The sequence below is a fragment of the Halalkalibacter sp. HAAS-P013 genome, from assembly GCF_056619925.1.
The window spans coordinates 1-47,889 of the sequence record NZ_JBWQTU010000021.1 but is presented as its reverse complement, the minus strand read 5'-3'; the positions used below and the strand labels follow the sequence as shown (position 1 = coordinate 47,889).

Annotated in this window: 38 protein-coding genes, 12 tRNA genes, 2 rRNA genes and 1 riboswitch; of the genes, 44 read left to right on the top strand and 8 right to left on the bottom strand. The window is 38.7% G+C overall.

Annotated elements, in window-relative coordinates; translation table 11 throughout:
- Positions 1-2 precede the first annotated feature (2 nt).
- Positions 3-118, top strand: a 5S ribosomal RNA gene (rrf, locus tag AC1FXP_RS20915).
- 274 nt (positions 119-392) lie between these two features.
- On the opposite strand, the gene AC1FXP_RS20910 is transcribed toward rrf (AC1FXP_RS20915), so the two are convergent.
- Entirely contained in the window at positions 393-1,265 is an 873-nt protein-coding gene (locus AC1FXP_RS20910) for an AraC family transcriptional regulator (protein WP_480063901.1), read from the bottom strand.
- Between the two features lie 120 nt (positions 1,266-1,385).
- Between AC1FXP_RS20910 and AC1FXP_RS20905 the strand changes: the two genes are divergently transcribed.
- From AC1FXP_RS20905 to AC1FXP_RS20880, 6 genes are all read left to right on the top strand, one after another.
- Positions 1,386-2,396, top strand: a complete 1,011-nt coding sequence (locus AC1FXP_RS20905; protein WP_480063900.1) for a zinc-binding alcohol dehydrogenase family protein — start codon at positions 1,386-1,388, stop codon at positions 2,394-2,396.
- A gap of 265 nt (positions 2,397-2,661) precedes the next feature.
- The gene (locus AC1FXP_RS20900; RefSeq protein WP_480063899.1) at positions 2,662-3,426 is read left to right on the top strand and encodes an IclR family transcriptional regulator; all 765 of its coding nucleotides are present in this window, start codon (positions 2,662-2,664) and stop codon (positions 3,424-3,426) included.
- A 60-nt stretch (positions 3,427-3,486) separates the two neighbouring features.
- A complete protein-coding gene (locus AC1FXP_RS20895) occupies positions 3,487-4,386 on the top strand; it encodes a fumarylacetoacetate hydrolase family protein (RefSeq protein WP_480063898.1) in 900 nt (299 codons plus the stop codon).
- A 24-nt stretch (positions 4,387-4,410) separates the two neighbouring features.
- Entirely contained in the window at positions 4,411-5,877 is a 1,467-nt protein-coding gene (gene gucD, locus AC1FXP_RS20890) for an alpha-ketoglutaric semialdehyde dehydrogenase GucD (RefSeq protein ID WP_480063897.1), read from the top strand.
- A gap of 191 nt (positions 5,878-6,068) precedes the next feature.
- A complete protein-coding gene (locus AC1FXP_RS20885) occupies positions 6,069-6,839 on the top strand; it encodes an SDR family NAD(P)-dependent oxidoreductase (protein ID WP_480063896.1) in 771 nt (256 codons plus the stop codon).
- Positions 6,840-6,862: 23 nt separating this feature from the next.
- On the top strand, positions 6,863-7,753 hold the full coding sequence (locus AC1FXP_RS20880; protein WP_480063895.1) for a fumarylacetoacetate hydrolase family protein: 891 nt from the start codon (positions 6,863-6,865) through the stop codon (positions 7,751-7,753).
- A gap of 68 nt (positions 7,754-7,821) precedes the next feature.
- Here AC1FXP_RS20880 and AC1FXP_RS20875 read toward each other — a convergent pair whose 3' ends face one another.
- Complete coding sequence (locus tag AC1FXP_RS20875; protein WP_480063894.1) at positions 7,822-8,526, bottom strand: FadR/GntR family transcriptional regulator; 705 nt, start codon at positions 8,524-8,526, stop codon at positions 7,822-7,824.
- Between the two features lie 376 nt (positions 8,527-8,902).
- Here AC1FXP_RS20875 and AC1FXP_RS20870 point away from each other — a divergent pair, with 376 nt between their 5' ends.
- From AC1FXP_RS20870 to AC1FXP_RS20840, 7 genes are all read left to right on the top strand, one after another.
- Positions 8,903-9,214 (top strand): UxaA family hydrolase, encoded by a 312-nt coding sequence (locus AC1FXP_RS20870; protein WP_480063892.1) that lies wholly within the window; start codon positions 8,903-8,905, stop codon positions 9,212-9,214.
- Positions 9,210-10,376: a UxaA family hydrolase gene (locus AC1FXP_RS20865; RefSeq protein ID WP_480063904.1), complete on the top strand. Its 1,167-nt coding sequence runs from the start codon at positions 9,210-9,212 to the stop codon at positions 10,374-10,376. The genes AC1FXP_RS20870 and AC1FXP_RS20865 overlap by 5 nt, the downstream gene beginning before the upstream one ends.
- 303 nt (positions 10,377-10,679) lie before the next feature.
- Positions 10,680-11,750 carry a C4-dicarboxylate TRAP transporter substrate-binding protein gene (locus tag AC1FXP_RS20860; protein WP_480063891.1) on the top strand — a complete coding sequence of 357 codons (1,071 nt, stop codon included), beginning with the start codon at positions 10,680-10,682 and terminating at the stop codon, positions 11,748-11,750.
- 111 nt (positions 11,751-11,861) lie between these two features.
- Complete coding sequence (locus AC1FXP_RS20855; protein WP_480063890.1) at positions 11,862-12,344, top strand: TRAP transporter small permease; 483 nt, start codon at positions 11,862-11,864, stop codon at positions 12,342-12,344.
- A 1-nt stretch (position 12,345) separates the two neighbouring features.
- A complete protein-coding gene (locus AC1FXP_RS20850) occupies positions 12,346-13,629 on the top strand; it encodes a TRAP transporter large permease (RefSeq protein WP_480063889.1) in 1,284 nt (427 codons plus the stop codon).
- 120 nt (positions 13,630-13,749) lie between these two features.
- Positions 13,750-14,106 (top strand): TRAP transporter large permease subunit, encoded by a 357-nt coding sequence (locus AC1FXP_RS20845; RefSeq protein ID WP_480063888.1) that lies wholly within the window; start codon positions 13,750-13,752, stop codon positions 14,104-14,106.
- Positions 14,107-14,509: 403 nt separating this feature from the next.
- Entirely contained in the window at positions 14,510-14,953 is a 444-nt protein-coding gene (locus AC1FXP_RS20840) for an aspartate/glutamate racemase family protein (protein WP_480063887.1), read from the top strand.
- A 52-nt stretch (positions 14,954-15,005) separates the two neighbouring features.
- On the opposite strand, the gene AC1FXP_RS20835 is transcribed toward AC1FXP_RS20840, so the two are convergent.
- Positions 15,006-16,802: a response regulator gene (locus AC1FXP_RS20835; protein ID WP_480063886.1), complete on the bottom strand. Its 1,797-nt coding sequence runs from the start codon at positions 16,800-16,802 to the stop codon at positions 15,006-15,008.
- Positions 16,803-16,836: 34 nt separating this feature from the next.
- On the bottom strand, positions 16,837-19,491 hold the full coding sequence (locus tag AC1FXP_RS20830; protein WP_480063885.1) for a response regulator: 2,655 nt from the start codon (positions 19,489-19,491) through the stop codon (positions 16,837-16,839).
- Positions 19,492-19,789: 298 nt separating this feature from the next.
- Here AC1FXP_RS20830 and AC1FXP_RS20825 point away from each other — a divergent pair, with 298 nt between their 5' ends.
- From AC1FXP_RS20825 to AC1FXP_RS20815, 3 genes are read left to right on the top strand one after another with little or no spacing between them, the layout of a single operon-like run.
- A complete protein-coding gene (locus AC1FXP_RS20825; RefSeq protein ID WP_480063903.1) occupies positions 19,790-21,244 on the top strand; it encodes a circularly permuted type 2 ATP-grasp protein in 1,455 nt (484 codons plus the stop codon).
- Positions 21,245-21,275: 31 nt separating this feature from the next.
- Entirely contained in the window at positions 21,276-22,238 is a 963-nt protein-coding gene (locus AC1FXP_RS20820) for an alpha-E domain-containing protein (RefSeq protein ID WP_480063884.1), read from the top strand.
- Positions 22,235-23,113: a transglutaminase family protein gene (locus tag AC1FXP_RS20815; protein WP_480063883.1), complete on the top strand. Its 879-nt coding sequence runs from the start codon at positions 22,235-22,237 to the stop codon at positions 23,111-23,113. Before AC1FXP_RS20820 ends, AC1FXP_RS20815 begins: the two co-directional genes overlap by 4 nt.
- Before the next feature lie 253 nt (positions 23,114-23,366).
- Here AC1FXP_RS20815 and AC1FXP_RS20810 read toward each other — a convergent pair whose 3' ends face one another.
- Complete coding sequence (locus AC1FXP_RS20810; RefSeq protein WP_480063882.1) at positions 23,367-23,780, bottom strand: phytanoyl-CoA dioxygenase family protein; 414 nt, start codon at positions 23,778-23,780, stop codon at positions 23,367-23,369.
- Positions 23,740-24,294, bottom strand: coding sequence for a phytanoyl-CoA dioxygenase family protein (locus tag AC1FXP_RS20805; RefSeq protein WP_480063881.1), 555 nt, complete (start codon positions 24,292-24,294; stop codon positions 23,740-23,742). The genes AC1FXP_RS20810 and AC1FXP_RS20805 overlap by 41 nt, the downstream gene beginning before the upstream one ends.
- Positions 24,295-24,706: 412 nt before the next feature.
- Between AC1FXP_RS20805 and AC1FXP_RS20800 the strand changes: the two genes are divergently transcribed.
- The 14 genes from AC1FXP_RS20800 (at position 24,707) to thiH (ending at position 43,475) form a co-directional block, all read left to right on the top strand.
- Positions 24,707-25,918: an ATP-binding protein gene (locus tag AC1FXP_RS20800; RefSeq protein ID WP_480063880.1), complete on the top strand. Its 1,212-nt coding sequence runs from the start codon at positions 24,707-24,709 to the stop codon at positions 25,916-25,918.
- Between the two features lie 168 nt (positions 25,919-26,086).
- Positions 26,087-27,238: a tryptophan synthase subunit beta gene (trpB, locus tag AC1FXP_RS20795; protein ID WP_480063879.1), complete on the top strand. Its 1,152-nt coding sequence runs from the start codon at positions 26,087-26,089 to the stop codon at positions 27,236-27,238.
- Between the two features lie 180 nt (positions 27,239-27,418).
- Positions 27,419-28,840 (top strand): phospholipase D-like domain-containing protein, encoded by a 1,422-nt coding sequence (locus tag AC1FXP_RS20790; RefSeq protein WP_480063878.1) that lies wholly within the window; start codon positions 27,419-27,421, stop codon positions 28,838-28,840.
- A gap of 255 nt (positions 28,841-29,095) precedes the next feature.
- Positions 29,096-30,544: a sucrose-specific PTS transporter subunit IIBC gene (locus tag AC1FXP_RS20785; RefSeq protein ID WP_480063877.1), complete on the top strand. Its 1,449-nt coding sequence runs from the start codon at positions 29,096-29,098 to the stop codon at positions 30,542-30,544.
- An 81-nt stretch (positions 30,545-30,625) separates the two neighbouring features.
- Complete coding sequence (locus tag AC1FXP_RS20780) at positions 30,626-32,095, top strand: glycoside hydrolase family 32 protein (protein WP_480063876.1); 1,470 nt, start codon at positions 30,626-30,628, stop codon at positions 32,093-32,095.
- 63 nt (positions 32,096-32,158) lie between these two features.
- On the top strand, positions 32,159-33,166 hold the full coding sequence (locus AC1FXP_RS20775) for a LacI family DNA-binding transcriptional regulator (protein WP_480063875.1): 1,008 nt from the start codon (positions 32,159-32,161) through the stop codon (positions 33,164-33,166).
- A 199-nt stretch (positions 33,167-33,365) separates the two neighbouring features.
- Entirely contained in the window at positions 33,366-34,379 is a 1,014-nt protein-coding gene (locus AC1FXP_RS20770) for a LacI family DNA-binding transcriptional regulator (protein WP_332634523.1), read from the top strand.
- An 80-nt stretch (positions 34,380-34,459) separates the two neighbouring features.
- Positions 34,460-36,568: an amylo-alpha-1,6-glucosidase gene (locus AC1FXP_RS20765; RefSeq protein ID WP_480063874.1), complete on the top strand. Its 2,109-nt coding sequence runs from the start codon at positions 34,460-34,462 to the stop codon at positions 36,566-36,568.
- Positions 36,569-36,590: 22 nt separating this feature from the next.
- A complete protein-coding gene (locus tag AC1FXP_RS20760; RefSeq protein WP_480063873.1) occupies positions 36,591-37,853 on the top strand; it encodes an ABC transporter substrate-binding protein in 1,263 nt (420 codons plus the stop codon).
- A 116-nt stretch (positions 37,854-37,969) separates the two neighbouring features.
- Entirely contained in the window at positions 37,970-38,863 is an 894-nt protein-coding gene (locus tag AC1FXP_RS20755) for a carbohydrate ABC transporter permease (RefSeq protein WP_480063902.1), read from the top strand.
- 60 nt (positions 38,864-38,923) lie between these two features.
- Positions 38,924-39,751 (top strand): carbohydrate ABC transporter permease, encoded by an 828-nt coding sequence (locus AC1FXP_RS20750; protein ID WP_480063872.1) that lies wholly within the window; start codon positions 38,924-38,926, stop codon positions 39,749-39,751.
- Positions 39,752-39,941: 190 nt separating this feature from the next.
- Positions 39,942-40,021: riboswitch (ZMP/ZTP riboswitch) on the top strand.
- A gap of 142 nt (positions 40,022-40,163) precedes the next feature.
- Positions 40,164-41,360, top strand: coding sequence for a phosphoglycerate dehydrogenase (locus AC1FXP_RS20745; RefSeq protein WP_480063871.1), 1,197 nt, complete (start codon positions 40,164-40,166; stop codon positions 41,358-41,360).
- Positions 41,361-41,557: 197 nt separating this feature from the next.
- Complete coding sequence (locus AC1FXP_RS20740) at positions 41,558-42,325, top strand: thiazole synthase (protein ID WP_480063870.1); 768 nt, start codon at positions 41,558-41,560, stop codon at positions 42,323-42,325.
- A gap of 46 nt (positions 42,326-42,371) precedes the next feature.
- Positions 42,372-43,475, top strand: a complete 1,104-nt coding sequence (gene thiH, locus AC1FXP_RS20735; RefSeq protein WP_480063869.1) for a 2-iminoacetate synthase ThiH — start codon at positions 42,372-42,374, stop codon at positions 43,473-43,475.
- A gap of 72 nt (positions 43,476-43,547) precedes the next feature.
- Here the strand turns inward: thiH and AC1FXP_RS20730 are convergent, their stop codons facing one another.
- Positions 43,548-44,759, bottom strand: coding sequence for a SpoIIE family protein phosphatase (locus AC1FXP_RS20730; protein ID WP_480063868.1), 1,212 nt, complete (start codon positions 44,757-44,759; stop codon positions 43,548-43,550).
- The gene (locus AC1FXP_RS20725; protein ID WP_480063867.1) at positions 44,759-45,604 is read right to left on the bottom strand and encodes an alpha/beta fold hydrolase; all 846 of its coding nucleotides are present in this window, start codon (positions 45,602-45,604) and stop codon (positions 44,759-44,761) included. Before AC1FXP_RS20725 ends, AC1FXP_RS20730 begins: the two co-directional genes overlap by 1 nt.
- Before the next feature lie 812 nt (positions 45,605-46,416).
- Between AC1FXP_RS20725 and rrf (AC1FXP_RS20720) the strand changes: the two genes are divergently transcribed.
- From rrf (AC1FXP_RS20720) to AC1FXP_RS20660, 13 genes are all read left to right on the top strand, one after another.
- Positions 46,417-46,532 (top strand): 5S ribosomal RNA (gene rrf, locus AC1FXP_RS20720).
- Between the two features lie 19 nt (positions 46,533-46,551).
- A tRNA-Ala gene (locus AC1FXP_RS20715) sits at positions 46,552-46,627 on the top strand.
- Positions 46,628-46,639: 12 nt separating this feature from the next.
- Positions 46,640-46,713: transfer RNA gene (locus tag AC1FXP_RS20710), tRNA-Met, on the top strand.
- A gap of 92 nt (positions 46,714-46,805) precedes the next feature.
- A tRNA-Met gene (locus AC1FXP_RS20705) sits at positions 46,806-46,879 on the top strand.
- Between the two features lie 9 nt (positions 46,880-46,888).
- A tRNA-Asp gene (locus AC1FXP_RS20700) sits at positions 46,889-46,965 on the top strand.
- A 23-nt stretch (positions 46,966-46,988) separates the two neighbouring features.
- Positions 46,989-47,073: transfer RNA gene (locus tag AC1FXP_RS20695), tRNA-Tyr, on the top strand.
- Between the two features lie 15 nt (positions 47,074-47,088).
- Positions 47,089-47,164: transfer RNA gene (locus tag AC1FXP_RS20690), tRNA-His, on the top strand.
- Positions 47,165-47,175: 11 nt separating this feature from the next.
- Positions 47,176-47,247: transfer RNA gene (locus AC1FXP_RS20685), tRNA-Gly, on the top strand.
- A 29-nt stretch (positions 47,248-47,276) separates the two neighbouring features.
- Positions 47,277-47,365 (top strand) — tRNA-Leu (locus tag AC1FXP_RS20680).
- Between the two features lie 10 nt (positions 47,366-47,375).
- Positions 47,376-47,452: transfer RNA gene (locus AC1FXP_RS20675), tRNA-Arg, on the top strand.
- 16 nt (positions 47,453-47,468) lie between these two features.
- Positions 47,469-47,545: transfer RNA gene (locus AC1FXP_RS20670), tRNA-Pro, on the top strand.
- 179 nt (positions 47,546-47,724) lie between these two features.
- Positions 47,725-47,795, top strand: a tRNA-Gly gene (locus AC1FXP_RS20665).
- A 16-nt stretch (positions 47,796-47,811) separates the two neighbouring features.
- Positions 47,812-47,885: transfer RNA gene (locus AC1FXP_RS20660), tRNA-Ile, on the top strand.
- Positions 47,886-47,889 lie beyond the last annotated feature (4 nt).

Sequence of the window (47,889 nt, the reverse complement as noted above, 5' to 3'; positions counted from 1 at the left end):
AGTCTGGTGGCGATAGCGAAGAGGTCACACCCGTTCCCATGCCGAACACGGTCGTTAAGCTCTTTTGCGCCGATGGTAGTTGGGGGCTTCCCCCTGTGAGAGTAGGACGTTGCCAGGCAGATCAAAGCACAACCCAGAGGGTTGTGCTTTTTGCGGTGATGTCGATTTAGATCATAAAATAATCATTTGCGATCATAGATGACGAATTCGGACCATATATCATGATTTCGAATCATATCCTGCTAGAATCCAATCATAAAGATGATCAAGCCTCTTTTTGAGAGTGCTCATCTACTAAAAGATCAGGTGAAACAAGAGGTAGTTGACAGAGTCCCTTTTTAATCGCACAACACTCCCCATTTTAGCTCAAGTACTCCAAAAAAACATAACTTCTACTCTTCAACTCTCTCCACTTTTCTGTACTGCGCCGGCGAACATCCAACTTTCTTCTTAAAGGTTCGATAAAAATGAGGAAGACTTTCAAATCCGCATCTTTCTGCAATGGTTGCCACATTCTCATTTGTTTTCAATAACAAGTCTTTAGCATGTAAGATTCTCTTATTTGCAATATATTCGGAGATGTTTAATCCGGTCATCTGCTTAAACACCCGGCTTAGATGAGCAGGGCTAATGTCGCCGTGATCCGCAAGTGTTTGCAGGGTTACTTCAGTTGTAAAATGTTCCTCTAAATAAGTTAAAACATCTTTTATCCATCCTGGGATAGATGGTTTAGTTGCTTCATTTTTTAGTGGATGGATGATGGAGCGGTTAAAGAAAAGGAGCATCAACTTAAGCTGTAACTGAATCGCTTGTTGGAAGCCGGTCTTTTGCTCTGAGATTTCCTCATGAATGACTTTTAGAGAGTCAATTAGCTTTTGTTTCTGGTTGGGATTGAGAGTGTATCGAAATTGATTAAGCTTTGTACTTTCATCAAAGAGTTGTAAATAGGAAAAAGTAGAATTGTGAATTCCCTCATCCTGAACGAAAAGAGGGTGGAAAAAGACTGCAGTTGAAGTAACAGAATTCTCTTTATCTGGGATGGCATGATGAATGGTGTTACCCGGCAGGATAAATAAATCCGAAGCCTCCATATCATAAAAAGCATTGTTGATGAAGAAGGTCCCTTTTCCACTATAGACAAAGACTATTTCATACCAGTCATGAAAATGAGTAGGTAACTCATGAGCGAGATCTTTTTTATCCTGATAGTTTATATGAAAAGGAAAATGAATTTTAGAATCAAAAGCTTTTCGAATTGGTTTCATATGAATCCCTCCTTTTATAAGATATCAAAAAAAGGTATAAATTCGCAATCATCGCAATTTTCATTTCTGATATTGTTGTTATAATTGTGGAAAAGACAAATTATAGAATGGAGGAAAAACATGAAGTTGATTAGCTGCCAAGAACCAAACGTATTGCTAGAAAAAACAGAGGCAATCCCTGAACCATCGGTTGGGGAAGTGGTCATTGAGGTGAAAAGAATCGGAATCTGTGGAACCGATCTCCATGCCTTTCGTGGAAATCAGCCTTTCTTCACGTATCCGAGAGTGCTAGGTCATGAGTTGGCTGGAGTAGTAGTTGATGCAGAAAATCATAGTTCCTTATCGCCAGGGGACCAAGTCACGGTGATTCCATATCTGGAATGTGGAACCTGTATAGCTTGTCGTAATGGAAAACCTAATTGTTGTACGAATATGAAGGTGTTAGGTGTTCATTTAGATGGTGGAATGAAGGAAATGATACGGGTGCCTGAGAGTCATGTCCTTAAGGTGAATCATATCAGTTTGGATGAGGCGGCCATGGTGGAACCGCTTAGTATCGGGGTCCATGCAGTGGGAAGATCAAATCTATCAAGAGATCAGGTGGCTTTGGTTATTGGGGCAGGTCCGATTGGGTTGGCTGTTATGAAGTTTGCTAAATTAACGGGTGCGATAGTAATTGCAATGGATATTAATGAAGAACGATTAAACTTTTGTAAAAAATGGGCAGAGGTTGATTATACGGTCAATGCATTAGATGAGCCAGACGCTGAATTAGCAAGGCTAACTGATCATGATTTACCAGAGGTTGTCTTTGATGCGACAGGGAACAAGTCTTCAATGATGAACGCGTTTAACTTTGTCAGTCATGGCGGACAATTGGTCTATGTTGGATTAGTCAAGGAAGAGATCTCGTTTCATGATCCAGATTTTCATAAAAAAGAGTTGAGCTTATTAGCAAGTCGTAATGCAACAATAGATGACTTTAAGTATGTCATTAGCTGCATTGAACAAAATCAGGTTAACATTCAAGAACTGATCACTAAAAGAATTTCTTTCGGAACCCTCATTAGTGAGTTTGAGACACTATTTGATCCAGAACAAAAAGTGATTAAGGCCGTTATTGAGAGATAGTCACTCGAGAACCCTTTTAGAGTCCGAAAAATTCAAAAAGTGAATTGACTTTGAAAGGGTTTTCAAATATACTACAGTTGCAGCCGGTTATTTGAGAACAGAGTTTTATAATATAAAACAAACGGGATCATCTAACTCATATTGAACAGAAGAGAGGAGAGGAGTGGTAGCTTTTATGTTCGAGTTTAACTGTTTACATCCTTACATAATCCCTTAGCCTTCTGTGATATTCTATGGTTAAGAATTACATCGAGGGGGGGCTTTAATGCCTATTATTCAATCAGTTGATAGAGCTCTACAAATATTAGACTTATTTGATGAGTATGAAAAAGAGTTGAAAATTACCGATATTAGTGAACGATTAATGCTTCTTAAAAGCACGGTTCATTCGCTATTAATGACGTTGCATAAGCGCGGCTATATTGATCAGAACCCGGAAAATGGCAAGTATCGCTTAGGAATGAAATTGTTTGAGCGTGGGAATTTAGTTGTTCAAAGCTTAGATTTAAGAGAGTTAGCGAAACCACATTTACAAGCGCTAACAAAAGAAACGCAACAAACTGTACATTTAGTTGTATTAGACGGAAAAGAGGGCGTATATATTGATAAAGTCGAGGGAGCTACCTCTAGTGCTCTTTACTCCAGAATTGGTAGAAGAATCCCGATTCATTGCAGCAGTGTAGGGAAAGCGTTAGTAGCTTTTAAGTCTGAAGGGGAAATTCAGAGTATACTCGAAGATTACGATTTTGTTCCTCGTACAGAGTTTACGATTACGAATAGGACAGCTTATTTAAAAGAACTAGAAACAGTCCGGATACAGGGGTTTTCACGAGATAATCAAGAAAACGAACCTGGTGTTAATTGCGTGTCGATTCCAGTGAGGAATTACACAGGTGAAGTCGTAGCGGCGATTAGCATTTCAAGTCCGGTTATGAGATTTAATGAAGAACAAACTCAATTGCATATTGATTTATTAAAAAGGGAAGCAACCAAGTTATCAGCCAAATTAGGATATGGATACGAGAACTAGTTTGTCTCGTATAAATATATAAAAACTTAGTTTTATATTATAAAACAGGAGGGGATTTTGATGAGAATCATTCGATTTGAAGAGAAGCAATCGCAAAGTCCAAAACTAGCAGCTGTAACAGAACAAAATCAAGTGTACACATTGCCGTTTAGTAGTTTATTAGATGTCGTAGCAGAAGCGAAATCAAAACAAGTGAAACCTGTTGAAGTGATTCAAGCAATTATTGCTGATAGTCTACCATTAAGTGAAAGCTTACAAGAGTTAAAGTTGCTTGTTCCAATTGATGCTCCAGAAGTTTGGGCATCTGGTGTGACGTATCAAAAAAGTAAGGAAGCTCGCAACTATGAAGCAACAGACGGAAAGCTAGATGCGACAACATTTTATGACAAAGTGTATGATGCTGAACGCCCTGAAATTTTCTTTAAGTCAACAAAGGAACGAACGATTGGTCCTGATGGAGAAGTATTCTTACGAAGTGACTCGAACTGGCAGATTCCAGAACCGGAACTCGGACTCGTTTTAAGTGGAGATGGGGAAATCGTTGGCTATACGGTTGGGAATGATATGAGCTGTCGCGATATCGAAGGTGAAAACCCGTTGTATTTACCACAGGCTAAGCTCTGGGCTAATTCATGTTCGATCGGTCCAGCTATTCTTTTAGCTGAAACGGTGGAAGATCCCTATCAATTTGAGATTACATGTAAGATCTATCGAAATGATGAACTGGTCGTCGAAGGTTCAGCTAGTACTGCTCAATTGAAGCGTTCATTTGGTGAGTTAGTTGGCTTCCTAAAAAGAGATAACATCGTATTTCCAGGGACGGTGCTGTTAACAGGAACGTGCATCGTGCCTCCAAATGAATTTACGTTAGCTGACGGAGATCAAATTGATATTCAAATTTCAGGAATTGGAAGTTTAAAGAATTCGGTAAAAAGTCAAGTTGCTCAAACAGCAAAATAATAAGATTGAAGGAGGAAGAGAAGAATGGTATTAAAAACAGATATCAAGACGTATTTAAATTTTGTAAATGGTTCATGGGTGAGTGCTTCTAGTTCAGATGTGGCAGCAAGTATTAACCCGGCTAACCAAAATGAAATTGTAGGATATGTGCAAAAATCAACGAAAGAAGATTTGGACACTGTTATAGAAGCGGCAAAGGCAGCGCAAAAGTCATGGGGAAAGCTTTCTGGTGCTGAGCGTGGCAGCTACTTATATAAAGTGGCTGACATTTTAGAATCACGTATTGACGATATTGCTGAGACAATGACTCGTGAGATGGGGAAAACCCTGCCTGAGGCTAAAGGGGAAACGGCTCGTGGTGTCGCAATTCTTCGTTATTATGCAGGAGAAGGCATGAGAAAAGTCGGTGATGTTATTCCTTCAACCGATTCAAATGCGTTAATGTTTACAAGCCGGGTTCCTTTAGGGGTTGTAGGTGTTATTACACCATGGAACTTTCCTGTTGCTATTCCAATTTGGAAAATGGCTCCGGCACTAATCTATGGTAATGCAGTTGTGTTAAAGCCAGCTGAAGAAGCAGCTGTGACAGCGGCGAAAGTGATTGCATGCTTTGAAGAGGCGAACCTCCCAAGTGGGGTGGTCAACTTTATTACAGGTGCTGGATCAGTGATTGGGCAAGGCCTTGTTGATCATCAAGGTGTAAACGGAGTTACATTTACAGGTTCTGATACTGTTGGTAAGCAAGTTGGTCAAGGGGCATTAGCGCGCGGTGCGAAATATCAGCTTGAAATGGGTGGGAAAAACCCAGTGATTGTCTCAGAAGATGCTGATTTAGATCTTGCTGTTGAAGCAACGATTAGCGGTGGTCTTCGTTCGACAGGTCAAAAATGTACGGCAACCAGTCGTGTGATTGTTCATAGTAGTGTCTATGATGCGTTTAAAGAAAAGCTAATTAATCATGTAAAAGAAATTAAGGTTGGCAACGGTTTAGAAGAAGGAATTTGGATGGGGCCAAGTGCGAGTGAAAGTCAGCTCGATACTGTTTTATCCTATATTGAAAAAGGAAAAGAAGAAGGAGCCACGCTTCTTGTTGGAGGCAAGCGTATCCTTGAGAAGGAATGTGCAAATGGCTTCTTCGTTGAGCCAACGGTCTTCGAAAATGTATCAACTGATATGACAATAGCGCAAGAAGAGATTTTCGGACCGGTTCTTACCTTAATGAAAGTCGATTCATTAGATGAAGCGTTAACACTTGCCAATGATGTGGAATATGGATTAAGTGCGTCAATCTTTACAACGAACATCCAAAAGATGCTGACATTTATCAAAGATATGGATGCGGGTCTAGTGCGAATCAATGCTGAGAGTGCAGGAGTTGAATTGCAAGCTCCATTTGGCGGCATGAAGCAGTCTAGCTCTCATTCTAGAGAACAGGGGCAAGCTGCGATTGAGTTCTTTACGTCGATTAAGACGGTTTTTGTAAAAGGCTAAAAAGTAAAAGTCTCTCCATGATTGGAGAGACTTTTAATAGTTTATTTTGAAAGTTTTCACTTGTTTGTTATTGAAAAAAAACGGAAAAGGTGATAAATTAATTTTGTGGTAGTACCAGAATACCTCTGATGTCTTTTGCTTTTAGTTTGTGAATTTGAAAGCGTTTAATAGTTACTATAGGAGGGACTCTAGTGAGACTTAAAGATAAAGTTGCTCTAGTAACAGGGGCAGGTTCTGGGATTGGAAAGGAAACGGCATTGCTATTTGCAAAAGAAGGTGCCGAAGTCATTGTAGCTGATATTAATGAAGAGATTGGAAGAGGAACGGTTTCAGAAATTCAAGATAAGCAAGGTAAAGCCATGTTTGTAGAAGTTGATGTGACAAATGAGGATAGTGTAACTAGCCTGGTGGGTGTCATTCAGAGCCATTATGAGATCATTGATATTCTATTTAATAATGCAGGAATTAGTGGGATAGGGCAACTACATACGATTGAGCTTGAAACATGGAAAAAAGTCTTTGATGTTAACGTAACGGGCGCCTTTCTAGTTTCAAAAGCCATCTTGCCGCTGATGATAAAACAAAATAGTGGATCAATTATTAACATGTCTTCCTGTATTGCAGAAATTGGGCTTGCTAACAGGGCGTCTTATGCTGCAAGTAAAGGTGCTATTCTTTCCTTAACAAAGTCGATGCAGGTTGATTATGCTCCTTATAATATTCGTGTCAATGCATTAATGCCAGGGACGATCTACACCCCATTTGTGGAAGATTATTTATCAAGAGAGCCTGATCGTCAGGCTGCAATTGCCAAGATAAAAGAAAGACAGCTGAGTGGTGATTTAGGAAAGCCAATTGATGTTGCTTATGCAGCGCTATATTTAGCTTCAGAAGAATCAAAATTTATGATGGGAACTCCATTTATGATTGATGGCGGTGTCGTCAATGGAAAATCAAGTTAAGCGAAAAAGAGGAGGAGAGAATAATGAAACTATTAACCTTTCAAGAGAAAAGCGAGTTAAAGTTAGGTATTAAGACAGACCAGGGTGTATTGGATGTGGCGAAAGCAGCTAGTTCTCTTTCGAAAGCAGCCCCTGTCACGATTGAAGAAGTCATTGAAAACGATGGTTCACTAGACGTGTTAGACGCACTAGTAAAATCAGCGCTTGAGCAGCAAGGAGAATCTTACTTTTTAAATGAGGAAGAACTACAACTAGGACCAGCTGTACCGAAGCCTGGTAAAATGATTTGTGTTGGTTTAAACTACCGAAAGCATGCAGAAGAGTCAAATATGCCAATTCCTGAGTACCCGGTTTTATTTAATAAATTTGATAATACGGTTGCCGCTCATAATCAGGTAATAAATCTTCCATTTAATTCACAAGAGAACGATTATGAAGCGGAGCTTGTCATCGTTATTGGGAAAAAGGCGAAGCGTGTTACACAAGAAGATGCGCTTGGATATGTCTTTGGTTATTGCAATGTGAATGACTTGTCTTCAAGAGATTTGCAATTCCGGACGAATCAATGGCTGTTAGGGAAGTGTTTAGACGGCTTTAGTCCACTTGGTCCATACCTTGTGACAAGTGATGATATTGAGAACCCGAATGACCTATCGATCAAAGCGATTGTAAATGGAGAAGTGCGTCAAGACTCAAACACTGCAGATATGGTTTTTAAATGTGATGAAATTGTCAGTTATATCTCTGAACATATGACATTAAACGCAGGGGATATTATTCTAACAGGTACTCCAGAAGGGGTAGCTTTAGGTATGCCAGAAGATCAAAGAGTGTATTTACAAGATGGCGATGAGGTAACGATTGAAATCGAAAAGCTTGGAAGATTAACAAATAAGTTTAAACAAGAGGTTTAAAATAATAAGCTGCGTGATTTCCTAATCACGCGGCTTTTATCATGATAAAAGCCCTTACAAAAGGGCTTTTACTCAATTTTTGAATACAATTGTTTAGCTCGTGAGAAATTCAGGTCAATGGCTTCTTTTACCTGATCAGTGTTTCTTTCTTTTATTGCAGACACCAGCTTTGTTCTTGACTCAATACTATTTTTCATCGCACCAGGGATATTAAGCATTTTTACCATACTATTATGACGTAAATGAACAATAGTTTGCATGAGTTTGCAGTAAATCTTATTGCTACTGCACAGGCCCATGTGTAAATCGAAATCATCTAAAAGCTGTTGAAAGGCTTCAGATTCTTTGTTTCTTTTGTCAAAGCTTTTCAACTGATTTAATATCTCTTCTAAGACTTGGATATCTTTATTGTTCATATGCTGTGAGGCTTCATAGTAGACTTCAGACTCAATTAGTTTACGAGCAGCATAAATTTCTTCCATGTTATTAATCTCGTTATAGTACATCCAAGAAATCGTTTCAGCTGGAATAGGGGTTTCGCGTTTGCTAACATAACTTCCTTCACCAGGTTTGATGGTAATCAAACCGATAAGCGCTAGGGCTCGTAATGATTCTCGAATTCTTCCGCGGTTGACTCCGAATTCTTCAGCTAATAAGCGTTCATTTGGAAGTTTGTCACCTGGTTTTAGCTGATTCGTGGTGATCCAAGAAGCCATTTGCTCCATAATTTGCTCTGTAACTGTTACTCGTTTAACAGGATTAATTTTGACCATGTTTTATCACCTCTTAAATTCGACATCGTGGTACTACCAAAATACCACAAAAAAGAAGATTTATATATAGATTTTGTTTAAATAAAAAAACTTATTTGAAGGAATTATTGAAAATTTATTTAGAAAAAACTAAAAACTGGTTGTGTTTCCCATAAATTTCATGATATATTTTTATTGTACTGGTACTACCACATGACAATGTATTGAAAGCGCTTAATTTATTAGCGGGACTCAGTCGATATGTTAGTTATTTTCCGGTACTACCACACCTCCGGGAATGAGGTCTTTTATTGCGTTACTCTGGTACTACCACAATACCTAATCAACGTTCTAAAAGAATACAAGAGTTTTCTATACATAGAGAGGAGTGAGCAAGTTGAGTAATGGGAAATTTCGAACCATTGTTATGAGACCAGATGACAGCGTTGCGGTAGCACTTCAGGAAATACCAGCAGGAACTGAAATTGAAGTCAATATTCCCCAAAAAGAGACTAGCATGATTATCTTGAAGGAAACAATTGAATTCGGTCATAAGTTTGCAATAAATGCGATCGAAGCTGGATCAGAAATTAAGAAATATGGAGAAGTGATAGGTAGAGCTTTAAGAGATATTGAGAAAGGTGAGCATGTACATGTTCATAATTTAGAAGGAACAAGAGGAAGAGGTGATAAAATTGTTACAAATTGAAAATGGACAATTTTTAGGGTATAGACGGTCAGATGGAAAGGTGGGTGTTCGTAATCATGTGTTGATTCTTCCGACAATCACATGTGCGACACAAACAGCTAAACAAATTACAGAGCTTGTTCACGGAACTGTTTCATTTAACCATCAGCATGGATGTGCTCAGGTAGGAGTTGACTACGACCAAACGTTCAGGACATATGTAGGAATGGGAAAAAATCCAAATGTATACGGCGTCGTCGTGTTAGGTCTTGGATGTGAAACCCACCAAGCTAGAAGCGTAGCTGGCGAGATTGCTGAGTCTGGGAAACCGGTTATTACCGTTTCAATTCAAGAGCATGGAGGAACTTTAGACGCGATCGCAGAAGGGGCCAAAGCAGCAACGAAGCTCGTCCAGGAAGCATCGATGCAAATGAAGGAATGGTGTGATTTTAGTGAGTTGATCATCGGAACAGAATGTGGTGGATCTGACGCCTGTTCTGGATTGTCGGCGAACCCAGCAGTAGGAGCCGTAAGCGACATGATTGTTGACTTAGGTGGTACATCTATACTAGCAGAAACTACTGAGTTAATTGGGGCTGAACACTTATTAGCAAATCGAGCTAAAAATGACCAAGTAGCTAAGCGTGTATACGAAGTAATTGAAGCAATGGAAAATCGCTCGATACAAATGGGCGTAGATATCCGAACTGGAAATCCTAGTCCTGGAAACATCAGAGGTGGACTGAGTTCACTTGAGGAAAAGTCACTTGGAGCAGCAAATAAAGCAGGGAAAAGTACATTAAATGAGCTGATCAACTATGCTGAAGAGCCAACGGAGAAAGGATTGGTTTGGATGGATACACCAGGTCATGATATTGAACAATTAACTGGAATGGTCGCTGGTGGAGCTCAGGTTGTCTTATTTACAAGTGGAAGAGGAACACCTACGGGATCACCGATTGCACCAGTGATTAAAATCTCTACGAACACTGGGATGTTTGAAAGAATGCGTGAGAATATGGACCTAAATGCAGGTACAATTATCGAAGGTACCGAAACAGTAGATGAGGTTGGGAAACGAATTTTAACTGAGATCGGAATGGTGAGCTCAGGTAAATTAACAAAAGCAGAAATTCTTAAACAACATGATTTTGGGATTTGGAGAATTGGACCTACCTTTTAATAGATTAGACCTAAGTCCAACTGTTTAGTTTATGAAAAGCTTTCTTTATTTGATCGTTTATGTGAGAGGATTATAGGCTTTCGAACCGATTTCAACTAGAACTCCTACATCAAGAAAAGGTATAGATTAGCATTTAATGCAATTTTTATTTCTGTATTTGTTGTTATGATGGTGACAATGGGATTTGAAAATGTGATGTAGAGCACAGGGAGTCATTAGAAAGATAAAAAGTGGATCGTCTACTAATCGAATGTAAGCGTTATCTACTTTTTATATAAACCATTCAAAAAAGGGGAGTTAAAGATGAAAAAAGTTAACAAGTTATTTTTCGCTTCACTTGCAGTTCTGTTATTGTTATTTGTGGCAGCTTGTTCTTCTGGCACTAGTGAAGAGAGTTCTGGAGCTTCAGAACAAACTGAGGGTGCAACGGAAGAAGCGTCCGAAGGAACAACTGGTGGAGAAGTGTATTCTATTAACATCGCTTATGGAAATCAACCAGGAGAGCCAGTTGATGAATTAGCTAAAAAGTGGAAAGAGCTAGCAGAAGAAGCGAGTGATGGGAGATTAGAGTTAAAGCTTTACCCGAGTTCACAATTAGGACCTGAGAAAGATGTGGTAGAACAAGCACAAATGGGGAACAACGTAATTGTGTTAGCCGGGTATGACTTTTTAATGGACTATGTTCCTGATGCTGGAATTTTAACAGCTCCTTATTTAGTAGATGAGATTGATGAATTGCTATACTTAACTGAAACAGAATGGTTTGAAGGATTAAGAAGTGATTTAAACACACAAGGTATTGAGGTCGTTACAACGAGAACGGTCTATGGTGCCCGTCATCTCTTAACAAATGATAAAGTAGAAACTCCTGAAGATTTAAAAGGATTAAAGATTCGCGTTCCAAATAACCAAATGTCTATTCAAACATTCGAAGCAATGGGTGCTGCAGCTACACCTACACCACTTGGAGACCTATATACTTCACTTCAACAAGGCCTTGTTGATGGAGCAGAAAATCCACTTCCTGTTCTTCAAGGGGTGAAAGCACATGAGGTTTCAAAACATCTTTCACTAACAGGACATCAAAAGTTTATTACGGCTTGGATTGGTGGCACCAGCTTCATGGATACATTACCAGAGGATCTTTTTCAAATTTTAAGAGAAACAGGTGACGAAGCGAGCGAATATGGAAGAACGGTATTAGATGCGCAAACAGAGGAAGTTATAGCTGAATTTGAAGCTCAGGGCGTAGAAATTTATGAAGTGGATATAGAACCATTTAGAGAATTGGTTCAAGGTGTATATGAGTCATTCCCTTCTTGGACACCTGGTTTATATGAAGAAATTCAAGAGTTACTTGAAAACCGTCCTTAAAGATTGATGAATTAAGAGATTTATGTAGATGTGAGCATGTAGATGCTCACATCTCAGGTAAATCCTAAGAGCTTCAAGATTTTATCATGTTTGTATCAGGGGGAGAGATTAATGATGAAGAAGTGGTTCAATTGGATAGATGACGGAATAGCAACTTTCGCACTTTCTGCAATCATCTTGCTGACTGGTACGAATGTGTTTTCTCGTTATGTGTTAAACAATCCTCTTCCATGGGTTGAAGAAATAGCCATAGGATTATTTGTATGGTTTGTATATATCGGAATTAGCTCAGCGATGAAGCGAGATAGCCATGTGGGGGTTGATTATTTTGTAAATAAACTTCCGAGACCGTTACGAATCATTAGTATTTTCATTCGTGCTTCAGCTATCTATTTCGTACTTTTTTATATTTTTATTTACCTTGGATTAAATTTTATTTTACAAGCATCAAGTAAAGTTACTCCGATCCTCGGGATCAGCTATCAGATGATTAACATAGCTGTACCAATTGCTGGAGTGTTTACTGCCATTTATTTCACTAAATCAATGATTCGGTCTCTCCAGATAGAATTCAGCAAAGAAGGAGGGTCTTAGGATGGCTTTAACTGTTGTATTATCCGTTTTATTACTTTTATTTATCCTAAATGTACCGATAGCATTTGCGTTAATTGTAAGTACAGCAGTCTATTTTTTATTTACTGATAGTTTCTCAAGTACTGTATTAATTCAAAGATTAGTAGGAGGAGTGGAATCAGTTCCTCTACTAGCTATTGTATTTTTCGTTGCTGCTGGTATTTTAATGAACTACACGGGGATCACTTCGCGAATGCTTCGATTTGCACAAGTTTTGACGAATCGTCTTCCTGGTTCATTGGCACAGGTAAATGTCGTGTTAAGTACATTAATGGGCGGATTATCAGGTTCTAATGTTGCAGATGCAGCCATGCAATCAAAAGTGTTAGTTCCTGAAATGGAAAAGAAGGGGTATAGCCGAGCGTTTGCGACTGCGTTAACCGCATCTACATCTCTTATCACACCAATTATTCCACCGGGAATTGCATTAATTATGTATGGGTATGTAGGGAATGTTTCCATTGGGAGTTTGTTTTTAGCGGGGATTTTGCCGGGGATTGTTTTGTGTGTGAGCTTTATGGTTTATGTTCATTTTTACGCCAAAAAACATAAGCTCGAAACAGAGAATAAAGAAAAAGTTACAAAGAAGATCTTTTTCTTTACATTTAAAGATGCGATTTTAGCGTTGTTGCTTCCCATCATCATCATTGGTGGAATTCGTTTCGGAGTATTTAGTGCAACGGAAGCTGGTGCGATTGCAGTATTCTATGCTTTATTTTTAGGTTTAGTTATTTATCGCGAAATGAAAATGAAGCAATTAGTCAACGCACTTGTCGAAACGGTACATACCGCTGCCTCCATTTTAATCATTATTGCTGCCGGTTCTGCCTTTGCTTGGGTTTTGACATTGGAGCAGGTTCCACAAAGAATGACGGAATTTATGGTGAGTCATGTTTCCTCACCAGTTATGTTTCTTCTAGTTGTTCTAATCTTTTTATTAATAGTGGGAATGTTTATCGAAGGAAATGTTTCAATTATTATTCTAACACCTTTATTTATGCCAATGATTCAGCAATACGGGATTGATCCAGTACACTTTGGTATTTTCTTTATTATTTGTATAAGTATAGGAACGTTAACACCGCCGCTTGGAACGATTATGTATACGACCTGTTCTATAACTGGTACGAAGGTAGAGCAATTCATTAAGTATAGTTGGCCGTTTTTACTTATTCTCATTGTAGCTGCTTTATTGATTGCATTCGTTCCAACTATTTCACTTTGGTTACCAAGTATATTGGGATAGGTAATTATGAAACTAGGAAAACAAGTTGTTGTGTTAAGGCCAGGGTTACTTCATTATGGGAGTAGCTCTTTTTGTATTTGTTATTTGCTAGATTTGATTTAATTATTTATCAACGGTTTATTGAAGAATAAATCTTCCCGTTATTATTATCGGCGAATTTATTCGGGAACGTTTAGTCCTACAGAAGCTGCAGGCATTTCTGTTCTTTATGCATTAATTTTAGAAGTGTTTATTTTTCGCTCTTTAAAGTTTACTAACATACCTAAAGTGGCACTATCCACAGGATTAGTTACATCAGCGGTATTTATCTTGGTGTCTGCTGGTCAGGCATTTGCTAATGTAGCTCAATATGCAAGAATACCAAGGTTGCTATCTGAATTAGTATTAGGAGGAGATCCTACAGCACTGCAAATACAGCTTTACATTCAGCGCCTTGGATCGAAGGGTTGGAACGATCACTCCAAAAGCCCGTTCTAACAGCGAATCAAGTCAGCTTCTGGGAGGCACTGCGTCTATCAGGTCAATTCACTCCACAGAAAGGACTAGGTAAATTGTTATAAAAAAAGCTGTAGCAAGAGAAGGAGAATGGACGGATGGTCATAAGAGCAAAGAAAGGGCAAGTTAGCAAAGAATCGATAGGGATCCTCATGCTTGATACATTCACCCCTTTTATCCCAGGGGATATGTAGGAAATGCAACAACGTATCCATTCCCGGTCAGATACAAACGGTGAAAGGTTTTACTATTGAAAAGTTGCTGCAAAAAGATCGAACGATGCTAACCCCCGTTTTGGAAGCTGGACATAAACTTGTCAAAGAAGGAGTAAAGGCCATTACAGCTGATTATGGATATATGGCTATGTTCCAAGATGAAATCGCCAATGAGCTTCAAGTCCCCGTTTTTTTATCGAGCCTTACTTCAAATTCCTTTTATTTCTGCAACGCTCGGGCAAGTGGAAAAAGTTGGGATCATTTGCAGCAAAGCTTCCAACTTTGAAGAAGAGTTATTACAAAAAATAGGTGTCAGCCCCACGATCCCACTTTGTATTATGGGGATGGATGAGAAAGAGAATTTTCGTAAGGCTGCACACGATGAAATTGGTATTCTTGCCCCTGACAAGATCGAAGAGGAAGTGGTCTCAGTAGCTAAGGAAATGGTCCGATCTGATCCATTAGTGAAAGTAATTCTTTTAGAATGCTCAAGTCTTCAGCCAAATGCTGCAGCGAATCAAAAAGCTGTTCAATTGCCGATTTTTGATTATGTTACGATGATTAAGTATGTTCATTCAGCGCTAGGTCAAAAGAGATATAATGGTTATATGTAGACATGGTTTTGTTTGTAAGGTGTATTTCTAAATTGAGAAGTGCGCTTTTGGGTCATTGTAAAACTATCTGTTTTTGATACGAGAAATGAACAAAGAATGTCGTTCCTTGCTTACTTGATTCTATTGAAATACTTGCTTCTTGTCTTTCGGCCACTTTTTGGCAAATAGAGAGCCCAAGGCCAGTACCATTTGATTTCGTACTGAAAAAAGGTGTTCCGATTTTTTCAATGAGATCTTCTTTGATTCCAGATCCTTCATCTTGTATGGCTAAGATGATTTCATCCTCTTGTTGATATGTTTTAATCGTGAGAGCCCCTCCAGCTGACATTGCCTCTAAACCATTTAATGAAAGGTTTAATATGAGCTGCCTTATTTCACTTTCGTTTAAATAAATTGAAGGGCATGGACATAATTCAAGATGGACAGATTTATTTGTATACATTGCTTTTGCGTTTAACAGTGGGTACAACGCTTCAATAATATCATTAAGCTCAACTAGCTTTCGTTTTGGTTTATCCGTTTTTGAAATAGAAAGAAATTCAGATAACATTTCATGGGCTCTGTCCAATTCTTCAATCATAATATCAGCAAATTCAGCATAGGGCTTTTCTTTGGACATCTGTAGAAATCCTCTTACGGTTGTAAGGGGGTTTCGAATCTCATGGACAATGCCAGATGCCATCTCCCCAATTGAATTCAGTCGATCTAGACGGACCATTTCCTTTTCAACCAACGTATTTTCCGTTATGTCTGTTATAACAGTTAAAAGGCATTCTTCTCCATGAATTTCCAGAAAATCAGAATATAAAAGGCCTTCTCGCATTTCTCCTCTGTAATTTAAGAAACTCATTCTTTTACTATGAGCCGGATGGCTGAATTCAGACATGTCTATGACCAACTCTTCCATTTCTTTTGTATGAATGATGTAGGTAAGCGAGTCAGAAGTTTGACCTAAAATATTTGAGTAGTCATCATGACCGGAGTGAGCTAGCCAACTTTTGTTTACATTGATATACCTCCAATCCTTTTTTGAACGTAATGAGATTAGACAAGGAGTGGCCTCAAAGATTTTACGAAAGCGTTCATCTTCCATCTCTTTTCTGTAGGTTACATCGCGAATCGAACAGACATATACTTGCCTTCCTGTAATACGCGCTTCTCCAAGCTGTACATCAACTGGAAAATACGTTAAGTTCTGTCGTAAAGCTATCGTTTCGATTATGGTTCCTTCTGACACGTTGGAAAACGAACACGAGAGGTTTGGGACGAGCGTATCGATGTGGTGCCCCTGTATTTCCACTTCGCTATAACCAAACATGTCGGAAACAGACGGATTTATTGTGATGATTGATCCGGTTATATCAAATGTAACAAGTGTATCAACGAGTGTTTCTCCCATTACTTTTAAAATCTCATTTTGTAAGGTAATTTGTTCTTGATATTGATGAATTTTGACAAACGCGTCCACTTTCATTTTTAACGTTTCTGGATGGAACGGCTTTAAAATGTAGTCGATCGCTCCGGCTTCATATCCTTGCATGACATGCGTGAGCTCCTGACTTATAGCTGTAATAAAAATGATCGGAACTTGTTTGGATTTATCGCGTGCTTTAATAATATTTGCCGTTTCAAATCCGTCTAACCCAGGCATTTGGACATCGAGTAAGATAACAGCAATCGATTCTGATAAAACATATTTCAATGCCTCTTCACCAGAAGTGACACTGATTAAATTGTAGGAGGGACAAGAAAGCAAACCTTCTAGTGCAAGCAAGTTTTCAGGCCGGTCATCCACTAGCAAGATGTTTGCTTTCTTTTGACTGGTCCATTTTTTTGTGAAGTTTTTCATTTATCGGTCTCCTCTAGAAAATTCTTAGTTTTTTCTACTTTTTGCACAACCAAACTTGTAACAAGGAAAATAGCTGATCTAGAAATACTGGTTTACTAATGTAATCTGAAGCGCCTGCTTGAATGCATTTCTCTTTGTCATCGATCATAGCTTTAGCTGTAAGAGCAATAATCGGTAACGTATGGTACTCGGGCATCTTTCTAATTCTTTGCATCGCTTCGTAGCCATCCATACCTGGCATCATGATATCCATTAATATTAGGTCAATATCCGGATGATTCCTTAGAGCAGTGAGCCCTTCTTCGCCATTCTCAGCAAAGACAACATCTATGCCTTTCTTTTCAAGGGCGGTTGTAAGGGCAAAGATGTTACGGATGTCATCGTCAACAATCAGTACTTTTTTTCCTTTGATAAAAAGGTCCATTCCTCTATGCGCATCTACATCAACTGCAGCAGCTACCTCTTTTAATGGAAGAGAGGGGGAAGCCTCTTTTTCTTTTTCATATATTGGGAGGTAGAAGGAAAACGTACTTCCTTCACCAGCTTCACTTTCTACTTCGATTTTGCCACCTAATAGTTGAGCAAGTTCCAAACTGATCGAAAGACCTAAGCCGGTCCCTCCATATTTGCGATTCGTTGTTCCATCTACCTGTTGAAAGGCTTGGAAGATTAACGCATGTTTTTCTTTTGGTATCCCAATTCCCGTATCTTTTACCTTAAATGCAACAAGAGAAGAGGAGTTCTTAATAGAACGCTCACCGGGTGATTGGATGAGCTCAACATCCAAAGTGACTTTGCCTTGTTCTGTAAATTTAAAAGCATTAGAGAGCAAGTTCGTTACGATTTGCTTCAGTAGATGCTCATCTGTCCATAGTTTGGAAGGGAGACCGTTACTCAATTGGACGTTAAATATTAGCTCCTTTTCTAAAGAAAGAGTCGAAAATTGACGCTCAAGGAAGCCACATAACTCTTTAACATCAACCTCAGTTGGAGCGATATCAATTTTTCCCGATTCTATTTTGGCTAAATCAAGTATTTCATTGATTAAATGTAGAAGGTCCTTGCCAGACTTAGAAATGGTGTCAGCGTATTCCACTTGTTTTTCGGTAAGGTTATTCTCGTTATTTTCAGCTAGCAGATGGGCCAAAATGAGTAAACTATTTAGTGGAGAACGTAATTCGTGAGACATATTGGCTAGGAATTCAGATTTGTATTGTGAGCTGAGCTCGAGTTGTTCAGCTTGTTTTTCTAGCTGGCTTTTTGCTTTAGATAGTTCTTGTGACTTTTGCTCTGATTGGTAAAATTGTTCTTCTAATTTTTCATTCATGGAAAGGAGTTCTTCTTGCTGCATTTGCAGTTCTTCGGATTGACTTTGTAATTCCTCTGTTAAGAGCTTACTTTGTTCTAATAATCGTTCCACTTGCATGCGGCCTTCTACACTATTAACCGTAATACCGATGTGATTGGAGATTTGATGTAAAAAGGCTTGTTTAATGTCGGAAAATGGATAGAATGACGCCAGTTCAATGACAACATTTACTTCACCTTCAAATTCAACAGGGATAATCATTAAACTCGCAGGTTTAGCTGTGCCAACTCCAGAAGAAATTTGGATATAGTTATCTGGAAGATCATTTAGTAGGATCGTTCGTTTTTCTAATGCAGCTTGTCCAACTAGGCCTTCATTGTAGTGAAAGCGAATTCGCTTGCATTGGGCTGGATGTTTCGCTGAAAAGGCAATACTTTGAAAATATTCATCTTCATTCGATTTTTGTTTGACATAAAACACACCGTAACTAGCCCCGACCATTGGGGTGATATGCATCAAAAAATGTTTGGCGAATTCTTCAATATCGTGAATTCCTTGATAGTTCGTTACGACCTCTGCAATGCTATGCTCTAACCAACTTTTTTCTTGAAGAGCTGTTGTCATTTTGTTAAAGGCATGGGCAATATCTCCGGTTTCATCTTTCGAATTGATGGTAATCTTCGGTAAGTCTTCGGTGTTACGTGAATTACTAGTAAGACTAGCAAGGGCGTTCATAATTTTTGAAAGGTTTTTCGTGATGTTTCGCGAGATCACAAAGCTAATGGCTATAAAGAGAAAAAACGAGATCAAGCTAAGAATGATGGTTATTTCGTAAATGTGATTGACTAATTCCGTATTCTCGGACCTAGCTTCATTCATTAGCTCCTGATTTCGCTCTGTTAATTGATTAGCAAGTGGGGCAAGTTGACTGCCGATTGGGAGCACTTCTGTCATAAAGAATTGCAAGGCTTCCTCTGGATCTCCGTTTTGCTCAAAACGATATAGCAGCTCTTCATACGCTTCTTTAAATTCCAAGTTTAATGAAAATAACTCTACAACGTCTGCTTCGCTTTCTGGTTGGGTTACCATCTCACTTGTATCAGAAATTACATCGTTTATTTTTTCTGTTGCTGACCTTAATTCACTAATGAATTCAGGACTTTGTGTTAAAATATAGCCTCGCAAACTGTTTGTTTGTTCAAGAGTAAGGACTTGGATATCTTTCGTGTTTGAGAGAATGTGTACGCGAAGATCGATAATTTCTGAATATGACTGATTGATTTTGCCGATGTAAACATAAAAAGCAAAACTTGTGGCCCCAAAAAAAAGAGCAAGAACAAGAAAGCTTGTTACTAATTTTTTTCCTATCGTCCATTTCACTGTGCTGACCTCGATTCTTAGAATATTGCTTGATTCATTTCCTTTTATTATAAATCTTTTGACAAATTAATTTGAAATTTATGTCAGATAATCTGACCTTGAAATGTATATTTGAAATACATGTTAAAACGAGTTTCTTCATTATATACAAGGCAGTATAAGGGGGAGAGAAAAGTGTCGTTCACAAAATAGACACAATCATAATGACCGAATTCGACAGTCAGTTTGTTTGACTTTGTCATATACTTTCCGTGTTCAACAAAACATGAAAATTTGGAGGGTTCATACTGTGGCAACTCTGACAAAGGAAAAGAAGCAAGTATTTTCTAATTATATGACTCAGATCTTTTATGATGAGATGTTTGATCAAATGGGGAATGTTCGATCTTCTTATAAAAAACTTCACGACCGATTTATGCAAATGGGAATGATGGAATTAAGTAATCGGAATATGTTTATGCAATTAGAAATGGTGAAACAGGGTATTACGTTTACGCTGTATGGAGACCAGGAGGATACATCATCTGAACGGACAATCCCTTTTGATATAAGTCCAAGGATTATTAACTCCGATGAATGGGCACTCCTTGAAAAAGGGTTAATACAAAGAGTAAAAGCATTAAATGCTTTTATTAAAGATATTTATCATGAGCAAAACATTCTTAATGAAGGGATTATTCCTAGAAGGATGGTCGTTACGAATCCATATTTTCGTCCTGAAATGGTTGGAATCGACCTTCCTAATGAAAATTATATCCCGCTATCTGGCATCGACTTAATTCGTAGTGAAACAGGCGAGTTCTATGTATTAGAAGACAATTTACGTAATCCGTCTGGGCTTTCCTATGTTTATCAAAATCGTTCGATGATGATGCACCTTTTTCCGGAGCTATACTTTGAACATGACGTACGTGATATTGATCAAGGCTTAAATGATTTGCTAAGAAGTTTGCGAAGCTTAGCCCCCGGTCAAAAAGAGGATCCGCTTGTTGTCTTGTTGACGCCTGGTGTCCATAATGCAGCTTATTATGACCATACGTTTTTAGCACAAGAGATGGGGATTGAGCTTGTTGAAGGAAGGGATTTAACTGTTATTGATCAAAAAGTTTATGTAAAGGGAATTCAAGGACTACGTCAAGTTGATGTGATTTATCGTCGAATTGATGATGAGTTCCTTGACCCGTTAGCTTTTCGTGCTGACTCGATGCTTGGTGTGCCTGGGCTTATGAATGCGTACCGTGCTGGTAACGTAACGCTTGCCAATGCACCAGGAACAGGAGTAGCCGATGATAAAGCCGTCTATGCGTACGTTCCCGATATGATTCGTTTTTATTTGATGGAAGAACCGATTTTAAAAAATGTACCTACATATACGTTTGCAAGTAAGGAGGAAATTCAGTATGTTCTTTCTCATTTACAAGAGCTAGTCGTTAAAGAAAGGTCCTTATCGGGTGGATACGGCATGTTGATAGGGCCAAAAGCTTCTGATGAGGAGATCAAGCAGTTTGCAGCAAAAATCAAAAAGAACCCGGAACGCTTTATTGCTCAACCGACCTTAAAGCTGTCTTGCGCCCCTTCTTTAATGGACGATGGGGAGGTAGAACCACGCCATATTGATTTACGTGCCTTTGTGTTTAAGGGAGAAGATGTCCAAGTTGTTCCAGGAGGGTTAACAAGAGTGGCACTAAAAAAAGGCTCTTTAGTGGTGAATTCATCACAAGGTGGTGGAACAAAAGATACGTGGGTACTATAAGCAAACAATAAGAAACATATAGAGGTGAAAAATGATGATGAATCGATCGGCAGAATTATTATTTTGGATTGGACGTTATTTAGAAAGAGCGGAAAACCATGCAAGGTTAATAGATGTGAATTATCATTTACGTCACGAATTAAAAGGAGGAGCTCAAAGAAGTAGTGTGTGGGAACGACTTGTTACTACCATCGGAAGTGAGTGCTCACCTACAGAAGTTGCCAAGCCAATGGATGAAAGAACGGCTCTTACGCTTTTGACATTTGATCGTTCTAATATAAATTCAATCTACTCATGTGTTCTTCAAGCTAGAAGCAATATGCGTGACCTCAGACAACTATTACCTGATGATTTGTGGAACAGGATGAACTCTTTATATCTATGGTTAAAGGAACAAGAGATTCAAAATGTCATGGAAGAGTCGCCTCATATGTTTTACCAGCGTATTAGGGAAGGGTTAACAGGAGTTAATGGTACGGCCGATTCCGTTATTCTTCGCGGACAAGAGTGGAATTTTATTCAGGTGGGTAAATTCTTAGAGCGAGCTGAGAATACGTTAAGGATTCTTCAAACCGTCCACGGTAATCTACGTCAGGATCACTTTTTTACACTGGGTGGAAAGCCATATAACCGAATGATTAGTTTACTGAAGTCTGTTGGCGGTTATGAAGCATTTCGTAAATTTCATGCGGATCGTGTCACATTGGAGAAGGTGAATGAATTCATCCTGTTCAATAGTCAATTCCCTCGCTCGGTTATCTTTTCCCTCCGGTATTTGGAGGCAAGTTTACACGCTATAAAAGAACAAGATAGCCAATTAGAGACGTTAACGAATCAAGCTGTGGCCCCATTAGAAAAAGTGAAAGACATTCTCACAAGTGTTAGAGAAGAAGGAGAAGAGGAAGAGGTGCTAAATCACATGATGATTTCAATCTATCAGCTTGATCAAGCAATATCTGTAAATTTCTTTCAAGAGGAGTTAGTGAAAGCGTGAAACTACAAGTCTCTCATCTTACAAAGTATATTTATCAAGAACCCATTCAAGATAGTATAAATGAGGTGCGACTTACTCCTATTACGGATGAATCACAGATGTGCTGTGAACACGCCATTTTGCTTGAACCGAGCGTCCCTCTTCATTACTATAAAGACTACTTTGGTAATGTCGTTCATCATTTTTCTATTTCGGCTCCACATCAAAGGCTAGTGGTGGAATCGCGTGCTATTGTTCAAACGAAAGACAAACAGTTATTGCATTCAAATGAACTCTCTTATAGAGCTGAGCGTAAAATGTTAGATGGTGAATTGTTTCAAAATCAATATGCGGAATATTTACAAGAAACAAACTATACACGAATTACTCCGGCATTAAAGATGTTTTGCAAAGTCCTGCAACCTCATCGTATAAAAAGTGTATATGACTTACTCGAGAACATTTCACAACTATTATTCAATGAATTCATTTATGATACAGATGCATCGAATGTTCATACAACAGTAGAGGAGACATTGCGTTTAAAGCGAGGAGTGTGTCAAGATTATGCGCATGTTATGATTGCGGTTTGCCGTATGTTTAAGATTCCAGCAAGGTATGTGAGCGGCTATCATTTTATTGGTGATGTGAATGATGACCAAACAAACGTGCAGCATGCCTCCCATGCGTGGGTTGAGGCGTATGTTCCTAACCTCGGGTGGGTTGGTTTTGATCCAACAAATAATGGGAAAACAAACTGGAGATACATAAAAATCGGTCATGGACGAAATTATAGTGATGTCGTTCCGTTTAAAGGTGTGTTCCAAGGTGTTGGAGGGCACCAGCTGGATGTAACTGTGGATGTCCGGGTTTGTAAAGATATTCGTCAGAGCTGAAATGCTTCGACAGAAAGATAATGAGTTTGAACAGCAAATTAAACAGTTCCGACAGCAAGCCTTGGATTTTCGACAGAATATCAATCAAGTTGGAGAGAATGATAATATATAGACCAGTATTTCAGGACTCGATTTGAAATGACCGACACAATGTCCAGTCCAACTAAAGAAATGACCTCAATTAGTAATAAAAACGATAGGTTGATAAAGATTTCTAGGGTGACTTCTCATACAAGTCACCCTAGTTATATTACTATTTAAATGCATGTAGTGATGCTGATAAATCAACCGTATGTGGTTCAATTGGTTTTGTAGTTTGTCTATTTGCCAGAAACTCTGGGCGGGGTGAGAGGTTGGAAAATGGTTTCTCTAATTTATTGTGAACACTATTAAAGACGAAGAACACATTACTACGAGGGTCAGGGGAGATATTGCCGTTTGAACCATGCATAATGTTACATTCAAAAAATAACACCGATCCGGCAGGGCCTGTTGCTCGGTCGATTCTTCCTCCTTTATCAACCAACCATTGTAAACTTTCATGATCAGGTATTCCAAACTCTTGTTTTTTCAGAGATTGCTCATAATGATTGCCTGGGGTCCCGTTCGCACATTGAATGTAATATTTATGAGAACCTGGGATTAACATGTGAGGTCTTGTATTCATAATTGTCTGTTAGAACTATGGAACAGCTAACCGCACGCATACGTGGCATCCCATCTTCAACATGCCATGTTTCAAAATCAGAATGCCAGTAAAACTCTTTCCCTTTAAAGCCTGGTTTAAAATTAATTCTTGATTGTGTGATATAAACATCGCTTCCTAGTAATTGTTCGGCAACGTTAACTAATCGTTCATGTGAACATAAATTTTTGAAAAACTCGGTGTTGTTATGAACATCAAAGATGGAGCGAATCTCATCGCTGCCTCGTTCGCGAATGACATGTGGCTCGTCAACCGTCTTATGATCTTCCATTGTAAGGCTTAATTCTTTGCGTAACAAATTCACTTCATCATCTGAAAACATGTTTTCGAAAAGTAAGTAACCATTTTGTTCATAAAAATTTAATTCTTTACGACTTAAAGGTCCACCTTTTTCTAGAGAGCTATAAAGGACTGGATCTTTTCTTTCGATAATCGAACGAATATTGCTGATTCTAGAAGGATACAAGTCAGTCATGATACCATCTCCTCTTCTCAAGTTTTTTCCACGGACTATTATATTTTTTTAGCATCAGTGAGACAAATTTGCTAATAATCAATAATAGGTTACTATGCATGATATTAACCGAATTTTCCTGATAAATAACCAGTTATATAATAAATTCTTTTTTTTCCATTTTTTATCTCCTTCCATCTACTTACTATGATGTAATGTGGTCCAGGTTCATTGTTTTTTAATTAAATTTGAAAAATTATCCTGGAGAAGAGGCTTTTAATGTGATTAAATATGGGTTACGTCGATCTTTTAAAAGACTGTTTTTTTCTCGAAGTGAATTGTATTGATACTATTTCCCTACTATAATGTTCATTGATGGGGAAATCTTAAAATGTTTTGTTGCCCCAATTTTAAATTAATTTTAGGAGTATGTATGAAAGAATTTTCTCGAATTAACAAAAAGCTTTATTATACAACGATGCTATTTATCAATTTGCTGATGGTATTGGGGTTATTTATTGATAATCCACTCATGAGTGATTTTGGGGCAGGGTACATTTTGCACTTACTACTAGTCTTTATACTAATTGTATTCCTATTGCTTTATCCAAAATATGAAACTCAAACGTTTAGAGTGATCATAATCATAGGTGTGTTCGCATATTTCTATACTCTTTTCTTTCTATATCCGGATACATGGTCTACGTTCTTATTCTTATGTTTTATTCCAGCTATTTCAATCTTGTTCTTTGATTCAAAGCTGTTTTATTCGTCTTTATTTATTAATACTATATCTGTAATTGTGATTTTCTCTTTTGTTTTTTTGGTAGATCAAGGTGCTCGTTTTCCACACATTTATCTAGATTTAGCAGGGAACTTCCTTAACTTTATCGGGAGTCAATTGATTATTTATTTTATTTATTATTTGTCCTATTTGAGATTAAAAAAAATGCAGTTATATTATGAACAAATCCAACAATCAGAGCGGTTAAAAGCTACAGGACAATTAGCTGCTGCGGTTGCTCATGAAATTAGAAACCCTCTGACAGTCGTAAAGGGATTTTTGCAGTATTATAAAAGAGATTCTTCGTATAGTAAAGAAAAGAAGAATCATTTTACTTTAATGATTGATGAATTAGATACGGCCGAACAGGTCATTTCACAATACTTGTCGATCGCCAAACCCAATGGAAACCTAAAGACGGAAACAGTTAGTATCGAAGTCGTTCTTCAAAGTATTACAGAATTGCTTCAATCTTATGGGCTTTTACATAATAATAAGATTGATCTTCACATCGACGAGAATTGCTATGTTGAAGCAAATACGATAGAGATAAAGCAGGTATTTATTAATATTATTAAAAATGCAATAGAAGTTTCTAAAGTTGGAGATCCTGTCATTGTTACAGCGAAAAAAAACAAAAATGTTGTTGAAGTAAAAGTCGTCGATTACGGAATCGGTATGTCAGAAGCAGAAATTAAGTCTCTTGGGACGCCTTTTTATTCGTTGAAAAGTAAAGGCACAGGCTTAGGGTTGATGATTTGTTATAACATTATTGGTAAGTATCATGGCTCTATTGACTTTACAAGTTCAAAAGGGGACGGGACTACCGTTATTGTCCGTTTTCCAATAAAGAAAGTATAATTCTTAGATAGATTCAAGTATGAAAAAGCTCTCAGCTGCTGAGGGCTTTTTTCAAATTGATAAAAATACAAAGCTTAAGGAAGGGTAAACGAGAGGCGATGTCGAATAATGGACATAATTAACGGAATTTTCGAATTATTAAATAGGGAGTTGGAGGGGTCTTACGTTATGAGTGAGAAAGGTTTTTTTGGAGAATTCGGCGGAAGCTTTTTGCCAGAGGACTTAGCAAAAGTATTAGCAGTTTTAGATGAACAGTTTGAAAAGTATAGAGATGATCCTGACTTCATTGAAGAGTATAAGTATTATTTGAAAGAGTTTGTTGGACGAGAAAACCCTTTAACATATGCAAAAAATTTAACTGAGCAAGTTGGCGGCGCAAAGATTTATTTTAAACGGGAAGATTTGAACCATACGGGCGCGCACAAAATTAATAATGCAATTGGGCAAATTTTATTAGCGAAACGGATGGGGGCTACAAGAATTATTGCTGAGACTGGGGCAGGGCAGCACGGGGTGGCAACGGCTACGGCCTGTTCCATCTTCGGAATTGATTGCACGATCTATATGGGGAAGCTAGATACTGAGCGGCAAGCCTTAAATGTGTTTCGGATGGAATTACTTGGGGCAAAGGTTGTTCCTGTTGATCAAGGACAAGGGCGGTTAAAAGATGCGGTTGATGCAGCACTAGCTGACTTAGTTGAAAATTATCAAAATACGTTTTATTTACTTGGTTCTGCAGTTGGACCGCACCCGTTTCCTACAATGGTGAAATATTTCCAATCCGTTATTAGTGAAGAAGCAAAGCGACAAATTCTTGAAAAAGAAGGCAAGCTACCAACCGCAGTTGTCGCAGTTGTTGGCGGTGGAAGCAATGCGATCGGTGCATTTGCTCATTTTATCGATGAGAAAAGTGTTCGCTTAGTTGGCGTGGAACCAAAAGAGGCTCCAACGTTAACAGAAGGTGTTCCTGCTGTCATTCATGGTTTTAAATGTTTAACGTTATTAAATGAGGCTGGCGAGCCAAAACCTACATATTCCATTGCAGCTGGGCTTGATTATCCAGGAATTGGTCCTGAGCATAGTTACTTAAAGGAAACAGGCCGTGCGGAGTACGCAACTGTTTCGGGTGAAGAAGCGTTGGAGTGGTTTCAGAAGCTTTCTAAGATAGAGGGGATTATTCCAGCTTTAGAGAGTGCTCATGCTGTGGCTCATGCGGTTAAGCTAGCAAAAGAGTTAACAGCAGAGGATGGAATTATAGTAAACCTGTCAGGTCGAGGAGACAAAGATGTGCAGCAAGTTTATAACATGCTACATAAGTAATTTCAAAAAAGTTAGATGTCGAGACTGTCACAATAGGTCAAAGATCGGACCTTTTGTGACAGTCTCTTTCGTGTTCCATAAATATGGGATGATCAAACAATTGAATTGATAAAATATACTAGCTATGAGAAAGATAAGTACTAAAATGGGTTGAAGACATATTGCTGCAGGGGGTTGTCCATGGTAATCGTTTATATAATAATCCTATATTTTCTTTATGCATTGATTTCCGCAGTAGTTTTATTTTCATTTCACAAGCATAAAAAAAGTCGTTTTGTAGATGAACATGAGACTGAACGCTTTTTCGGTGATCAAGCTTCACAAGATAGGGTTGTCCTTGTTGAAAAACGTTATGAATCAGGGCTTGCCAGGATTAATCTGATAGAAAATGCACAAGAAACCTTAGATATTTCTTACTTTATGATCAGCCCGGGATTAGCAGGTTCTATTTTTCATACATGTATTGTCAATGCGGCTGATCGAGGTGTTCAAGTACGAATACTCCTTGATGGGGTATCCAATCGTATGACAGGGAAAAAGAAGGATATTGTTTATTCGTATGTTGAACACCCAAATATTCAGTTGAAATTTTATGAACCATTTGATATGTGGCGGCCATGGACTTGGAATAATAGGCTTCACGATAAGATCATCATTGTTGATCAGAAATTGGCCATGGTAGGAGGGCGTAATATCGGAGACAAATATTTTGCTCCTGTAGGGTTGGACGGGGCAACGAATGATCGTGATGTAGTTGTTGTTAATACAGATGTCAACGCTTTTGAAAATAGTGTTATTTCAAAAATAAAGGGCTATTATGATTATGTGTGGAATCATGAGTTTTCAAAACCTTTGATTACTACGTTAACACCACAACAACAAAAGCTAGGGCAAAGTAAACTCTCTGATTTAAGGAAACTCCATCATGTCTTAGCTGAATCGAAGCCTAGCTTCTTTCAGCAAGAGATAAACTGGATGGAAAAATCACTACCAGCCAAGAAAGTAACGTTTATTCATAATCCAATTGAACGTTTGAACAAAGAACCATGGGTTTGGTATGAGATATCACGGTTAATGAAAAAGGCAAAGAATTCAATCCTGATTCAAAGCCCATATATTATTCCTACGAAAGACATGCGACATCACTTAAACAAAGGAAACCTCTCTGCAAATGAAGTGAAGGCTGTAACCAACTCGCTTGCTGCTTCTCCAAATCTTATGGCATATTCCGGCTATAGGCGATATCGGAAAAACTTAGTGTGCTCAGGTGTAGATGTGTATGAGTTTCAAGGCCCAACAGAATCGTATCATACCAAATCATTCATTTTTGATAACAGAATCAGTCTTGTCGGCTCTTTTAACTTAGATCCTAGAAGTACTTATTTAAGTACGGAGATCATGTTAGTGATTGACAGTGAGGAATTTGCGAGCGAAATGAGAGGCGAAATTGATCGAATCATTAATGATAATAGCCTTCTTGTAAAGGATGACGGATCATATGGACAAAATCCAGAAGTCATAGAAAGAGTGGTACCTCGTGTGAAATCAATGATGACGCGTGTTTTAACAGGAGTTACTCGTTTTGGTGAACGTTTGTTGTAGTAGATAGAATAGTATCGTTCAATTGCACCATAAAAATGGCGCTATATAAAAGATAGCGCCATTTTTAATATTCTTATTGACTAGCTTTAACAAATAACATATAATTTGAATCAACAAATGTAAAGCTTTACAATTTGAATTTGTTTATTTTTTTATCTAAATTTGTAAAGCTTTACATTTATAAATTAGTATTGCTTTATACTTTATAATTAATTTTTACAGAAAAATGTAAAGCTTTACAATCAGGAGGGTATCATGGATTATAATAAGATAGCAAAAGAGATTTTGGAAGCTATTGGTGGAGCCGATAATGTCGAAGCGGCTGCACATTGTGCTACAAGGTTACGTCTTGTATTGAAAGATGAAAGTTTAGTTGATGAAGCAAAGCTAGATAAGATGGATGCGGTGAAGGGAACGTTCGCTACTGGAGGGCAGTTTCAAATCATCATTGGATCAGGTACTGTCAATCAGGTGTATGCAAAGCTTGCTCCTCTTGCAGGTGTCAGCGAAATGTCTACAAAGGATGATGTGAAAAAAGCGGGTACAAAAAAGTTGAATCCAATTCAACAGTTTGTAAAGGTCTTATCAGACATTTTTGTTCCCATTATTCCTGCGATTGTTGCAGCAGGTTTGTTAATGGGAATTAATAATATTTTAACCGCAGAAGATCTCTTCTTTGATGGAATGTCTCTGATTGATGCGAATCCAGGAATTGCTGATCTTGCCTCTTTGATCAATACTTTCGCTAACGCTGCCTTTGTTTTCTTACCAATTTTAATTGGGTTTTCAGCAGCACAGCGCTTTGGAGGAAATGCTTTTTTAGGAGCTGCACTTGGAATGTTAATGGTTCATCCAGACTTATTAAATGGTTATGGCTATGCAGACGCACTACTTGAGGGGACGATTCCTGTTTGGAACATTTTAGGATTTGAGATTGAAAAGGTTGGCTATCAAGGAACTGTCTTACCAATTTTAGTTGCAGCATTTATTTTAGCGAAAATTGAACAATTGTTACGAAAAGTTATTCCGGCAGCATTAGATAACTTGTTAACGCCATTATTTACATTATTTATTACAGGTATCTTAACCTTCACTTTTGTTGGTCCTATCACTCGTACAGGTGGAGATATGATTACAGAAGGTTTGGTATGGCTTTTTGAAACAGCAGGGTTCATTGGTGGAGGATTGTTCGGGTTAATTTATGCACCAATTGTTATTACAGGCATGCATCATAGCTTTATCGCTGTTGAAACACAATTGTTAGCAGATTTAGCAAGAACTGGAGGATCGTTTATCTTCCCTGTAGCAGCAATGTCCAATGTTGCACAAGGGGCGGCAGCATTAGCAGTTATTTTTATCACTGCCAATAAAAAAATGAAAAGCATTGCTTCAGCATCAGGCATATCTGCGTTATTAGGGATCTCTGAACCAGCTATGTTCGGGGTTAACTTAAAGCTTCGTTATCCATTTATTGCAGCCATTATTGGTGCTGCTATAGGTTCAGCATATATTACCCTAAATAAAGTGCTGTCAGTAGCAATTGGTCCTGCAGGGTTGCCGGGGATTATTGCGATTCGTGTAGATGTAATTCTTCACTTTATTATTGGAATGGTCTTAACGTTTGTTGTTGCTTTTGCATTAACGTTTGTATTTGCTAAGAGACAGCAATTGAAAGAAAAAAAGAATGAAAGCAATGCAGCATAAATACAAAAGAGAAACAACTTAAGAACTTAGGAGGTCTACACGATTCTCCTATTGTTCGTGTTAGAAAGTGAGGTTTTTATAATGGAGTGGACAAGAGAAGAGAGGTACCGTCGTCTTGATGAGGCCAGTACAAAAGAAATTGAAGAATTACGAAGAAAGGTGGAAAAATGCCCTTGGCGACAAACGTATCATATTCAACCCGAGATGGGGTTATTAAATGACCCAAACGGATTTTCTTATTATAATGGAGAGTATCATCTGTTTTATCAGTGGTTTCCTTTAGGGCCGGTTCATGGCTTGAAATACTGGTATCATACTAAGTCAGAGAACCTTGTTCATTGGGATAATGTTGGGATTGGCATTGAGCCAACTGAGCCTTTTGATAGTCATGGAGCTTTTTCCGGGAGTGCGATTGAGCATGAGGGGAAGCTATACTTATTTTATACCGGCAATACACGAGATCAAGATTGGGTTCGACATCCTTATCAATGCATCGCGGTAATGGATAAAGAAGGTCATATTGAAAAGTATGAACAACCAGTCATAAAGGATATTCCCATAGGATATACTGAACATTTTCGCGATCCAAAGGTTTGGAAACATGGCGATCGTTTTTATGTGATTATAGGTGCTCAACGAGCGGATTTGACAGGGTGTGTTGTTTTATATCAATCTGATAACTTAAAAGAGTGGGAGTTTCTTGGGGAAATAACAACTGATTTAAATGATTTTGGATTTATGTGGGAATGCCCAGATTACTTTGAACTTGGTAGTAAAGGAATCCTCATCTTCTCGCCACAAGGGTTAAAACGGGAAGGGGATCATTTTCAAAATATATATCAATCAGGCTATCTGATTGGGGAGCACCTAGATTTGAATAGTGTAGAGTTTCGCCATACTGACTTTCGTGAATTAGACCTGGGATTTGACTTTTATGCACCTCAAACAATGGTTGATGAACAAAATCGACGGATCTTAGTTGCGTGGATGGGACTGCCTGAAATTGAGTATCCCAATGATCGACATGGATGGGCGCATTGTTTAACGTTACCAAGAGAATTAATAATGAGGGAAGGAAAACTTTTCCAACAACCTGTAAAGGAATTGGCTCAATTACGTAAAAGTAATGTAATCGCGGAAGATATTCTTGTTAATGAAAGCAAAAGCTATGATTCCTTTTATGGTGTATCATATGAATTGATTTGTGAATTTACCAATAAGGACGCCTCTCAATTTGGAATTGAAATACGTGTAGGTGAGAAAGAAGTAACTACGATTAAATATGATGTAAACAATAAAAAACTTGTGTTTGACCGCAGTCAATCTGGTGAGGTGGTTGCTGAAGAATATGGTATGGTTCGGCAATGTGATATGACGAGTGAATCAATCAAGTTTCAATTATTTGTCGACTCATCTTCGGTTGAGTTATTTGTGAATGATGGAGAAGAAGTGTTTACAGGAAGGATTTTTCCAAATGTTAAAAGCAACGGAATTCGTTTTTTTGCTGAAGACGGAGAAGTAAGCATGAAAGCAAGCAAATGGGATTATTAATTTAGGTAACATCTGCTTAAATACCTTATCCTTTCCTTGTAACATCCCTAAGGAGGCAGAACGATGAAAAAGGATATCAATATAAAAGAGGTTGCTAGAAAAGCAGGTGTTTCAATTGCGACCGTTTCAAGGGTGTTTAACAATTCCGGAACAGTAAAAGAGAGTACACGAAAAAAAATTGAGGCAGTCATTGAGGAGACGGGATATTATCCAAATGTTCTTGCAAGAGAACTCGCGGAAAAGAAAACTCACCTTATTGGTCTGATTGTACATAGTATGATCGGTGAAGGGATTCCCCGAATGATAAATGGAGTAAACGAAATACTTGAAGATAATGATTACAATCTACTGATAGCATGTACGAACGGAATTTTAGAGAGTGAAATGAAGCACTTTGAAATTTTTCGATCAAAACGTGTAGAGGGAATTTTGTTTGCGACTCGTGAATTTAAAGAAGAACATCGCGATTTAATTAAAAAGATTCCAATCCCTGTTGTGGTTCTTCTTCAGCGGACCGATAAAGAAGGCATTTCTTTTGTTACGTTTGATAACTATACATTTGCAAAGGATGCAACGGAAAAACTTATTGGCCTAGGACACCGTAATTTTGCTTTTATTGGTGGGCCTGCTACCTCTGTAAACTCAAGAGAAAGACAACGAGGGTTTCGTGATGGACTAAAGGAGAATGGAATTGAACTAGACACTAACTTAAGCAGGAATGGCGACTTTACAATTGAATCTGGATATCAGCAAATGGAAGAAATCCTTGCTATTGAAAAAGAGATAACAGCTGTGATTGCTGTAAACGATGGGATGGCGATAGGAGCACTTAACTGTATACAAGATCATGACATTGCAGTCCCAAACGACATATCTGTACTCGGTTTAGATGATACGGTGTTAGCGAAAGCTTCCCGATTAAAATTATCAGGAGTACACTATTCCTATTCTAAGTTAGGAAAACAAGGAGCAGGTTTGTTGTTAAAACAGATAGAGTCTGACGAAGCACTCTTTGAAGAGGTTGTCTTGCCTTATGAAATTCATTTGCGTGAGAGTGTTAATAAACGGTGATGAGTGTTTATCGTGAACTAAGAAGCCTACTGTTATATTAGTAGGCTTCATTATGATATTTATATATCTTATAAACCCATACTTTTTATAAATGATTCAAAATAAAAAAGGAATTTATAAAAAAAGTACTTGAAAACATTTTCAGAAATGTGTAAAGTAATAATTGTAACAGCAACCAAAACGTTTTGGAGGATTTTTGATGGCTACAATAAAAGATATAGCAAAAGCTGCAGGAGTATCGGTTACAACGGTCTCTCGAGCTTTAAACGGGTATAATGATGTGAATGAAAAAACAAGAGCTAAAATTAAAAGTATTGCTGAAGAACTAAATTATAGTCCAAATGCTGTTGCACGTAGTTTAGTCAAAAGCAAAACCGAAACAATTGGCTTACTTGTATCAGAACTAAGTCTCTCTGGAGCAAAGGATATGTTCACATACGAAATTATGTGCGGGATTAATGATTCTTCTTCGGAAAAAGGGTATGATCTGATCCTTTTTAGTACCAACTCTGCTAAACAAAAAGCAAAAAGTTACAGTCAGCTTTGTCGTGAAAGGCAAGTTGAAGGAGTCATTATGCAAGGAATTAAAATTGATGATCCTTACTTAAAAGAGGTCATTGATAGTAATATCCCATGTGTCCTTATTGATGTAGAAATAGAAGGAGAAAATGTGGGGTTTGTCTCTACAGATAATGTATTTGGAGCTCAAATGGCAGTAAAGCACTTAACAAACCTTGGTCATCGTAACATTGCTATAATGAATGGTCATAATCAAGCTGTTGTCAGTCAAAAAAGATTACAAGGATACAAGAAGCAATTGGAAGAAGCTTCGATCCCTTTTCAAGACGAGTACGTCTTAAATGGAGAGTTTCTCGAAGAAAAAGCAGAAAAAGTTGCTTATTCATTTTTGAACGAGCATCCTGAGGTTACGGCGATTTTTTGTGCAAGTGATTTAATGGCACTTGGGGTGATGAATGCGGCTAAGCGGCAAGGGATTGCTGTTCCAGAGGAGCTATCAATTGTAGGATATGATAACATCACTCTTGCTGAATATGTTCAACCGCAGTTATCAACGGTTGAACAAAATAAATACCAAATTGGGTTTAAAGCAGCCAAACTGCTTATTGATATGTTAGAAGGAAATAAAGCGAATAGAAAAGTCATTTTAGATAATCAGCTAATTATTAGAAATACAACGGCTGAGCCGAAATGATTTTTTTTATAGATAAACCGAAACGTTTCGGACTATAAGGTTGAACGTTTTGGTGGATACTACAGTCGGAGGGGAAAAGTATGAACTATAGAGTAATTAAAGAAAATGATTTGTTTTTGTTAACGGATGAAAAAGGAAACATCCCATTAAACCACCCGTATGGACCGGGATTATATACGAAAGATACAAGGTTTTTAAGTAAGTTGGATTTGAGAATTAACGGAGCTGAGCCGATTCTTCTTTCATCTGAAGCTGATGAAAATTATGTAGCAGAGATGATTTTAACAAACCCTCACTTAGAAGAGAATGGCGAGGTTGAACTTTGGCGGGAATCAATTGAACTAAAAAGAAAACGCTTCATATACGGTGGAGTTTGTTATGAAGTCATTACAGCTAAAAATTACAATCCGAAGCCTGCAACATTTGATGTCAGCCTTCATGTAGATGCTGATTTCAGTGACATGTTCATTGTTAGAGGATTTCAAAACGGAGACCTTGGTAGCAAAGGAGAAACAATCGTTGATGAGAATACCCTCACTTTTACATATATGGGCGCTGATCACATTCATCGTAAGTCTATTGTTTCTTGGGATGAAAAAGCAACGAAAGTAACTGAAGTTGGAGATATTCACTTCGTACTTTCGCTAGATCATCAAGAAGAAAAAACAATTGTATTTACATTTTCTCCTGAAACAGGTGACGAAAAGCTAGTTGTTTATAATCATGAAGAAGCTCTTTCTAAGTTGAAGTCATCGTATGAGTCATGGAAAGAGGAAACAACAAAGGTTGAATCAGACCATCCGATATTCCAACGCTTATTGAATAGAGGAATTGGAGACTTGCGTGTGTTATTAACGGACCTTGGTTATGGGCAATTCCCTGTTGCGGGTCTTCCGTGGTTTGGGGTTCCGTTTGGCCGAGATAGTTTAATAGCGGCTCTGCAAATGCTGCCGTTTAATCCTAAGGTTGCCAAAGGTACGTTGTTAACGATGGCAGCAAAACAGGGTGAGAAAAAGGATAGTTGGAGAGATGAAGAGCCAGGGAAGATTATGCATGAAATTCGCTTTGGAGAATTGGCGAATACAAATCAAATTCCTTTCGCTCCTTATTATGGAACCATTGATGCTACGCCGCTTTTCTTAGTTCTATTAAGTGAATATGTAAAGTGGACAGGTGATGTTGAACTATTTAAAGAGCTTGAAGGTAATGTTGAACGTGCTCTTACATGGATTGATCAATATGGCGACCGAGACGGAGACCTTTTTGTTGAATATCATCAAGAAGCTTCGAAAGGAATTGCGAATCAAGGATGGAAGGATTCTGGAGATTCAATCGTCCATCGAGATGGAAACTTCGGAGAAACTCCAATTGCATTATCTGAAGTTCAAGGGTATGTGTTCCAAGCGAAAAAGGGAATCGCGGAAATTTATCAAGTACTTGGAAATGAAAAAGCCTCTGACCGACTTAGCGACGAAGCATCTACATTACAAGAAAAATTTGAAGCAGAATTTTGGATGGAAGATGTGCAGTTCTACGCGTTGGCGCTTGATAAACATAAGAATCAAGTTGGAACGATTACGTCGAACCCTGGTCATGTTTTATTTGCTGAAATGTTAGATGAAAACAAAGCGGAAATCGTAAGTAATATGCTTACTTCAGACAAAATGTTTTCAGGTTATGGCATTCGTACGATGGGGAAAGACGAAGCCGGTTATAATCCGATGAGTTATCATAACGGGACGGTTTGGCCGCATGATAATAGCTTGATTATTCTTGGTATGAGTAAGACGAACAATCAAGGTCATGCAGCGACAGTGATGAATGGGTTGATCAACTCTGCTGATACGTTTGAATATGATCGCCTGCCAGAATTGTTTTGTGGATACGATGCAGTTGGCAAAGCGGTGAAATATCCTGTTGCATGTTCCCCGCAAGCATGGGCTGCAGGAACACCAATGGTATTTGTGCAAGCGATGCTTGGGTTATTCCCGAGTTGCTTGAAAAAACAAATCAATGTAAATCCTCATTTGCCAGAGGGAATGAATGAATTACAAATCGATAACATGAGAATCGGAGAAGGGACTCTTTCTCTTCGCGTTAAAAAGGAAAATGATTTGTTTACACTTGAGATTCTTCAAAATACAACGGGTTGTGACGTGATCGGAAGCAAGGAAGGTCAGATTAATTAATCTAAAGTGAGGGGACTTTTATATGAAAAAATGGATGAGATCAATTGGACTAACTAGTGTACTTGTAGCAGGTAGTTTGCTAGCAGCTTGCTCATCAGGAGATAGTGGTACAGATAATGGTGAGAACGGTTCTGCGGATGATGTGGTGGAGATCACATTAAGTGGATGGGGGTCTTCACCGGCAGAGCAACGTATTTTTGAAGAGATAATTGAAACGTTTGAAGAGAATCATCCTCATATTTCCGTGAATGTTGATATCGTGGCAGATCAATATATGGACGTTCTTCGGACGAGATTAATTGGTGGTAATGCAGCAGATGTTTTCTTTCTAGAGGCATTTGAGGCACCAGCTTTAATGGAAACGGGTGTATTAGAGCCGTTAGATGATTATATAACAGATGAGTTTAATATTAACGATTTTGAGGAGCCGTTGATCGATGCGTTTACGCAAAATGGCACACTTTATGGATTGCCAAAGGATACATCGACGTTAGCACTCTTCTACAATGAAGACATGTTTGAAGAGGCAGGACTTGAAGGTCCACCGGAAACGTGGGAAGAGCTTGAAGAGTATGCTGAAATTTTAACAGAGTCTACAGGACAATATGGTTTTGGGGTTGTAGCAGATTTAGCGCGTCTCATGTTCATTGCAGAAGCCAAAGGTGGTAGCGTAACGCAAGACAATCTAGCTAGCTTTAGTGATCCTAAAGTCGTAGAGGCATTGCAACCGCTTATTGAGATGAAGCAGAGTGATATTGCTGGGGCGCCTAGTGATGTTGGTGCTGATTGGGGTGGAGAAATGTTCGGTCAAGGTCGAACGGCTATGATGTTTGAAGGGAACTGGACAATCTCATTCTTAGAAGAAACATTCCCGAACCTTAATTGGAATACGGCAGAAATTCCAATGAGTAATGGAGAAAGAGGATCAATGGCTTATACGGTTGCTTATGTTATGAATAAAGACTCCGAGAAAAAGGAAGCAGCTTGGGAACTTATTTCTTGGTTAACAGGGCCAGAAGGAATGGAACTTTGGGCAGGTGCCGGCTTCGCCTTTCCGACTCGTACGTCCGTATCAGATGAATTAGGATTATTTGATGATGAAATCAGAGGTCCATTTGCAAAAGCTACAGGTTACGCAACAGTTTGGGCGGATGATACAAATTTACCAATTATCTATAACAACTTTAACAATGAGTTCTTAAGTGCATTTTTGGGACAGCGTCCGCTAGATGAAGCGTTAGAAGAGGCAGAGCGTGTTGCAAACAGAGAAATTGAAGATTATTAAGGTAAGGGAGAACTCTCTCCCTTCCCCTTGTTTTTGCAAGGAAAGGAGATATACATATGGCCAAGCAAAACAGCAATTCTCCCACAATGACCAAGAAAGCGGGCCAAAGATATGGGATGAATTATTCTAAACGAGCATTAAGAGAAGCAGGGCAAGGTTATGCGTTTATGGCACCAACATTGCTTGTCATTGGTGTATTTGTCTTACTACCTATATTATATGCAGTCTTTTTATCGTTTCATCGTGTCCAGTTGTTAGGCGGAACTAGCTTCGAATATGTTGGACTTAGTAATTTTTTTAGAATCTCAGATGATTACAGGGCTGGAATTGCCTTATGGAATACGTTCAAATATGTGATTATTGTTGTTCCAGCACAGACGATGTTAGCCCTATTTTTAGCGGCGACGTTAAACGCCGGTATGAAAGGCGAGAAGTTTTTTCGCATTATCTACTTCTTACCGACTTTAACCTCCTCTGCTGTTTTAACGTTAATTTTTATGTGGATGTACAATCAAGAAGGAGCATTTAACCAAATGCTTGCATTCCTTGGGTTACCTACTTATAACTGGTTGAATGACCCATCTGTTGCTTTAACAGCAATCATGATTATGAATATATGGGCAACGGCACCGTTTTTTATGGTGATCTACTTAGCTGCTCTTCAAGATATCCCAGATTCTTTATATGAAGCAGCTGAACTTGATGGAGCCGGACCGATCCAAAAGTTTTGGCATGTAACAGTTCCACTATTGCGACCGGTGACGTCTTTTGCGATTATTATGGGGATTATTGGGACTTTTCAATTGTTTGACCAATCGTATATATTCTCCGGAGGTTCTGGTGGACCGAGTAACTCGACGCTCACAGTTGTTTTACTAATATATCAATATGCTTTTGATTCGGCAGGAAGAATGGGTTATGCTGCAGCGTTAGCATTCGGATTAGCTTTTATCATATTAACTGCGACTTTAATTCAACGTAAGTTATCAAAAGAGGAAACATTTTATTAAGAGTCAGGATATGAAGTGTATTTGCTTGGCTCAATCCGAATGGAGTAAGGAGGATCTATCATGGTGAAAAAATTAGGGGTAGGTAAAACCGTTGTCTATACGATTTTAGTTACTTATGCGGTTGTTACATTATTCCCATTTTTATGGGCGTTATCTTCATCCTTTAAATCGTTAGAAGAAATATTAACCCATAATATGAATCTCATTCCAAGAGATTTTACGCTTGATAATTTTCGATTTATTATTGCAGAACAGCCGATGTTTCTGCGCTGGTTATTTAATAGTGTATTTGTTGCTGTTATTGGAACCGTTTTGAATTTATTGTTTAACTCGATGGCTGGTTATGCGTTAGCACGTCTCAGTTTTCCAGGAAAGAAGAGTTTATTTATTTGTATATTAGCTGTACTGATGATTCCTGGTCAGGTGACAATGATCCCGAATTATTTGATTTTGAATCATTTAGGGTGGTTGAATACGTATCATGGCTTAATTATCCCGGCGATGGTAAATGCAACATTTATTTTTATGATGCGTCAATTCTTTCTTAACTTCCCGAAAGAACTGGAAGAAGCAGCGGCTTTAGATGGGTTATCCAAGTTTGGGACGTTTTTCCGAATTGTTCTCCCTATGGCAAAGCCTGCATTGGCTGCGCAAGCAATTTTTGTCTTCATGGCATCATGGAATGACTTTATGCGACCGTTGATCATTATGTCGGATGCCGCAATGTATACGTTGCCAGTCGGGTTAAATCAGTTTAAAGGCCAATATATTACGCAATGGAATTATATTATGGCAGCGTCAATGGTCTTTACCTTGCCTATTCTCGTTATTTATGCTTTCTTTAGTCGATACTTCCTTAAGGGGATTTCGTTTAAAGGGGATAAGTAGAGGTTGGGATTTAGGCAATGTAATATCTATTAATGAAGCGGCTTTCTCATTAGAGAGGTCGTTTTGTTTTTAGGAGGATAAGTTACCCTCTAATGATTGTAATTGAGGTGATCTATCTGAATATTTATGCTCTTTTTAAATTTGAGCCTTGATGGCTTGTGACGAATATGTTATGATCAAAACAAATCTAAAGGCTATGTGTAACTGGCGAAACGCGGATCACCGCGAGGGAGCACATAGTGTCGTTAGCCGTTCGCCTGGGCAGAGGTAAGGGAATTTTTTTATCCCTTGCCTCTTTCTGCTTTGAAAGGGGATAGTCCAAACAAAAAAACGATATCCTAATTCAAAGAACATAACTGTTAAGAAGTATTATTAAAATAGAAATAGAAACAGACAAAAAGGAGAGAATAAAATGAGCACAACAACATTAGAAAAAGTAAAAACAATCAAAACATTAAATAATATTGCAGAAAGTGGACTAAAGGTTTTTAGAGATGACTATAATCTCGACAATGATAGCGAAAATCCGGATGCGGTTCTTGTGCGTAGTTTTAATATGCATTCACTTGAATTTGGCAATAATTTAAAAGCAATTGCTCGAGCTGGAGCGGGTGTCAACAATATTCCGGTTGATAAGTGCACAGAGCAAGGAATTGTTGTTTTTAATACACCAGGTGCGAACGCAAATGCGGTAAAAGAGCTTGTATTAACGACATTAATGGCGTCATCTCGTAACCTTTTTGCTGGTGTGGAATGGGCAAAGTCTTTAGAAGGTGAAGGCGATCAGGTTCCTAAGCTTGTAGAGGCAGGTAAGAAGCAATTTGTTGGGAAAGAAATTAAAGGGAAAACGTTAGGTGTTATTGGATTAGGTGCAATTGGTGCGCTTGTAGCAAACGATGCACTTGATTTAGATATGGATGTAATTGGGTTTGATCCGTTCATTTCTGTTAATACTGCTTGGAACTTATCTCGTAACGTACAGCGTGCAATGTCAATTGAAGAGTTATTTGCAAACTCTGATTATATTACGGTTCATGTTCCGTTAACGGATGATACGAAGGGAATGTTTAACGAAGTTACATTCAGCATCATGAAAGAAGGCGTTCAAATTTTGAACTTCTCACGTGATGGGCTTGTTAATGAAGATGATATTGCTGCTGCACTTGAAAGTGGGAAAGTTGGTAAATATATTACAGACTTCCCGAATGAAAATGTGTTAAAAATGAAAAACGCTGTGCCAATCCCGCATCTTGGTGCATCTACTCAAGAGTCTGAGGAAAACTGTGCAATTATGGCAGCTCGCCAAGTGAAGGAATTTTTAGAAACTGGAAATATTAAAAACTCAGTGAACTTTCCGAATGCTAGTCTTCCGTATACAGGAAAGCGCCGTGTAGCTGCGTTCCACAAAAATGTTCCAAACATGGTTGGACAGATCACATCAGCGATCTCAGATTATAAATTAAACATTGCTGATATGGTGAACAGAAGCCGCGGAGATTACGCTTATACCATGATCGACATTGAAGATAAAGTAAATGGCGATGTGATTCCTGGATTAGTTAAGATGATTAATGAAATAGAGGGAATTGTTACGACGCGTGTAATTTAATTTTATATATAACTGGACGAAACGAGCGGTGATGACATCGCTCGTTTTTTTATGTGGGTTAAGACGGTCAGGAGTTTTTATGAATCTACAAACAAAAGTGTGAGAGATGTTACAGACTCATTTTGAACGGACCTATAGAGTTAATACTGAACTTCAATTTCATTACTTTACAAATTAGAGTAGGAGAGGGGAACAAAATGAAGGATGAATTAACGATAGGTGGGGTTACGTTAACTAGCCGTCTTTTTATCGGGACCGGTAAATTTCATCATAATAATCTGATACCTGCTGTGGCGAAAAGCTCAATGGCTGAGGTTATTACAGTTGCACTGCGTCGTGTCGATCTTCATTCGGCAGAAGAAAATATTATGAATTTGATTCCGAAAGACATGATTCTACTTCCAAACACATCGGGGGCAAGGACCGCGGAAGAAGCTGTTCGTATCGCAAGGTTATCGAAGGCGGCAGGACTTGGGAACTGGGTCAAAATTGAAGTGATTCCAGACCAAAAATATTTGCTTCCAGATAATTATGAAACATTAAAAGCAACGGAATGTCTGGCGAAGGAAGGGTTTGTTGTCTTGCCTTACATGAATCCAGATTTAGTCGTTGCGAAACAGTTAGAAGAAGTAGGGGCGGCGGCTGTTATGCCTCTCGGTTCACCTATTGGCTCTAACCGAGGGTTTCGTACGAAGGAATTAGTCCGCATTATGATTGCGGAGAGTAACGTTCCAATTGTTGTAGATGCAGGAATCGGTAAGCCTTCTGAAGCGTGTGAGGCAATGGAGTTAGGGGCAGATGCTGTGTTAGTCAATACGGCTATTGCCGCATCCAATGGTCCAGTTGTAATGGCAGAAGCCTTTGCAAACAGTGTAAGAGCAGGAAGAGCTGCTTATATAAGTGGGCTGGGGGAGACTGCATTAGAGGCTAGAGCTTCATCTCCTTTAACAGGATTTTTAGGATGAAGATAGCAAATTGGCATAAGTGTGATCTAAGGAGGGGGATGAGAGAGTGAGTTTTTATGACGTTTATCAAGAGTTAAAAGAGCTTGACTTGGAAGGTTTTCTTGATTCGGTATCTAGCAAAGATGTAACAAGGGTCCTAGATAAAGAAGTGTTGAATAAAGAAGACTTCTTGAAGCTTTTATCACCTGCTGCGACGGAAAACTTAGAAGCACTTGCACAAAAAGCCCATCGAGTCACAGTGCAACACTTTGGAAAAACAATTCAATTATTTGATCCAATCTACATCTCTGATTACTGTGTGAATCATTGTACGTATTGTAGCTTTAGTATAACGAATCAATTTAAGCGCCAGCAGCTTTCCATGGAGGAAATTGAGAGGGAAGCAATAAAAATAGCAGAAACAGGAATCAAACATGTTTTAATTTTAACAGGGGAGTCGAGAAAACACTCTTCTATGTCTTACATGAAGGAAACCGTTGCCGTGTTAAGGAAATACTTTGAATCTATCTCCATTGAAATTAACCCACTAGAAACAGAAGAATATAAAGAACTAAAAGAGGTCGGTGTCGATGGAGTTACCGTGTATCAAGAAGTTTACAATGAAGATATATACCAAGACTTTCACGTAAAAGGGCCAAAGCGTTATTACCGTTACCGTCTTGATACACCTGAAAGAGGTTGCGTCGCAGGACTACGTAGTGTAAATATAGGTGCGTTGCTGGGCTTAGATAATTGGAGGAAGGAAGTATTCTATACAGGGATGCATGCTGACTATCTTCAAACGAAATACATAGAAACAGAAATTGGTGTTTCACTTCCAAGAATCCGACCTAACTTAGGGAGCTTTTCACCGAGATCAAAAGTAAATGATCGATCCTTTGTTCAAAGTTTAATTGCTTTACGCCTATTTCTTCCACGATCTGCTATTACTCTTTCTACAAGAGAGAGCGCTGATTTGAGAGATCATCTTATAGCACTTGGAGTGACGAGGATGTCTGCAGGGGCATCAACGGAGGTTGGTGGTTACTCCCTTGAAGTGGAGGGGATGAATCAATTTGAGATTTCTGATAAACGTAGTGTGAGGGACATATGCCAGGCCTTGTATGAAAAAGGCTATCAACCTGTCTTTAAAGATTGGAATCTACTTTAATGGTATAAAGAAAGGGGTGATTCCAAAAGGTCAAAAATACCTTTTGGGATCACCCCTCTTATCTGTAAAGTGTTATGTCAGTTCAACTAAAATAAAACATTGGTCATCACTTTTTGTATAGGTTTTAATTTCATTTGAAAGTGTTTGTATAATCTTTTCTTTTAGGTTCGTGATAGACATCGATTGGTTGTCTTTCAATAAGCTGTTTAATTGATCAGGTCCAAGTGGGTCCGTAACACCATCTGTATATAGGAGCAGTCTTCCTCCGTCTGTATAGGTGAGGGTATTGGTTTTAAATACAAGCCCCTCAAACGTTCCAAGAGGAGGCATTTTAGAATAGAGCTCATGCATTTCTCCGTTTGAGTCCTGCCAGAGGGCAGGTGGGTGGCCTGCATTAATATAATCGATCTTTTTCTCTTTCGTATCAATTAATAGATTGATAGCAGTACAATAATGCCATGCTTCCTTGTTGTTTTGAAACAAACGGTGAAGGTGGTTATCGAGTTCCTTCATAACCGCCTCCGTTTTAACGCCTTTTGAAATGAGTCTTTGGAACAAAGAGTGAAGGGACATCGTAATCAATGCAGAAGAAATGCCATGCCCCATAACATCAAGTAGAATAATGCCATAGCGATGTTGATCTAATTGATAAAAACCGTAAATATCACCTGATAATTCATTAGAAGCTTCATAGAATGATTCTATTTTTATTTGATCGTTGACGATTGGTTCAGTTAGTGACGTTTCTTGAATCTTTCTAGCCAGTTCGAGTTCTTTTGTTGTATTAATTTTGTATGCTTGATTTTGTTTGTTTAGTTCTAGGAGTTCTTCTTGTTTGCTCTTTAAATTTTCAAGTGCAGCTTCTAATTCTGCATTTGCTTTCTCTTTGGCAAGTAATGCTGCTTCAGCCTCTTTTTTTGCTAAAAGAAGTTCATTTTCATACTCACTTCTCTTGCGCATGGGAAACAAAACACAATCTATTTCGTCTTTTCCATTTCTGTTCCTAGGAATGGCGTTTATAATTACGGGTATTTCTTCGCTGCTACTAGATAATAAGGATGTATGCATTTCCTCTATTTTTTTTTCTAATTTTACAAGTGGAACAAAATAGAGCTGATAAAAGAGTTGAGCAGGGACCGTCAAAATGGAATTGATATTCTCTCCATTAAGTTGGTCAAGCTTGTAATCAAGCAGGTTAAGTAACGTCTGATTAATCGCAAGAATTCTGCCATCTTCTGATAGCGTAAGAAAGCCACATGGTGCATCATTCAAATGTGCATCCATTATAAAAGGTCACCTCTGTCAGCTTGCCGTTCCAACTGTGGAGTTTCATTTAAATATTGATTAATTAACTGTACTGTTTCCTCAGGGTGACTCATATGAGGACAATGTCCGGTTGCTTTCATCTTTATTAGTGTGCTAGAAGGAAGATGTTGATGGAGGTACTCACCAACTACGGACGGAGCAATAATGTCGTCTGAGCATTGTAATATAAGGGATGGTACAGATACGTTTGGCAAATCCTTACGATTGTCCGTGAAAAAAGTCGCTTCTGCAAATTGACGAGCGATAATTGGATCAGTTGAACAAAAACGATCTTCTAGCTCATTTTTGATTTCCGGACGATCTGTAGTGTTCATTAGTGTCCCTGCAAAAAGGGTAGCCCAGCCTATATAATTTTTCTCCATCATGTCCATTAAGCCTGTTAGTTGCTCTTTCTCAAAACCTCCGTAGTATTTGGGAGGGTCATTTAAATAACATGGAGAAGGGCCAAGCATAATCAGATCAGAGAAGTACTCAGGTCGTTTTAATGATGCTAGCATACCAATCATACTACCAACGGAATGCCCAACCAAAACGGCATCCTTCAGGTTTATTGCAGAACATACATCTAGTACATCTTGTGCATAGCCATTGAGAGTGCTATATCGATTCAAATCATAAGCTTGTAAATCGGAGTTCCCTGACCCTACATAGTCAAATAAGATTATTTTGTAGTCTTCCTCGAAAGCTTGCGCCACTGAGTGCCATACGCTCTGATCACACCCGAAGCCTGGTGCAAATAGCAATGATCGCGTTCCGTTTCCTCTAATCTTTATATTATTCCGTTTTAATATATACTGGTTCATAATGACTCCTTTTAGTTTGGAACTTTCTAATAGTAATATTAAATATCATAACATTTAACGGGTTATGTGTGTTGTCTTTGTTAAATGCTTTATGGTAAATACTAAAATAGTTCTATGTTCTTGTTATTGTATAATTCATTTGGTTAAGGGAGCTTAAAGAATTTGAAGAAGGATCATTTAAGGAGAGTTTAATCCACTTAATTGAAACAATAGGTTTTGCAGTTACATTAAAAAGGGGAAAGGGATTGTTCCAAACCTATTGGGACAATCCCTATTTTCATTTACCGTGTGGTCTACCTTATTTTGTTTTAAACCGACTTACTTCAGAGAGGAGCGCCTTTGCTATGAGGACAAGGTTGTTGATAGAAGCAACGATTTCTTGTATTGTAGCCGATTGGATTTCCGTCGATTGCTTGAGTAATTGTAACATTTGATAATTGTGATATTCTTTTGATTTTTTCTCCGATCGTTGAAGATTCATTTGAGATTGTTGCTATAGATGTATCTATGACAATCGAGCTATCAGCTTGCGTTTTATTTCCGTTTGCCACATCTAGCAGGTGATGTGAGATCTTTTCGACTGAATCACTGACTTGTTCTGACCCTGCGAGATAATTTTAGATGATTTTTTTGGTGACTTGGGATTTATTTTTTAATTGATTATCTAGTAAATTTATGATAGGTTATTGAACCTAGCCGCAGAAAATTAATTTGAAATAAGTGTTGCGCGGAATGATTAATCGTGATATATTATTTCTTGTCGCTACGAACGAGTAATTGGTTTGTGGTTAGTTGTGAAAAATAACTTATAGTCTGGTGGCGATAGCGAAGAGGTCACACCCGTTCCCATGCCGAACACGGTCGTTAAGCTCTTTTGCGCCGATGGTAGTTGGGGGCTTCCCCCTGTGAGAGTAGGACGTTGCCAGGCTGTAATAGTATTTTTTTATGGGGCCTTAGCTCAGCTGGGAGAGCGCCTGCCTTGCACGCAGGAGGTCAGCGGTTCGATCCCGCTAGGCTCCACCATTCTAAATACGAGGCGGCGTAGCTCAGCTGGCTAGAGCGTACGGTTCATACCCGTGAGGTCGTGGGTTCGATTCCCTCCGCCGCTATTTAGTTGTCTTGACGCAAACACTACAAAGCAAAGCTAGAAGAGGAAAAGACAACTTCCTAGAATTAGCATCGTCCGAATACTGTGTAACGACGCGGGGTGGAGCAGTCTGGTAGCTCGTCGGGCTCATAACCCGAAGGTCGACGGTTCAAATCCGTCCCCCGCAATACCAAGATGGTCCGGTAGTTCAGTTGGTTAGAATGCCTGCCTGTCACGCAGGAGGTCGCGGGTTCGAGTCCCGTCCGGACCGCCATTAAATAGATTTTTCTCTAAAGTGGAGGGGTAGCGAAGTGGCTAAACGCGGCGGACTGTAAATCCGCTCCCTCCGGGTTCGGCGGTTCGAATCCGTCCCCCTCCACCACTAAATAAATATATGGCGGTTGTGGCGAAGTGGTTAACGCACCGGATTGTGATTCCGGCATTCGTGGGTTCAATTCCCATCAGCCGCCCCATATGAAAAAATGCGGAAGTAGTTCAGTGGTAGAACACCACCTTGCCAAGGTGGGGGTCGCGAGTTCGAATCTCGTCTTCCGCTCTTTAATAAAATATGTTTTTATAAATCCTGCCGGGGTGGTGGAATTGGCAGACACACAGGACTTAAAATCCTGCGGTAGGTGACTACCGTGCCGGTTCAAGTCCGGCCCTCGGCACCAGAAAAATTTAGCGCCCTTAGCTCAGCTGGATAGAGTGTTTGACTACGAATCAAAAGGTCGGGAGTTCGAATCTCTCAGGGCGCGCCATTCAACTAAAGGAAAGCGGGAAGTGGCTCAGCTTGGTAGAGCACCTGGTTTGGGACCAGGGGGTCGCAGGTTCAAATCCTGTCTTCCCGACCATGTAATATATAAATAGGAGAATATGCGGGTGTAGTTTAGTGGTAAAACCTCAGCCACGAGCAAAACATCGGCTGAATAAGCTACGAGTTGTCTTGACGCATTTGCTTCTAAGAGTTACTAGAAGAGGAAGAGACATGCCAGTGCGTTATTGAAATTTGTGATATATATTGATTTAATATGCGGGTGTAGTTTAGTGGTAAAACCTCAGCCTTCCAAGCTGATGTCGTGAGTTCGATTCTCATCACCCGCTCTTACTAAATTACTGTGGGCCTGTAGCTCAGCTGGTTAGAGCGCACGCCTGATAAGCGTGAGGTCGGTGGTTCGAGTCCACTCAGGCCCATTTT

What these genes read in the sequence shown, in the direction of transcription:
- AC1FXP_RS20910 (WP_480063901.1), bottom strand. Translation starts at nt 1,265, where the DNA reads ATGAAACCAATTCGAAAAGCTTTTGATTCTAAAATTCATTTTCCTTTT.
- AC1FXP_RS20905 (WP_480063900.1), top strand. Translation starts at nt 1,386, where the DNA reads ATGAAGTTGATTAGCTGCCAAGAACCAAACGTATTGCTAGAAAAAACA.
- AC1FXP_RS20900 (WP_480063899.1), top strand. Translation starts at nt 2,662, where the DNA reads ATGCCTATTATTCAATCAGTTGATAGAGCTCTACAAATATTAGACTTA.
- AC1FXP_RS20895 (WP_480063898.1), top strand. Translation starts at nt 3,487, where the DNA reads ATGAGAATCATTCGATTTGAAGAGAAGCAATCGCAAAGTCCAAAACTA.
- gucD (WP_480063897.1), top strand. Translation starts at nt 4,411, where the DNA reads ATGGTATTAAAAACAGATATCAAGACGTATTTAAATTTTGTAAATGGT.
- AC1FXP_RS20880 (WP_480063895.1), top strand. Translation starts at nt 6,863, where the DNA reads ATGAAACTATTAACCTTTCAAGAGAAAAGCGAGTTAAAGTTAGGTATT.
- AC1FXP_RS20875 (WP_480063894.1), bottom strand. Translation starts at nt 8,526, where the DNA reads ATGGTCAAAATTAATCCTGTTAAACGAGTAACAGTTACAGAGCAAATT.
- AC1FXP_RS20860 (WP_480063891.1), top strand. Translation starts at nt 10,680, where the DNA reads ATGAAAAAAGTTAACAAGTTATTTTTCGCTTCACTTGCAGTTCTGTTA.
- AC1FXP_RS20855 (WP_480063890.1), top strand. Translation starts at nt 11,862, where the DNA reads ATGATGAAGAAGTGGTTCAATTGGATAGATGACGGAATAGCAACTTTC.
- AC1FXP_RS20850 (WP_480063889.1), top strand. Translation starts at nt 12,346, where the DNA reads ATGGCTTTAACTGTTGTATTATCCGTTTTATTACTTTTATTTATCCTA.
- AC1FXP_RS20840 (WP_480063887.1), top strand. Translation starts at nt 14,510, where the DNA reads ATGAGCTTCAAGTCCCCGTTTTTTTATCGAGCCTTACTTCAAATTCCT.
- AC1FXP_RS20835 (WP_480063886.1), bottom strand. Translation starts at nt 16,802, where the DNA reads ATGAAAAACTTCACAAAAAAATGGACCAGTCAAAAGAAAGCAAACATC.
- AC1FXP_RS20820 (WP_480063884.1), top strand. Translation starts at nt 21,276, where the DNA reads ATGATGATGAATCGATCGGCAGAATTATTATTTTGGATTGGACGTTAT.
- AC1FXP_RS20810 (WP_480063882.1), bottom strand. Translation starts at nt 23,780, where the DNA reads ATGAATACAAGACCTCACATGTTAATCCCAGGTTCTCATAAATATTAC.
- AC1FXP_RS20805 (WP_480063881.1), bottom strand. Translation starts at nt 24,294, where the DNA reads ATGACTGACTTGTATCCTTCTAGAATCAGCAATATTCGTTCGATTATC.
- AC1FXP_RS20800 (WP_480063880.1), top strand. Translation starts at nt 24,707, where the DNA reads ATGAAAGAATTTTCTCGAATTAACAAAAAGCTTTATTATACAACGATG.
- trpB (WP_480063879.1), top strand. Translation starts at nt 26,087, where the DNA reads ATGAGTGAGAAAGGTTTTTTTGGAGAATTCGGCGGAAGCTTTTTGCCA.
- AC1FXP_RS20790 (WP_480063878.1), top strand. Translation starts at nt 27,419, where the DNA reads ATGGTAATCGTTTATATAATAATCCTATATTTTCTTTATGCATTGATT.
- AC1FXP_RS20785 (WP_480063877.1), top strand. Translation starts at nt 29,096, where the DNA reads ATGGATTATAATAAGATAGCAAAAGAGATTTTGGAAGCTATTGGTGGA.
- AC1FXP_RS20780 (WP_480063876.1), top strand. Translation starts at nt 30,626, where the DNA reads ATGGAGTGGACAAGAGAAGAGAGGTACCGTCGTCTTGATGAGGCCAGT.
- AC1FXP_RS20775 (WP_480063875.1), top strand. Translation starts at nt 32,159, where the DNA reads ATGAAAAAGGATATCAATATAAAAGAGGTTGCTAGAAAAGCAGGTGTT.
- AC1FXP_RS20770 (WP_332634523.1), top strand. Translation starts at nt 33,366, where the DNA reads ATGGCTACAATAAAAGATATAGCAAAAGCTGCAGGAGTATCGGTTACA.
- AC1FXP_RS20765 (WP_480063874.1), top strand. Translation starts at nt 34,460, where the DNA reads ATGAACTATAGAGTAATTAAAGAAAATGATTTGTTTTTGTTAACGGAT.
- AC1FXP_RS20760 (WP_480063873.1), top strand. Translation starts at nt 36,591, where the DNA reads ATGAAAAAATGGATGAGATCAATTGGACTAACTAGTGTACTTGTAGCA.
- AC1FXP_RS20755 (WP_480063902.1), top strand. Translation starts at nt 37,970, where the DNA reads ATGAATTATTCTAAACGAGCATTAAGAGAAGCAGGGCAAGGTTATGCG.
- AC1FXP_RS20750 (WP_480063872.1), top strand. Translation starts at nt 38,924, where the DNA reads ATGGTGAAAAAATTAGGGGTAGGTAAAACCGTTGTCTATACGATTTTA.
- AC1FXP_RS20745 (WP_480063871.1), top strand. Translation starts at nt 40,164, where the DNA reads ATGAGCACAACAACATTAGAAAAAGTAAAAACAATCAAAACATTAAAT.
- AC1FXP_RS20740 (WP_480063870.1), top strand. Translation starts at nt 41,558, where the DNA reads ATGAAGGATGAATTAACGATAGGTGGGGTTACGTTAACTAGCCGTCTT.
- AC1FXP_RS20730 (WP_480063868.1), bottom strand. Translation starts at nt 44,759, where the DNA reads ATGGATGCACATTTGAATGATGCACCATGTGGCTTTCTTACGCTATCA.
- AC1FXP_RS20725 (WP_480063867.1), bottom strand. Translation starts at nt 45,604, where the DNA reads ATGAACCAGTATATATTAAAACGGAATAATATAAAGATTAGAGGAAAC.